44 protein-coding genes and 3 pseudogenes are annotated in these 46,796 nt (G+C 67.6%); 30 read left to right on the top strand and 17 right to left on the bottom strand.

Features of this window, described 5'->3' with window-relative positions; all coding sequences use genetic code 11:
- From G3N98_RS18320 to G3N98_RS18310, 3 genes are all read right to left on the bottom strand, one after another.
- Positions 1 to 1,898, bottom strand: a 1,898-nt coding sequence (locus G3N98_RS18320; RefSeq protein ID WP_206148829.1) for an FUSC family protein, incomplete at its 3' end; no start/stop codon positions are given.
- Positions 1,879 to 2,928, bottom strand: a complete 1,050-nt coding sequence (gene mdtN / locus G3N98_RS18315; RefSeq protein ID WP_175240932.1) for a multidrug transporter subunit MdtN — start codon at positions 2,926 to 2,928, stop codon at positions 1,879 to 1,881. The genes G3N98_RS18320 and mdtN, both read right to left, overlap by 20 nt.
- Positions 2,925 to 3,218, bottom strand: coding sequence for a hypothetical protein (locus G3N98_RS18310; protein ID WP_206148828.1), 294 nt, complete (start codon positions 3,216 to 3,218; stop codon positions 2,925 to 2,927). The genes mdtN and G3N98_RS18310 overlap by 4 nt, the downstream gene beginning before the upstream one ends.
- Positions 3,219 to 4,060: 842 nt before the next feature.
- On the opposite strand from G3N98_RS18310, the gene G3N98_RS18305 reads away from it, so the two are divergent.
- Positions 4,061 to 5,209 carry a metallophosphoesterase gene (locus G3N98_RS18305; RefSeq protein ID WP_175240933.1) on the top strand — a complete coding sequence of 383 codons (1,149 nt, stop codon included), beginning with the start codon at positions 4,061 to 4,063 and terminating at the stop codon, positions 5,207 to 5,209.
- 83 nt (positions 5,210 to 5,292) lie between these two features.
- On the opposite strand, the pseudogene G3N98_RS18300 reads toward G3N98_RS18305, so the two are convergent.
- Positions 5,293 to 5,472, bottom strand: a pseudogene (locus G3N98_RS18300) (nitroreductase family protein); the annotation flags it as partial.
- Positions 5,473 to 5,558: 86 nt separating this feature from the next.
- On the opposite strand from G3N98_RS18300, the gene G3N98_RS18295 reads away from it, so the two are divergent.
- The 5 genes and pseudogenes from G3N98_RS18295 to G3N98_RS18270 all read left to right on the top strand — a co-directional run bounded on the left by G3N98_RS18295 (position 5,559) and on the right by G3N98_RS18270 (position 9,044).
- The gene (locus G3N98_RS18295) at positions 5,559 to 6,164 is read left to right on the top strand and encodes an alpha-ketoglutarate-dependent dioxygenase AlkB (RefSeq protein ID WP_206148827.1); all 606 of its coding nucleotides are present in this window, start codon (positions 5,559 to 5,561) and stop codon (positions 6,162 to 6,164) included.
- A 333-nt stretch (positions 6,165 to 6,497) separates the two neighbouring features.
- Positions 6,498 to 6,704 carry a hypothetical protein gene (locus G3N98_RS18290; RefSeq protein ID WP_089429068.1) on the top strand — a complete coding sequence of 69 codons (207 nt, stop codon included), beginning with the start codon at positions 6,498 to 6,500 and terminating at the stop codon, positions 6,702 to 6,704.
- Between the two features lie 306 nt (positions 6,705 to 7,010).
- Positions 7,011 to 7,157, top strand: a pseudogene (locus G3N98_RS18285) (prepilin-type N-terminal cleavage/methylation domain-containing protein); the annotation flags it as partial.
- Positions 7,158 to 7,354: 197 nt separating this feature from the next.
- Entirely contained in the window at positions 7,355 to 7,891 is a 537-nt protein-coding gene (gene tecA / locus G3N98_RS18275) for a type 6 secretion system effector deamidase TecA (protein WP_226202780.1), read from the top strand.
- A gap of 259 nt (positions 7,892 to 8,150) precedes the next feature.
- On the top strand, positions 8,151 to 9,044 hold the full coding sequence (locus tag G3N98_RS18270) for an IclR family transcriptional regulator (protein ID WP_206148826.1): 894 nt from the start codon (positions 8,151 to 8,153) through the stop codon (positions 9,042 to 9,044).
- Between the two features lie 86 nt (positions 9,045 to 9,130).
- Here G3N98_RS18270 and G3N98_RS18265 read toward each other — a convergent pair whose 3' ends face one another.
- Positions 9,131 to 10,210: a porin gene (locus tag G3N98_RS18265; RefSeq protein ID WP_089427168.1), complete on the bottom strand. Its 1,080-nt coding sequence runs from the start codon at positions 10,208 to 10,210 to the stop codon at positions 9,131 to 9,133.
- Between the two features lie 443 nt (positions 10,211 to 10,653).
- On the opposite strand from G3N98_RS18265, the gene G3N98_RS18260 reads away from it, so the two are divergent.
- From G3N98_RS18260 to G3N98_RS18185, 16 genes are all read left to right on the top strand, one after another.
- On the top strand, positions 10,654 to 10,971 hold the full coding sequence (locus tag G3N98_RS18260; RefSeq protein ID WP_011354710.1) for a non-heme iron oxygenase ferredoxin subunit: 318 nt from the start codon (positions 10,654 to 10,656) through the stop codon (positions 10,969 to 10,971).
- Between the two features lies 1 nt (position 10,972).
- Positions 10,973 to 11,284: a recombinase-like helix-turn-helix domain-containing protein gene (locus G3N98_RS18255; RefSeq protein WP_069251900.1), complete on the top strand. Its 312-nt coding sequence runs from the start codon at positions 10,973 to 10,975 to the stop codon at positions 11,282 to 11,284.
- A 52-nt stretch (positions 11,285 to 11,336) separates the two neighbouring features.
- Complete coding sequence (locus G3N98_RS18250; protein WP_206148825.1) at positions 11,337 to 12,413, top strand: aromatic ring-hydroxylating dioxygenase subunit alpha; 1,077 nt, start codon at positions 11,337 to 11,339, stop codon at positions 12,411 to 12,413.
- Entirely contained in the window at positions 12,406 to 13,176 is a 771-nt protein-coding gene (locus G3N98_RS18245) for an SDR family oxidoreductase (protein ID WP_175240307.1), read from the top strand. Before G3N98_RS18250 ends, G3N98_RS18245 begins: the two co-directional genes overlap by 8 nt.
- Positions 13,177 to 13,213: 37 nt before the next feature.
- Entirely contained in the window at positions 13,214 to 13,741 is a 528-nt protein-coding gene (locus G3N98_RS18240) for a cupin domain-containing protein (protein ID WP_039344094.1), read from the top strand.
- A gap of 18 nt (positions 13,742 to 13,759) precedes the next feature.
- A complete protein-coding gene (locus G3N98_RS18235; RefSeq protein ID WP_206148824.1) occupies positions 13,760 to 14,656 on the top strand; it encodes an alpha/beta fold hydrolase in 897 nt (298 codons plus the stop codon).
- A complete protein-coding gene (locus G3N98_RS18230; protein ID WP_206148823.1) occupies positions 14,653 to 15,510 on the top strand; it encodes an IclR family transcriptional regulator in 858 nt (285 codons plus the stop codon). The genes G3N98_RS18235 and G3N98_RS18230 overlap by 4 nt, the downstream gene beginning before the upstream one ends.
- The gene (locus tag G3N98_RS18225) at positions 15,507 to 16,304 is read left to right on the top strand and encodes an SDR family oxidoreductase (protein ID WP_206148822.1); all 798 of its coding nucleotides are present in this window, start codon (positions 15,507 to 15,509) and stop codon (positions 16,302 to 16,304) included. Before G3N98_RS18230 ends, G3N98_RS18225 begins: the two co-directional genes overlap by 4 nt.
- Positions 16,297 to 17,964 carry a thiamine pyrophosphate-binding protein gene (locus tag G3N98_RS18220; protein WP_089462403.1) on the top strand — a complete coding sequence of 556 codons (1,668 nt, stop codon included), beginning with the start codon at positions 16,297 to 16,299 and terminating at the stop codon, positions 17,962 to 17,964. Before G3N98_RS18225 ends, G3N98_RS18220 begins: the two co-directional genes overlap by 8 nt.
- Entirely contained in the window at positions 17,957 to 18,784 is an 828-nt protein-coding gene (locus G3N98_RS18215) for an aspartate dehydrogenase (protein ID WP_089458498.1), read from the top strand. Before G3N98_RS18220 ends, G3N98_RS18215 begins: the two co-directional genes overlap by 8 nt.
- Positions 18,785 to 18,856: 72 nt before the next feature.
- Positions 18,857 to 20,347 carry an aldehyde dehydrogenase gene (locus tag G3N98_RS18210; RefSeq protein ID WP_206148821.1) on the top strand — a complete coding sequence of 497 codons (1,491 nt, stop codon included), beginning with the start codon at positions 18,857 to 18,859 and terminating at the stop codon, positions 20,345 to 20,347.
- Between the two features lie 18 nt (positions 20,348 to 20,365).
- Positions 20,366 to 21,328, top strand: a complete 963-nt coding sequence (locus tag G3N98_RS18205; RefSeq protein WP_089458496.1) for a VOC family protein — start codon at positions 20,366 to 20,368, stop codon at positions 21,326 to 21,328.
- Positions 21,325 to 22,569, top strand: a complete 1,245-nt coding sequence (locus G3N98_RS18200; RefSeq protein WP_089458495.1) for an FAD-dependent oxidoreductase — start codon at positions 21,325 to 21,327, stop codon at positions 22,567 to 22,569. Before G3N98_RS18205 ends, G3N98_RS18200 begins: the two co-directional genes overlap by 4 nt.
- Positions 22,570 to 22,599: 30 nt before the next feature.
- On the top strand, positions 22,600 to 24,000 hold the full coding sequence (locus tag G3N98_RS18195; protein ID WP_089442151.1) for an MFS transporter: 1,401 nt from the start codon (positions 22,600 to 22,602) through the stop codon (positions 23,998 to 24,000).
- A 170-nt stretch (positions 24,001 to 24,170) separates the two neighbouring features.
- The gene (locus G3N98_RS18190) at positions 24,171 to 24,722 is read left to right on the top strand and encodes a GNAT family N-acetyltransferase (RefSeq protein WP_206148820.1); all 552 of its coding nucleotides are present in this window, start codon (positions 24,171 to 24,173) and stop codon (positions 24,720 to 24,722) included.
- A 66-nt stretch (positions 24,723 to 24,788) separates the two neighbouring features.
- Positions 24,789 to 25,202, top strand: a complete 414-nt coding sequence (locus tag G3N98_RS18185) for a PPC domain-containing DNA-binding protein (protein ID WP_206148819.1) — start codon at positions 24,789 to 24,791, stop codon at positions 25,200 to 25,202.
- A gap of 168 nt (positions 25,203 to 25,370) precedes the next feature.
- On the opposite strand, the gene acnB is transcribed toward G3N98_RS18185, so the two are convergent.
- The gene (gene acnB / locus G3N98_RS18180) at positions 25,371 to 27,956 is read right to left on the bottom strand and encodes a bifunctional aconitate hydratase 2/2-methylisocitrate dehydratase (protein WP_206148818.1); all 2,586 of its coding nucleotides are present in this window, start codon (positions 27,954 to 27,956) and stop codon (positions 25,371 to 25,373) included.
- A 595-nt stretch (positions 27,957 to 28,551) separates the two neighbouring features.
- Here acnB and G3N98_RS18175 point away from each other — a divergent pair.
- Complete coding sequence (locus G3N98_RS18175) at positions 28,552 to 29,307, top strand: BPL-N domain-containing protein (protein ID WP_206148817.1); 756 nt, start codon at positions 28,552 to 28,554, stop codon at positions 29,305 to 29,307.
- A gap of 9 nt (positions 29,308 to 29,316) precedes the next feature.
- Here the strand turns inward: G3N98_RS18175 and G3N98_RS18170 are convergent, their stop codons facing one another.
- The 3 genes from G3N98_RS18170 to G3N98_RS18160 form a co-directional block, all read right to left on the bottom strand.
- Positions 29,317 to 29,790: a nuclear transport factor 2 family protein gene (locus G3N98_RS18170; protein WP_089427185.1), complete on the bottom strand. Its 474-nt coding sequence runs from the start codon at positions 29,788 to 29,790 to the stop codon at positions 29,317 to 29,319.
- Positions 29,791 to 30,079: 289 nt separating this feature from the next.
- Positions 30,080 to 30,328: a hypothetical protein gene (locus tag G3N98_RS18165; protein ID WP_039344123.1), complete on the bottom strand. Its 249-nt coding sequence runs from the start codon at positions 30,326 to 30,328 to the stop codon at positions 30,080 to 30,082.
- A gap of 625 nt (positions 30,329 to 30,953) precedes the next feature.
- The gene (locus G3N98_RS18160; RefSeq protein WP_089475133.1) at positions 30,954 to 31,388 is read right to left on the bottom strand and encodes a universal stress protein; all 435 of its coding nucleotides are present in this window, start codon (positions 31,386 to 31,388) and stop codon (positions 30,954 to 30,956) included.
- A gap of 367 nt (positions 31,389 to 31,755) precedes the next feature.
- On the opposite strand from G3N98_RS18160, the gene G3N98_RS18155 reads away from it, so the two are divergent.
- The 6 genes from G3N98_RS18155 to G3N98_RS18130 all read left to right on the top strand — a co-directional run bounded on the left by G3N98_RS18155 (position 31,756) and on the right by G3N98_RS18130 (position 36,647).
- Positions 31,756 to 33,240: an amidase gene (locus tag G3N98_RS18155; RefSeq protein ID WP_089496652.1), complete on the top strand. Its 1,485-nt coding sequence runs from the start codon at positions 31,756 to 31,758 to the stop codon at positions 33,238 to 33,240.
- Positions 33,241 to 33,520: 280 nt separating this feature from the next.
- Positions 33,521 to 34,207: a hypothetical protein gene (locus tag G3N98_RS18150; RefSeq protein ID WP_089432892.1), complete on the top strand. Its 687-nt coding sequence runs from the start codon at positions 33,521 to 33,523 to the stop codon at positions 34,205 to 34,207.
- A 121-nt stretch (positions 34,208 to 34,328) separates the two neighbouring features.
- Positions 34,329 to 35,159 carry an arylamine N-acetyltransferase gene (locus tag G3N98_RS18145; RefSeq protein WP_206148816.1) on the top strand — a complete coding sequence of 277 codons (831 nt, stop codon included), beginning with the start codon at positions 34,329 to 34,331 and terminating at the stop codon, positions 35,157 to 35,159.
- Positions 35,160 to 35,250: 91 nt separating this feature from the next.
- The gene (locus G3N98_RS18140) at positions 35,251 to 35,427 is read left to right on the top strand and encodes a ribbon-helix-helix domain-containing protein (protein ID WP_089475130.1); all 177 of its coding nucleotides are present in this window, start codon (positions 35,251 to 35,253) and stop codon (positions 35,425 to 35,427) included.
- Position 35,428: 1 nt separating this feature from the next.
- Positions 35,429 to 35,779 (top strand): glyoxalase, encoded by a 351-nt coding sequence (locus G3N98_RS18135; protein WP_089475129.1) that lies wholly within the window; start codon positions 35,429 to 35,431, stop codon positions 35,777 to 35,779.
- 7 nt (positions 35,780 to 35,786) lie between these two features.
- Entirely contained in the window at positions 35,787 to 36,647 is an 861-nt protein-coding gene (locus tag G3N98_RS18130) for a class I SAM-dependent methyltransferase (protein WP_206148815.1), read from the top strand.
- A gap of 49 nt (positions 36,648 to 36,696) precedes the next feature.
- Here the strand turns inward: G3N98_RS18130 and G3N98_RS18125 are convergent, their stop codons facing one another.
- From G3N98_RS18125 to G3N98_RS18105, 5 genes are all read right to left on the bottom strand, one after another.
- Positions 36,697 to 41,538, bottom strand: coding sequence for an NAD-glutamate dehydrogenase (locus G3N98_RS18125; RefSeq protein ID WP_206148814.1), 4,842 nt, complete (start codon positions 41,536 to 41,538; stop codon positions 36,697 to 36,699).
- Positions 41,539 to 41,686: 148 nt separating this feature from the next.
- Positions 41,687 to 41,908, bottom strand: coding sequence for a hypothetical protein (locus tag G3N98_RS18120; protein ID WP_206148813.1), 222 nt, complete (start codon positions 41,906 to 41,908; stop codon positions 41,687 to 41,689).
- Positions 41,909 to 42,213: 305 nt separating this feature from the next.
- Positions 42,214 to 42,402: a 4-oxalocrotonate tautomerase gene (locus tag G3N98_RS18115; RefSeq protein WP_039344138.1), complete on the bottom strand. Its 189-nt coding sequence runs from the start codon at positions 42,400 to 42,402 to the stop codon at positions 42,214 to 42,216.
- 51 nt (positions 42,403 to 42,453) lie between these two features.
- Positions 42,454 to 43,230: a class II aldolase/adducin family protein gene (locus G3N98_RS18110; RefSeq protein ID WP_206148812.1), complete on the bottom strand. Its 777-nt coding sequence runs from the start codon at positions 43,228 to 43,230 to the stop codon at positions 42,454 to 42,456.
- Positions 43,205 to 44,098: an urea transporter gene (locus G3N98_RS18105; protein ID WP_206148811.1), complete on the bottom strand. Its 894-nt coding sequence runs from the start codon at positions 44,096 to 44,098 to the stop codon at positions 43,205 to 43,207. The genes G3N98_RS18110 and G3N98_RS18105 overlap by 26 nt, the downstream gene beginning before the upstream one ends.
- Positions 44,099 to 44,354: 256 nt before the next feature.
- Here G3N98_RS18105 and G3N98_RS18100 point away from each other — a divergent pair, with 256 nt between their 5' ends.
- Positions 44,355 to 44,921: a putative glycolipid-binding domain-containing protein gene (locus G3N98_RS18100; protein WP_206148810.1), complete on the top strand. Its 567-nt coding sequence runs from the start codon at positions 44,355 to 44,357 to the stop codon at positions 44,919 to 44,921.
- Here the strand turns inward: G3N98_RS18100 and G3N98_RS18095 are convergent.
- From G3N98_RS18095 to G3N98_RS18085, 3 genes and pseudogenes are all read right to left on the bottom strand, one after another.
- Positions 44,870 to 45,793, bottom strand: a complete 924-nt coding sequence (locus G3N98_RS18095) for an alpha/beta fold hydrolase (RefSeq protein ID WP_206148809.1) — start codon at positions 45,791 to 45,793, stop codon at positions 44,870 to 44,872. The two genes, G3N98_RS18100 and G3N98_RS18095, sit on opposite strands and share 52 nt — an antisense overlap.
- 4 nt (positions 45,794 to 45,797) lie before the next feature.
- Positions 45,798 to 46,703, bottom strand: coding sequence for a metal-dependent hydrolase (locus G3N98_RS18090; RefSeq protein WP_089475122.1), 906 nt, complete (start codon positions 46,701 to 46,703; stop codon positions 45,798 to 45,800).
- Positions 46,700 to 46,796: pseudogene (locus tag G3N98_RS18085) on the bottom strand (short-chain dehydrogenase); the annotation flags it as partial. The pseudogene G3N98_RS18085 and the gene G3N98_RS18090, both read right to left, overlap by 4 nt.

Here is a 46,796-nt window from a genome sequence, read left to right as displayed (position 1 = left end):
AACAGCGGCCCTTCCAGCGCCCCGAGCTCCGCGAGCGCGCGCCGTCGGGTGGCCAGCCACGACGCGGCCGGCCGTACCCACGACGGTTCGTAGTGGACCAGCCCGAGCTCCTGCGTGATCGCGCCGTGGCGGGCGAACGCCTCGGCCGCGAGCGCGCGCCGCTCGGCCGGCTGCGCGACCTGCACGAGGCGCCGCCACTGTTCGATCAGCGCGGTGAGCCCGGCGTCGATCTGCTTGCCGATGCTGACAGGCCAGATGCGCGTGAACACGAGATACACGACGACGTTGCCGAGCAGGATGCCGATCGTGCGATCGCGCGCGATCGTCAGGTCGAAGCCGGGGCCGGCGCCCTGGATCACGCACAGGAAAAACGCGAACGCGATCTGGAAGCCGGCATACGCGATGCGCGGCGAGCCGAACGCGACCCACGCGGCGAGCCACCCGCCGGCGAACACCAGCGCCATCAGGTGGCCGACCGACGATAGCGACGGCACGACGACGACGAGTGCCGCCGTGCCGAGCAGCGCGCCGACGATGCAGCCGAAGATCCGCAGCGTGAGCTTCTCGACCGTTTCGGCCGTCGAGCCGAGCGACACGATGTAGCAGGTGACGACGCAGGTGTGGATGCCCGACCAGTCGAGCTGTGAGTACAGCAGGTAGCAGAAGATCGCCGCGGCGGTGGTCTTCAGCGCGTAGCGGATGTGGTCGGGATTGGTGCGCGCGTCGGGCAGGAAGAAGCCGCCGCGCGGGGCGGCTGCGGGGGCGTCGGGGGCAGTTTCCGAAGCCGTCGAAGCCGTCGAAGCCGTCGAAGCCGTCGAAGCCGTCGAAGCCGTCGAAGCCGTCGAAGCCGTCGAAGCCGTCGAAGCCGTCGAAGCCGTCGAAGCCGTCGAAGCCGTCGAAGCCGTCGAAGCGACATCGGTCGTTGCGGCCGGTTCCGCGAAATGCGTGATCGCCGCATGGAGATCCGTCGCAGCAACACGTGCGAGCGGCGGCAGCGTGTCGGTCGGCGGTAGCGCGAGCGTCACGTCGACCGGGTAGCCGCCCTGGTCGAGGATGTCGGCCATCTCGTCGAGCGTCGCGGCGATCGGGGCGGCGAATGCGTCGGGCAGCCGTGCATCCGGTTCGCGATCGGCCAGTGCGACGCCGACGAGCAGCGCGGTGCTCGATGCCACGGCCTGCCGCAACGCCGCGAAGTCGGCGGCGGACGACGAACCTTCGAGTTTCGACAGCTTGAGCCACGTGAGCAGCTGCTTGTCGCCTTCGTGCAGGCTGGCATTGAATGCATCGCGCGCGGCATCGTCACCGCGCAGCCGCTGCGCGGCAAGCCGCAAGCGCTTCGCGAGTTGCGCGTGCGCGAGCTTGCGCGGCGACGGCGCGATCAGCAGGTTGACAACGATCGCGACACCGACGGGAATCGCGATCGTCAGCCAGATGTACAGCAGCGCGCGCGTTGCAGCTTCGCCGAACGGCGCAAGGCCGAGCTGGTCGAGTCCGAAGCCGACGATCATCGCGAGGATCGCGCCGACCGGGCGCAGCTTGCTGGCTGACGTCAGATAGAGGAGGCCGACCGACAGCACGGCCATGCACGCGACCCGCAGGATCGAATAGTCGATGCTGAAGATCGCGATGCCGAGCACGAGCCCGATCACGATCGTGACGATCACCAGCAGCGCGGCCGCGAGCACGATGCTCGTCACGCGGTCGGCCCGGATCATGAAGAACACGACGTACGCGGACAGCGCGGCTTCCGGCGTGCCGTAGGCGGCCGTCACGAGCGCGGTCAGCGCGCAGATCAGCGCAACCCGCACGGCAATCGACGTGCGCCCCGGAAACGGCGCGAGCAGTCGCAGGACTTCGCGCGGGCCCGGCGAGCGAACCTCAGCGGCAGGCAGTGCCATGCCGGACCTCGACGATCGCGCTGGCGCCGACGCGCACGAGCTTGCCGTCGGGTTCGTCGAGCTTCACGCGCACGGGGAAGCGCTGCGCGACGTGCACCCAGTTCACCGAGTTCTGCACGATCGGCAGCGTGCGCGGCAGGTTGATGCGGGCGCTGTCGGCAATGCCTGCGCCGACGCCGACGACCTTGCCCGTCAGCGGGCGGCTGCGGTCGATCATCGAATAGACGGTTGCGCAGTCGCCGACCTCGATGCGGCTCAGCGACGTCTCGCGGAAGTTGCCGACGGCGAACCATTCGCTCGCGTCGATCAGCGTGAAGATCGACTGGTTCGGCGCAAGGGTTTCGCCGGCGAGCACGCTCAAGCCCGTGACGAGCCCATCGTGCGGCGCACGCACGACGGTGTCTTCGAGCGCATGCTGCGCGCGGGCCAGCGCGGCCTCGCGCGCATGCAGCGTCGCGATCGCGTCGGCCTCGTCGCCGATCGTCTGCGCGGACGCGCGCTGCTGTTCCTGTGCCTGCGCGAGCGACACGGCCGCGTCGCGCTGGCGGACCTTCGCCTGGTCGAACTGCTGCGCGCTGACGTAGCCCTGCGCGGCGAGCGGCGCGAGCCGGTTCACGTCGCGCGTGGCAAGGTCGTTGTTCTGGGTCGCGCGCTTGACCTGCTCGGCGGCCACGGCCGCGTTCGAGCGCTCGCCGATCAGCGAACGGCGGCGCGTGTCGAGCGATGCGCGCGCGAGTTCGAGGTCGGCCTGCGCCTGCGCAACCGTCAGCCGGTACGGCACCGGGTCGATGACGTACAGCAGGTCGCCTTTCGCGACGCGCTGGTTTTCATGTACCGCGAGCTGCACGATGCGGCCGCCGACCGGCGACGCGACGTGCACGACGTCCGCGTCGATCGACGCGTCGTCGGTGGACGGGTAGGCCGTCGTGCGGTAGTACGCGTACACGAGTGCCGCGATGCCGAGCGCGACGATCGCCAGGGCGATCACGCGGCCTTTGACGGAGGGGCGGGCGATACCGGCGGCCTTCATGCGAACGGCCCCGTGCCGGCGAGCCACACGATCACCGCGACCACGAGCCCGATCGCGGTGCAGACGGCCAGCTGGTAGGGCACCGTCGCGGCCCAGCCGGTCGCGACGAATACGCGGTGCGCGACGATCGCGCCGATGACGCCGACGATCGCGCTGACGAGCCAAAGCGGGAAATACGCGCCGAACAGGACGTACGACGGTGCGCCGCGCGATGCGCAGCCCGCGAGCGGCAGCGCTGGCGCCAGGACGGCGGCGACGCGCAAGGGCGCGCGCGGCGTTGTTTTTCTCATGGTGTGACGAGCTCGACGTTGGGGGTGGATGCCGGGCGCGGCGCAATGTGAATCGTCGCCGCGACGACGATTCCGGGATATGGGGCCGATAATAAATCAGCGCGATGCGGACCGCCAGCCACCCGCCCCGTGCACCGTGGGGGGTATTACCGGTCGGGGGGGGCGTGTCCGCCCGTTCGGCACCGCGTTTCTGCAATGATGGTCGGACCGTCGCGATTCTGCCAGCGCACGCTCGCGTAGGGTTGCTAACGGACTGTAAAGGATCGTCAGACGAACGAAGGGCGGCCGATTTGTCCTGTCGACCGCGCGGAATCGGGGCGGAAACGGCCGATTGCCGTTCGAACGCACGGGAATGGAGTCGATCCGGCGAGTCGGGGGGCAATGTTGACGAGTGGGTCGACCGGATTGCGTGTGAAGCGCGGCAGCGTGTCGTGATCGGCGACGCAGATCCGCGACGGGCGTTCGGCCTGAGCGGTCTGCTAGTTTGCCCGCCCGCGAGAGCGGCGACACGCAGTGCCTTCGGGCAAGACGCTGACGTTCGCATCGATCATCCGGCCGTCGTTCTCGAAGTGGCTGACCGGGATGGGCAAGCGCAGCGTGCGCTGCATGTCGGTAACGACGGGCTTCGGGAAAGCGTCAACGTCGCTCGCGTCGGGCGGGCCGATGAAGTCGCGGTCGAGCGGTGCGCCGGGCGGCGTCGAAGCCCGGCCGGCGACCGGTCGTCACAGCCGCGATCTGTGTACCATCGTACGTATGGCGCGACGCGCGGCACGGAGCCTCACGGCCTCGTGCAACATGCAACGCGGAAGCGGTATCGGTATCGCAACGAAGGTGAGTGTTCCATGCGAAGTTTCTTTGTCCGGTTCATTGCAATCGGCATGCTGTTCCATCTGTACGTCGGGATTCGGATCATTCCCGATGCGTTCACGTCGCCGGTCGCGCGCACGATCGCGGCGCTCGTGCTGGCGAGCTTCGTCGTGCTGATCCCGGTCGGCATGTTCTCGCGCCGCTTCGACGAAGGTTGGGCCGCGACGCTGGCCGGCTGGGCCGGCTCGCTCGTGATGGGCTTCTTCTCGTCGCTGCTCCTGCTGACGTTCCTTCGCGAATTCGTGCTGCTCGGCGTGTCCGGATGGCGCCATCTCGGGCACGACGGCGCGTGGCCCGGCGCGGCGACCGACACGGCGATCGGCGTGCTGGCCGGCGCTGTGTTCGTGACCGTGATCGGGTTCGTCGGTGCGCGCCGCACGGCGGCGGTCAAGCGCGTGTCGATCCCGGTCGCGGGGCTGCCGGCCGGGCTCGACGGGCTGACGATCGTGCAGCTGTCCGATATTCACGTCGGGCCGACGATCAAGCGGCCCTACGTCGAACGGATCGTGCGCGCGGTCAACGCGCTCGATGCCGACCTCGTCGTCGTAACGGGCGACGTGGTCGACGGCTCGGTCAAGCGCCTGCGCGACCACACGGCGCCGCTCGGCCGCATGCAGTCGCGGCACGGCAGCTTCCTGGTGACGGGCAACCACGAGTATTACGCGGGCGCGCATGCGTGGATCGACGAGTTCCGGCGCATCGGGATCACGGTGCTGCTCAACGAGCACGTGCTGATTGAACATGACGGTGCGCACGCGGTGCTCGCGGGCGTCACCGATTTCACGGCGGGCGGGTTCGATCCCGCCCATCGCAGCGACCCCGTGCAGGCGCTGGCGGGTGCGCCGCACGACGTCGGCACGAAGATCCTGCTCGCGCACCAGCCGCGCAGCGCGGAAGCGGCGAACCGCGCCGGCTTTACCGTGCAGTTGTCGGGGCATACGCACGGCGGCCAGTTTTTGCCATGGCCACCGTTCGTGCGGCTGCAGCAGCCGGTGATCGGCGGGCTCAGCCGCATCGGCGATCTGTGGCTCTATACGAGCCGCGGCACCGGATACTGGGGGCCGCCGAACCGTTTCGGCGTGCCGTCCGAGATCACGCTGATCCGGCTGACGCGCGGCGGGTAGGGCACGCTCCCTCGTTTGGACAAGGCCGGCGCGAGCCCGACATCGACGGGCGCCGGCGCCGGCCATCGGCCGTCACTCGATGCGGCGATGTCGTCGAAATCGAAGCGCGGGCTGTGCGGGAACAAGCCGGCCGGATCGCCATAGCCGAGATTCACGAGGAAGTTGCGTTTGATCGCGGTGCCCGCGAAGAACGCGGCATCGACTTTCGCGCCGTCGAAGCCGGACATCGGGCCCGCGTCGCCGCCGAGTGTGCGCGCGGCCACGTTGCATCCGCGAATGACTGCGCATGGCAGTGTGCGACGCCGTTGGCTAGTATGCAGGCATGCACCGTTCGCCCGTTTCTCCCGACATGTCGACACCCGATCTCTTCGCTGACACGCCCGCACCCGACGTGGACTGGTACCCGGACTGGCTGGCGCCGTCCGATGCCGATCGCGCGCTGGCCGCGTTGATCAACGAGGTCGCGTGGCAGCAGGACACGATCCGCACGCCGCGCGGGCGCATTCCGTTGCCGCGGCTGACCGCATGGCAGGGCGAGCCGGACGCCGTCTACGTCTATTCGGGGATCCGCAACGTGCCGGCGCCGTGGACGCCGGCCGTGCTCGACCTGAAGCGCGCGGTCGAGGCGACGTGCGGCGCGCGCTTCAACAGCGTGCTGCTCAACCGCTACCGCAACGGGCAGGACAGCCTCGGCTGGCATGCGGACAACGAGCCCGAGCTGGGCGATGCGCCGGTGATCGCATCGGTGAGCCTTGGGGCGATGCGCGTGTTCGACCTTCGGCATCGCAGGACCGGTGTCACGCATGCGTATCGTCTCGGGCACGGCAGCCTGCTCGTGATGCGAGGCCGCACACAGGCCGAATGGCAGCATCGCGTGCCGAAGGCGCCGGGCGTGCAGGGTGAGCGCGTGAACCTGACGTTTCGGCGCGTGATGCCGACGGTTACGGGCCGGTAACCACGCCCATCACCGAAGTGACTGGATCGCCGGACGATTCGTTTTTGCGAGTCACGGGCGATCGATACAGGCAAGCGGTCGCGTGTGCGGCACGTTGCCGCACGAGCGCTGAGTCAGGCGCGCTGAAACGGCGCTGAGGCCCGTGCCATATGGGGTTTCAGGAAATTTGATCGACCGCCCGGTTCCGATAGATGAGTGAAACCTCTGATGGTGCGTCGCAACAATCCTTGACTAGACTGTCGAATGGCAAAAGCGCGTCGCATCCCGGCGCGATCCTTTCGACATGCCCCAAGCGTTGCCGATGCGGTGCGCAAGGGGGCAGGAGCAAAACGCGTGACCGTATTCGACCCTTCCTTCGAACCCTCGCTGCACGTCTTCGAGCAAGACGGCGGATGGCAATGGGCGCTGACGGTGAAGCGGGCGACTGGCGTTGGCGTGAAAGTCGTTGCGTTCAGCCGGGACGGCTTTCGCGGCGAAGCCGAGGCCTACGCCGCCGGCCAGCTTGCCCGCGCCGCGTATGACGCCGCCGTGACGGCCTGACGCCGTCGCGTCGATCCCGCCGCCCGAGGATCGTCTTCATCGCTTGCCGCCCGCCGCCGGGTGGCGTTTCCCGATCGTTTTCAGTTTTCCGTCGCCTGTCGCGCTTTGCGCGACAGCGCGTGCGGCGCGCTTGCGCGCCCGTCCGCCCGAGCTCGCCGCGCCAAATGGTCCGTACCATTCGACACGTGTGTGCCATACGCCGCGCTTAACGTCCCTGCACGGCGTCCGTCGCGCCGGCGATGCGGCTTCGCGCCGCGATTGGAATGCCGGACGCCGGGCGCCGACCCATCGACAAGAATGCAGGCCATGTGCGACGACAGAACCGACTACAACCGCCATGCGCGCGGCGGCTCGCGCACGGCGCGGGCGCCGGAACGGGGATTCACGCTGATCGAGGTGCTGATCGCGCTGGCGATCGTCGCCGTGGCGCTGGGCGCCGTGATGCGCGCGATCGCGCCGGACGTGCGCGCGCTGTCGGATCTCGGGTGCGATCGTCGGCGAGCGCCACCGCCCGACATGCTGCAGCCGTTGCGCGTGCGCCTGCGGCTCGCGCCGAATCCCGATGCGGCCGCCGCCGTGCCTGCGTCGGCGGCGCGCATGCCGTGACGTCCGAGCGCGTGCGCGGACGTGGCTCGATATCGTAATAACATATGACGTTATTGCGTTGGCGGGACGATGACGTCCTGCTTCTTCACCAGGAGCCACCCATGCAACTCTCCCAGCTAGGCGGACATGTCGCCCAGTCCGGTTTCGCCGAACGGCAGAAGCACGCCCAGGCGCTGATGTTCGGCATGGCCGACATCAACGAGTATGTTTCCGGCGGCGTCTGCTACGACGCCGCGGCTTATGTCCGGTACCTGCTGCGCAGCGATGCGATGATCGCGCCCGGCGCGCTGCTCGACACGATCGGCCAGCACTGGCGAACCCGTTTCAACTTCGAGACCGGCGGTGAATGGGACGGGCGCGCGAGCATTCCGGCGGGAACCGCGGTCGGCTTCTCGCGCGGCGGCACGGTCTTTCATGCGGCGATCGCCGTCGGCGGCAGCCGGATCCGGGCGATTAACGGTGGCCGCCTGGGCAGCGGATGGATGTATGCAGTCGACCTGGCGCGCGTGCTCGAGCCGGATGCGGCCGGCGGCTTCACATACGATCGAGCAAACATCCGGGTTCACCTGTCGCGCCTGTAGGCCGCCCGGCCTTGCCTGCCGCGCCTGCTGCCGCGCACGCGGCCGCCTTCCCGCGCTGCCGGCCGCGCCGGCATGGCGTGGCGCTGTCCATCGCTGCTATCCTCTCGACCGTGATTGACTCTCCACGGCGTCGCGATCCGCATGCTGCGGTGCGGCGACGCACGCGGTGTGAACCCCGTGCGCGCTGAGGTAGCATGACTGAATATCCACGACGATCCGTGACCTGTTACGTGAATGATTTCCTGCCGTCCATGTCCACATGGTCAAGACAACGATGAGCGACGCACCTGAAACCGCGGCGCCCGGCGACGACGAATCGTCCGGCGGCGCGTCGTCCTATCTGGTGCCGGGGCTCGAACGCGGGCTGCGGATCCTCGCCGAATTCTCCGCGCGCGAGCCGGTGCTCGGCGCGCCCGAACTGTCGAAGCGCATCGGCATTCCGCGCACGACCACGTTCCGCCTGCTGCAGACGCTCGAAGCGCTCGGTTTCCTCGAGCGCGTGAACGGCGACCGTTATTTCCGGCTCGGCGTCGGCGTGCTGCGGCTCGGCTTCGAATACCTGAATTCGCTCGAACTGACCGATCTCGGCGCGCCCGTGCTCGAACGGCTGCGCGACGCGACCGGCCTGTCGACGCATCTGCTGATCCGCGACCAGCGTGACGTCGTGTTCGTCGCGAAGGCGCAGAGCAATACGTCGATGTTCGGTTCGGTGAAGGTGCACGTCGGCACGCGCCTGCCCGCGCATGCGACCGTGCACGGCCACGTGCTGATGGGCGACCTGACGCGCGACGCACTGCGCCAGCTCTATCCGGAGAAGCGGCTCGAGCAGTTCACCGAGCGCACGCCGGGCACCGTCGACGAACTTTACGAGCGCGTGCGCCATTACGCGCGGCTCGGCTACGCGGTGAGCGAGGCGGCGTTCGAGAGCGGCATTTCGGCCGTGACCGCGCCCGTACGCGACCATTCGGGCTCGATCGTCGCGGCGATCACCGCGACCGTGCCGCGCTCGGAAATCGGCGAGGCCCGCGAGAAGGAACGCCTCGTCGAAGCCGTGTGCGGCGCGGCGGTCGACCTGTCACAGCGGCTGAACTATCGTCCGCTCGAAAGCGATCCGACCTTCGCGCACGCGCGCCACAAGGTCGCGATGTTCTGAGTGTTGCGATGAAATGCCATATGCGAATGACAAAAGCGGCCCGCGGGCCGCTTTTGTCGTTTCAGGCGACGCACGCCCGACGTCGTTCAGAACGAGTGGTGGATCCCGGTGAGCACGATCACCTGGTTCGCCGTGCTCGACACACCTGCCGTGAAGAAAGCGGCCTTTGCACCGCCCGAACCGTGCTCGTACAACACGTTCGCGTAAAGCTGCGTGCGCTTCGACAGCGCATAGATGTCGCCGAGCTCGACCTGCGTCCAGCGGCGGCCGGCCAGCGTCGTGGTCGCCGCGCCGCCCGCGATCGTGTTGAACGCGCTGCTGCGGTAGTTCACACCGGCGTCGTAGCTCTGGAACGTGTCCGAAAAGCCGTTCGACTGCATCTTCGTGCGCGTGTACAGGCCATGCACGAGGAAGTCGCCGAACTGGTAGGACGCGCCCGCCCCGATGTTCTCGACCTTGCTCGCGGTGTAGCCGTTCGCAGTGTTCTGCCCCTGGAACGACGTGATGCCGGTCGTGCTGATCAGGATCGCGCGGTCGTGCTCGTTCGAGTACACGGCCGACGCCTTGAACGGCCCGTTCGCATAGTTCAGCGCGACGCCGACCGACTTGCCGGTCGAGAAGTTCGTCGTGTTGCCGAGCGCCATCGTCGCCGCGGCCGAGAAGCCCGCGAAGGTCGGTGAGCGGTACTTGACCGAGTTGTTGTACGGCACGTTGCCGGTCGCGGCGAGCCCGTCGATGTTGCCGGGGTGGAACGCGTACCAGCTCATCGCGAGGTAGGCCGTGCTGAGCGGATCGAGATAATCGAACGACAGCGGCGTCTGGCGGCCGAGCGTCAGCGTGCCGTAGCGCTCCGAGCCGAGGCCGACGAAGGCCGCGCGGTTCCAGATCGTGTTCGCGGTCGCGAACTGGCCGTTGTTCGTATAGAAGCCGTTTTCGAGCTGGAAGATCGCCGACAGGCCGTCGCCGAGGTCTTCCTTGCCCTTCAGGCCCCACCGATCGGGCTGCGTATTGCCCTGGATCATCGCCCACTTCGCATGGCCGCCGACGTTGTTCACGTACGCGACGCCCGCATCCATGCTGCCGTACAGCGTCACGCTGCTCTGCGCCCACGCGCCCGACACGGCGCCTACTCCGATCACTGCTGCTGCTACCGCATGCTTGACCATTTGATCTCCTGAATCTCCAACCTGATGAATACGTGCCGTGGCGGCATGCGCGGGAACGGCCGGCCGTCGCGCGTTTTCGCCATCGGGTGGGCATTCGTATGTTCCATATAAGGAACGGTGTGCCTCTGATGGAATGGAGTATAGGGGGTCTCGCACCGTATCAAAAATAATTTTTTCGGGACGGATGGGTTTTCGGCCGCCGCCCGGCGTCGGTGCGCAAAACCCGCGTAAACCCGGTAAAGCCCCGTCATATAACAAAAAATTTCATTTGGTGAGGTGGGCGCATGTGATTGCCGACCCGGCGGTCAGTGTTTTCCCTAGGGCGTGCAGCTTTTTGTTTTACTCGTGGAAAGTCGCTCCTATAATCACCATCCATAAACTACTGTTCCGGGTATGGAACAAATCGGAACAAACCGAGAGTCGATCAGAAGGAAGGGTGTGAGATGTCTGAACAATGGGTTTGCGCCGGGCACGCCGGCGCGCTGTCGGAAGACACGCCGATCGAGTTCAAGCGGACCGACGGCGTCGAAATCGGGATCTACCGCGTCGGCGACGACGTGTATGCGCTCGAGAACGTGTGCCCGCATGCATACGCGCTGCTGACGCAGGGGTTCGTCGACGAAGGCACGGTCGAGTGCCCGCTGCACGAGGCCGTGTTCGACATCAAGACGGGCGAATGCCTGAAGGGTCCGGGCGGACGCGCACTGAAGCAGTACGCGGTGCGGCTCGCCGGCGAGGAAATCCAGATCAAGGTGGAGTGACATGAAAGAAGCGACCGTGAATTTCAATCCCTTCCTGAAGCCGTGGGTGGCGCCGCAGCCGAACAACGTCGCGGGCAAGGGGCAGATCGAGATCCCCGGCCAGGTCGAGAACCAGGTCTGGCAGAACCGCAAGGCCGCCCCGACCCAGTATGAAAACGACCTCGGCGATGCGCTCGAACGCGTGTTCGAAGCCGGCGCGACCGAGCTGGACGAGGTCGTCGCGGGCCTGAACCGCATCGGCTTCCGCGCGCCGGACGGCACGGTCTGGACACCTGAGCGCTTCCGCGCCGAAATGGCCTCGCTCGCGGAATGACCGCGTAAGCGCCGACCGCCGACCTGACGACAACCGCATCCGGAGCACACTGATGACGTCCCCCGAACAACACGCAGCACAACACGACCCGGTCCGTGCCTATCTCGACCGCGGCATCAAGAACTACTGGTATCCCGTCGCGCCGAGCTGGCAGGTGTCGAATGCACCGGTCGGCCTCACGCGCCTGTCCGAGCAGATCGTGCTGTGGCGCGATCACGACGGCAAGGTCCACGCGCTCGAGGATCGCTGCCCGCACCGCGGCGCACGCCTGTCGCTCGGCTGGAACCTCGGCGGCAACATCGCGTGCTGGTATCACGGCATCGAAGTCGACGGCGGCGGCACGGTCAACCGCGTGCCGGCCGTATCGAACTGTCCGCTCGAAGGCACGAAGTGCGTGAAGTCGTATCCGGTCGAGGAGAAGGCCGGCGCGATCTTCCTGTGGTTCGGCGACGAAGCGCACGGCGAGCCGGCGCCGCTGAACCTGCCCGAGGAACTGGTCGACGACGCGTACGGCCACTTCCTGTGCGTGTCGAACTGGAAGTGCAATTACCAGTACGCGATCGACAACGTAATGGACCCGATGCACGGCGCGTACCTGCATGCCACCTCGCACTCGATGGCCGAAGGCGACAAGCAGGCCGACATGCGCGTGCGCAAGACGGAAACGGGCCTGATGTTCGAGAAGATCGGCCAGCGCGACGTGAACTTCGACTGGGTCGAGCTCGGTGAGACGGGCTGCCTGTGGATGCGCCTCGCGATCCCGTACAAGCAGAAGTTCGGCCCGGGCGGCAACTTCGGGATCATCGGCTTCGCGACGCCGGTCGACGGCGACAACTGCCAGGTCTATTTCTGGCGCACGCGCAAGGTCAGCGGCTGGCAGCGCGACGTGTGGCGCTTCATGTACCGCAACCGCCTCGAGGGCCTGCACTGGGACGTGCTCGAGCAGGACCGCTACGTCCTCGAAAGCCTCGCGCCGAATGCGCGCGATCACGAATACCTGTACCAGCACGACGTCGGCATGACGCGCGTGCGCCGGATGCTGCGCACCCGTGCGCAGGAGCATCTTGCGGCGCTCGACGCACATCGCACGGCGCAGGCGCAGGCCGCCTCGGAGCCGGCAAATGGCTGAGCGCGCTCCGGTCGTGTCGCTCGCTGGGCGCCGCGTGCTCGTGACGGGCGGCGCGCGCGGGCTCGGCGCGGCGTTCGTGAAGGCGCTCGTCGAAGCGGGCGCGCAGGTCGCGTTCGGCGACGTGCTGGCCGACGAAGGCCGCGCGCTGGCCGCGCAACTCGCCGAAGCCGGCCATGTCGTGCATTGCTTCGCGCTCGATCTCGCCGATCCGGCGAGCGTCACCGCGTTCGTCGCGCAGGGCGCGGCGGCGCTCGGCGGCGTCGATGCGCTGATCAACAACGCGGCGATCACGAACTCGGGCGGCAAGCTGTCGACCGAACTCGACGTGTCGACGTGGGACGCCGTGATGAACGTGAACGTGCGCGGCGTGTGGCTCGTCAGCAATGCGGCGCTGCCGTATCTCGCGCAGTCGGGCCGCGGCGCGATCGTGAACCTCGCGTCGGACACCGCGCTGTGGGGCGCGCCGAAGCTGCTCGCGTACGTCGCGAGCAAGGGCGCGGTGATCGCGATGACGCATGCGCAGGCACGCGAGTTCGGCGCGCACGGCGTGACGGTCAATGCGATCGCGCCGGGGCTGACCGAGGTCGAGGCGACCGCCTACGTGCCGGCCGAGCGCCATGCGTTCTACCTGCAGGGCCGCGCGCTGACGCGTGCGCAGGTGCCCGACGACGTGACGGGCCCCGTGCTGTTCCTGCTGTCGGACGGCGCGCGCTTCGTGACGGGTCAACTGCTGCCGGTGAACGGCGGCTTCGTGATGAATTGATTGAATTGAAGTTTTCACTCTGATGAAGGAGAGGACGATGGCGGACGCCGATCTCGAACGCAAGTCGTGGGACCAGCCGGAAGGCGCAAGCTTCAACGACTGGATGGAAGGGCGCGTGGCGCGCTACGCAACCCGTCGCTACGACTGGGACGCACTGAAGTTCCAGGCCGACTACGACCCGAAGTACCGCCGTGCGCAGATGCGCTACGTCGGCACGGGCGGCACGGGCGTCGCGAAGGACGTCAACACGGTGCCGGCCGGCGGCTTCACGTTCTCGACGATGGTCATCCCGGCCGGCAACATCGGCCCGAGCCACATCCACATGGACGTCGAGGAAATCTTCTTCGTGCTGCGCGGCAAGATGAAGGTGATCTGCGAGCGTGACGGCGAGACGTGGGAAGCGATCCTCGGCGAGCGCGACCTGATCTCGGTGCCGCCGGGCGTGTATCGCACGGAAATCAACATCGGCGAGGAAGACGCGCTGATGTGCGTGATGCTCGGTTCGCCGAAGCCGGTCACGCCGACCTATCCGCCCGATTCGCCGCTCGCGAAGATCAAGCGCTGAGACGGAGCAGGTGAAGCAATGAGTGTCATCGACAAACGTGAACGCGACCGCACCGCGGCGTTCGCCGCGCTGCTCGGGCAGTTTCCCGAACAGCGTTGCGCGGCCGGCGCGGCGGGCACGATCGGTTATCGCGAGGCCGGCGCGCAGCATGCAGGCCGTGCGCTGCCCGTCGTGCTGCTGCACGGCATCGGCTCGGGCGCCGCATCGTGGGTCCGCCAGCTCGACACGCTCGGCGCATCGCGGCGCGTGCTCGCGTGGGATGCGCCCGGTTACGGCGTGTCGACGCCGGTGCACGGCGCGTCGCCGACCGCCGCCGATTACGCGGCATCGCTGAACGCGTGGCTCGAGGCACTCGGCATCGAACGCTGCGTGCTGGTCGGTCATTCGCTCGGCGCGATCATCGCGGGCGGTCTCGTCCGCGTGATGCCCGCGCGGATCGCCGGCCTGCTGCTGGTGTCGCCCGCGGGCGGCTACGGCAGCGCACCGGCTGAAACGCGCGAATCGCGCCGCGACGCGCGGCTCGCGATGCTCGCCGAACTCGGCCCGGCCGGGCTCGCCGAGCAGCGCAGCGGCAACATGCTGTCCGGTTTCGCGAACGAGGATGCGCGTGCGTGGGTGCGGTGGAACATGGCGCGCATCGTGCCGGCCGGCTACGCGCAGGCCACGCATCTGCTTGCGAACGCCGATCTCGCCACCGATCTCGCCGGCTTTCGCGGCCGCACGGCCGTGGCCGTCGGCGCGAACGACGCGATCACGCCGCCTGCTGCATGCGAGCGGATTGCCGCGGCCGCGCACGTCGGGCTGCAGGTGATTCCGCAAGCAGGCCATGCGGGCTACGTGGAAGCACCGGCCGTCTATTCCGCGCTGATCGACACGTTCTGCCGTCAGTGCGACCCACAGCGGGGACTGGCATGACCGAACCGCTGCAACAACCCGATACCGAAAACGGCAAGGCCGAAGCCAGCTACGTGGTCCCCGGCCTCGAACGCGGGCTGCGGATTCTCGCCGAATTCTCGCCGCGCGAGCCCGTGCTCGGCGCGCCCGAATTGTCGAAGCGGCTCGGCATTCCGCGCACGACGGTGTTCCGTCTGCTGCAGACGCTCGAATCGCTCGGCTTCCTCGAGCGCGCGGACAAGGATCGCAACTACAAGCTCGGCATCGCCGTGCTGCGGCTCGGCTTCGAATACCTGAGCTCGCTGGAGCTGACCGATCTCGGCCTGCCCGTGATCGAGAGCCTGCGCGATGCAACCGGCTTCACGACGCACATCGTGATCCGCGACGGCCGCGACGTCGTGTTCGTCGCGAAGGCGCAGAGCCAGGCGCCGGTGTTCAGCTCGATCCGCGTGAACGTCGGCACGCGCTTGCCCGCGCATGCGACGACCCACGGTCACGTGCTGATGGGCGACCTGTCGCTGAAGGAACTGCATGCGCTGTATCCGGAAGGCGCGCTGAACCGGATGACGAACGCAACGCCGGAAACGGTCGACGCGCTGTACGAAGTGATCCGCGAGGATGCGCTGCGCGGCTACGGCGTCAGCAATTCGTCGTTCGAGCGCGGCATCTCGGTGGTCACCGCGCCGGTGCGTAACGAGACCCAGCGGATCGTTGCGTGCATCACGGTGACGGTGCCGAGGCCGGAAATCGACGCGGCGCTGATCGCGGACGGCCTGATCGACAAGGTACAGCGCGCGGCGGCGGAACTGTCGCGGCGGCTCAATTACCGCTCGGATGACGAGCACACGTTTTTGAAGGCTTTAGGACTCCGATGATTCAGATCGATCTGACCAGGCAGGTAGCGGTGGTGACGGGCGGTTCGTCCGGCATCGGCCTCGCGACGGCCGAACGGTTCCTGCAGGCGGGCGCATCGGTCGCAATCTGCGGCCGCGACAACGAACGCCTCGCACGCGCCGAAGCGATGCTCGTTGAAAAGTATCCGGGCGCGCAACTGCTCGCCGCACGCTGCAACGTGCTCGACGAGCAGGATGTGGCCACGTTCGCGCAAGCCGTATCGACGCGTTTCGGCCGCGCCGACATGCTGGTCAACAACGCCGGCCAGGGCCGCGTGTCGACCTTCGCCGACACGACCGACGACGCGTGGCGCGAAGAACTCGAACTGAAGTACTTCAGCATCATTCGCCCGACGCGCGCGTTCCTGCCGCTGCTGCGCGATGCGGCCGCGCCGACGATCACCTGCGTGAACTCGTTGCTCGCACTGCAGCCGGAGCCGCACATGGTCGCGACGTCGTCGGCGCGCGCGGGCGTGCTGAGCCTCGTGAAGTCGCTCGCGACCGAACTCGCGCCGCAGCGCATCCGCGTGAACTCGATCCTGATCGGCATCGTCGAGTCGGGCCAGTGGCGCCGCCGTTACGAAACGCAGGCGCAGTCCGGTGAAAGCTGGGAGGACTGGACGGGCGCGATCGCCCGCACGAAGAACATTCCGCTGAACCGCTTCGGCAAGCCTGACGAGGCCGCCTGGGCACTCTTTTATCTCGCAACGCATCTGTCGTCGTACACGACGGGCAGCCATATCGACGTTTCTGGAGGCTTTGCACGCCATGTCTAAAAAAACCACGGTTGGCGAGCTGATTGCCGCCTTTCTCGAGCAGTGCGGCGTGAAGACCGCATTCGGTGTCATCTCGATCCACAACATGCCGATCCTCGACGCGATCAATTCGCGCGGCAACATCCGGTATGTCGGTGCACGCGGCGAAGCCGGCGCGTTGAACATGGCCGACGGCCTGGCCCGCGTGTCGGGCGGCCTCGGCGTCGCGTTCACGAGCACGGGCACGGCGGCGGGCAACGCGGCCGGCGCGATGGTCGAGGCGCTGACGGCCGGCACCGCGCTGCTGCACGTCACCGGGCAGATCGAGACGCCGTACCTCGACCAGGATCTCGCGTACATCCACGAAGCGCCGGACCAGCTGTCGATGCTGCATTCGATCTCGAAGGCCGCGTTCCGCGTGCGTACCGTCGAAACCGTGCTGCCGACGATCCGCGAAGCCGTGCGCATCGCGCAGACCGCGCCGACGGGCCCCGTGTCGGTCGAAATTCCGATCGACATCCAGGCCGCTGAAATCGAATGGCCGGAAGACCTCGCGCCGGCACACGTCGCGGTGCGCGAGCACGACACCGCCCGCGTCGCGAAGCTCGCCGATGCCCTCGCGGCCAAGCGCCGTCCGCTGCTGTGGCTCGGCGGCGGCGCGCGCCATGCACGCGAGGAAGTCGAGCGCCTCGTGAAGCTCGGCTTCGGCGTCGTGACGAGCGTGCAGGGCCGCGGCGTGCTGCCCGAAGATCACCCGGCGACGCTCGGCGCGTTCAACGTGCACGCGTCCGTCGAAGCGTTCTACAAGACCTGCGATGCGCTCGTCGTCGTCGGCTCGCGCCTGCGCGGCAACGAAACGCTGAAGTACAAGCTCGCGCTGCCGCAGCCGCTGTTCCGCATCGACGCCGACGCGCTTGCCGACAACCGCGGCTATCGCAACGAATTGTTCGTGCACGGCGATTCGAAGCGTGTGCTGGCTGAGCTGGCCGACCGTCTCGAGGGCCGCCTGTCGGTCGATCCGCAGTTCGCGTCCGATCTCGCGGCCGCCCGCGAGCAGGCGGTGGCCGACGTGTCAAAGGGCCTCGGGCCGTACAAGCAGCTCGTCGATACGCTGCAGGGCGCGGTCGGCCGCGACTACAACTGGGTGCGCGACGTGACGATCTCGAACAGCACGTGGGGCAACCGCCTGCTGAAGATCTTCGAGCCGCGCTCCGGCGTGCATGCGCTCGGCGGCGGCATCGGCCAGGGCATCCAGATGGGCATCGGCGCGGCGCTGGCGGGTGCGGCGGCGAAGACGGTGTGCCTCGTCGGCGACGGCGGGCTGATGGTCAACGTCGGCGAGCTCGTCACGGCCGTGCAGGAAAACGCGAACGTGATGATCGTGCTGATGAACGACCAGTGCTACGGCGTGATCCGCAACATCCAGGACGCGCACTACGGTGGCCGCCGCTGCTTCGTGCAGCTGCACCAGCCCGACTTCGCGCAGTTCTGCGCGAGCTTCGGCCTCACGCACTACCGGATCACGTCGCTCGACCAGGCGGAAGCGATCGTGCGCGAAGGGATGGCGAAGGCAGGCCCGGTGATGGTCGAGGTCGACATGCTGTCGGTCGGCGCGTTCGCATCGAACTTCGCGGGCCCGCCGGTGAAGAAGGAAGAGCCGTCGGAGCGCCAATATGCTTAACGGGCAAAAGCGGGCCCATGCACCCGTCGACGTCGCGATGATCGGCTTCGGTGCGATCGGCGCGGCCGTGTACCATGCGGTCGAGCACGATGCGTCGCTGCGCGTCGCGCACGTGATCGTGCCGGAACACCAGCGCGCGGCGGTGCAGGGCGTGCTGGGCGGTGCGGTGGAGGTCGTGTCGTCGGTCGACGCACTGGCCCGCCGCCCCGAGTTCGCGCTCGAATGCGCGGGCCACAGCGCGCTCGTCGATCACGTCGTGCCGCTGCTGAAAGCCGGCACCGATTGCGCGGTCGCGTCGATCGGCGCGCTGTCCGATCTCGCGCTGCTCGACGTGCTCGCGCAGGCGGCCGACGAAGGCGACGCGACGGTCACGCTGCTGTCCGGCGCGATCGGCGGGATCGATGCGCTGGCGTCCGCGAAGCAGGGCGGCCTCGACGAAGTGTTGTACGTCGGCCGCAAGCCGCCGCTCGGCTGGCTCGGCACGCCCGCCGAGGAACTTTGCGACCTGCGTGCGATGACTGGGGAAAAGGTGATCTTCGAAGGCAGCGCGCGCGACGCCGCGCGCCTGTATCCGAAGAATGCGAACGTCGCGGCCACCGTCGCGCTCGCGGGCCTCGGCCTCGACGCGACGCACGTGCGCCTGATCGCCGATCCGGCGGTCGAGCGCAACGTGCACCGCATCACCGCGCGCGGCGCATTCGGCGAGATGTCGCTGGAAATGAGCGGCAAACCGCTGCCCGACAACCCGAAGACGTCCGCGCTGACGGCGTACAGCGCGATCCGCGCGCTGCGCAACCGCGCGGCCCGCTGCGTGATCTGACCGGGCCATTGAATGCCTGCCCGCGCCACGGCGAGGGCGGGCGTGCAGAGACAGATTTGTGGGACTTGTGACATGACTCCTTTCGATACGAGCCTCGTACCCGACGGCAACATCCTGATCGGCGGCGAATGGCGGCGCGGCCGTGGCGCGCCTTACGCGAGCATCTATCCGGCCGACCAGTCGCTGAACATGGAAGTGTCGACCGCGAATGCGGACGACGCGGCCGAAGCCGTCGTGGCTGCCGACGCCGCATGGCGCCGCGCCGACTGGGCCGGGCTGAAGCCGCATCTGCGCGCGCAGGTGCTGTACCGCATCGCCGACCTGATCATGCAGCGCCACGAGGCGCTCGCGAACCTGCAGCGCCGCGACAACGGCAAGCCGATCGGCGAGACGCGCGTGCTGGTGGCGAGCGCTGCGAACACGTTCCGCTATTTCGCGGCGTGCCTCGAAACGCTCGACGAGGAGCTGACGCCGTCGCGCGGCGACTACCTGACGATGAGCGTGTACGAGCCGATCGGCGTGATCGCGGCGATCACGCCGTGGAATTCGCCGATCGCGTCCGATGCGCAGAAGCTCGCGCCGGCGCTGGCGGGCGGCAACGCGGTGGTGCTGAAGCCGGCCGAAGTCACGCCGCTCGTGTCGCTCGCGCTGGCGCGCATCTGCGAGGAAGCGGGCGTGCCGAAGGGCGTGCTGAGCGTGCTGCCGGGCAAGGGCTCGGTGATCGGCGACGTGCTCGTGCGTCATCCGCTGGTGAAGAAGGTGTCGTTCACCGGCGGCACCGAAGTGGGCCGAGGCATCGCGCGCATCGCGGCCGAGAAGCTGATGCCCGTGTCGCTCGAACTCGGCGGCAAGTCGCCGACGATCGTCTGCGACGACGCCGATCTCGACCACGCGGTCAACGGCGTGCTGTACGGCATCTTCAGCTCGTCGGGCGAAGCGTGCATCGCGGGCTCGCGGTTGTTCGTGCAACGTTCGGTGTACGACGAATTCATGAAGCGCCTGGTCGCGGGCGCACGCAAGCTGCGCGTGGGCGACCCGACGCGCCCCGATACGCAGATGGGGCCGTTGATCACCGCGAAGCATCGCGAATCGGTGGAGCGCTACGTGGCGCTCGGCCTCGAGGAAGGCGGCCGCCTGCTGTGCGGCGGCGAGCGGCCGTCGGGCGACGGGCGCGAGAACGGCTTCTTCTATCAGCCGACGATTCTCGAAGGGCTGCCGAACAGCGCACGCATCTGCCAGGAAGAGATCTTCGGGCCCGTGCTCGTCGCGATGCCGTTCGACGACGAAGCGTCGCTGATCGCGCAGGCGAACGACAGCGTGTTCGGCCTGGCGGCCGGCATCTGGACGCGCGACTACAAGCGTGCGTGGTGCCTCGCGCGCGCGCTGGAGACGGGCACCGTCTGGATCAACACGTACAAGCTGTTTTCGATCTCCACGCCGTTCTCGGGCTGGAAGGAGAGCGGGATGGGGCGCGAGAAGGGGCGTCTCGGCATCCGCGAGTACATGCAGCAGAAGAGCCTCTACTGGGGCTTGAACGACGCGCCGCTGCCGTGGGCGAACTGAGCGAAGGGGAATGACGCAATGAGCATTTTGGGAATCGAGCAGATCACGTACGGCGTCGACGACCTCGCGACCTGCCGGCGCTTTTTCGCCGACTGGGGGATGAAGGAAGTCTCGCACGACGACACGCGCGCACGCTTCGAGACGCTGAACGGCTGCACCGTGCTGGCCGTCAAGGCCGACGATCCGTCGCTGCCGCCCGCGTTCGAGGCGGGGCCGACGCTGCGGGAAGTCACGTGGGGCGTCGCGACGCGGCAGGAACTCGACGCGCTGCGCACGAAGCTTGCCGGCCAGCCCGGCTACTACGCGCAGGACGATGCGGTCGGCTGCATCGACCCGAACGGGATGGCGATCCGCATCGAAGTCACGCGCAAGCGCGCACTCGACATCACGGGCTCGCCGTCGAACGTGTGGGGCCAGACGCTGCGCGTCGACCAGCCGAGCCCGATCTATGCGCGCGCGGAGCCGGTCGAGGTCGGGCACGTGGTGTTCTTCACGAACTGCCTCGACGCGCAGGAAAAGTTCTATCACGAGCTGCTGGGCTTCGAGACGTCCGACCGTTACCCGGGGCGCGGCGCGTTCATGCGTTGCGCACCGCACGGCGGCCACCACGACCTGTTCCTGCTCGCGCTGCCGAACGGCAAACGCGGCCTGAACCACGTCGCGTTCACCGTGCGCGACATCCACGAGGTGTTCGGCGGCGGCATGCACATCGACCGCTGCGGCTGGGAAACGCAACTCGGCCCGGGCCGTCATCCGGTGTCGTCCGCGTACTTCTGGTACTTCCAGAACCCGGCCGGCGCGCTGATCGAGTACTACGCGGATGAAGACGTGCTGACGCCCGAATGGCAGCCGCGCGAGTTCGAACCGGGCCCGACCGTGTTCGCCGAATGGGCCGTCGACGGCGGTCTCGACGGCAATACGCGCCGGCAGAAGAACGCGAAGGCGCCGGAAGGCAAGTTCATGACGGAGCGAAAATCATGAGCGAAGGGAATGCACAGGTGCATGCCGCGCCCGGCACGGTCGTCGTGATCGGCGGCGGCCAGGCCGCCGGCTGGGTGTTGAAGACACTGCGCGCGGAAGGCTTTGCGGGCCGCCTCGTGATGATCGCTGACGAACCGCATCTGCCGTACGAGCGCCCGCCGCTGTCGAAGGCCGTGCTGGCCGGGGACGCCGACATCGAAACCGTGCGCGTCGTGCGTCCGGACGAATTCGATGCGCTGAACGTCGAGGCGTGGCAGCCGGAGCGCGCCGCATCGATCGACCGTGCGCGCCGCGTCGTGACGACCGAAAGCGGCCGCGAGATCGAATACGACCGTCTCGTGATCGCGACCGGCGGCACGTCGCGCCGCCTGCCGGACGCACTCGTGAGGACCCCGAACCTGCATTACCTGCGCACGCTCGACGAAGCGGCGGCGCTCGGCGAGAAGCTGCGCGCAAGCCGGCGCGTGCTCGTGATCGGCGGCGGCTGGATCGGCCTCGAAGTCGCGGCGACCGCGCGCAAGCTTGGCGTCGAAGCCGTGGTCGTCGAAGGCGCGCCGCGGCTGTGCGGCCGCTCGGTGCCGCAGATCGTGTCGGATTTCCTGCTCGACCTGCACCGCGCGAACGGTGTCGACGTCCGCCTCGGCGCGGCGCTCGCGTCGCTCGACGCGCAGCCGGACGACGCGTCGAAGGTGCGTGCAACGCTCGCCGACGGCACGACGATCGACGCCGATTTCGCGGTGGCCGGCATCGGCCTCGCGCTGAACGCGTCGCTCGCGAGCGACGCGGGGCTGGCGATCGACGACGGCATCGTCGTCGACGAATTCGGCGCGACGAGCGACCCGGCGATCTTCGCGTGCGGCGACGTCGCGAACCATCACAATGGCTGGCTGAAGCGGCGCGTGCGGCTCGAGTCGTGGGCCAACGCGCAGAACCAGGCGATCGCGGCGGCGAAGGCCGTGCTCGGCGTGCGTGCCCCGTACGCGGAGATTCCGTGGTTCTGGTCCGATCAGTACGACGTGAACCTGCAGATCCTCGGTGATCTGCCGGCCGATGCGCAGCTCGTCGTGCGCGGCGAGCTTGCCGCGCGACGCGCGACGCTGTTTTTCGTAGGCGAAGGACATGTGAGAGGTGTCATCGCCGTCAACAACGCACGTGAGCTGAAGCTCGCGCGCAAGTGGATGAACCAGGGCCGGGCAGTGGATACGGAAGCGCTGGCAGACACGAGCAAGACACTGGCCTGACCGGGCGACGAGACACAGGAGACCCCCCGCATGAGCACTTTTGACAATGTCGTGGCCGGTCGCGCCACGATGGAAGCTGCCGCCTCCACGCCCGGCGCGATCATCGCGCGGCTCGAGCGGCTTCCCGCCAACGCGATGCAGATCCGCGCGCGCGTGCTGATCGGCACCGCGACGTTCTTCGACGGCTTCGACGTGATCACGATCGCGGCGACGCTGCCGCTGTTGATTCACAAATGGGGGCTGTCGCCGACGCAGATCGGCATGCTGATCGCGTCCGGCGCGATCGGCCAGCTGATCGGCGCCTTCCTGTTTCCCGCGCTGGCGGAGAAGCATGGCCGCGTGAAGGCGATCGCGTGGAGTTCGGCCGTGATCGGCATCACGAGCATCGCGTGCGGCTTCGCGCCGACCTTCGAGATCTTCGTACTGCTGCGGATTTTGCAGGGCCTGGGGCTGGGCGGCGAGCTGCCGGTCGCCGCGACGTACATCAACGAGATCACGCGCGCTCATGGCCGCGGCCGTTTCGTGCTGCTGTACGAGATCGTGTTCCCGATCGGCCTGCTCGTGTCGATGGCGCTCGGTGCGTGGCTCGTGCCGCGCTTCGGCTGGGAAATCATGTACTTCGTCGGCGGGCTGCCGCTGATCCTGTCGCTGGTGCTCACGCGTCTCGTACCGGAATCGCCGCGCTGGCTCGCGTCGCGCGGGCGGCTGGCCGAAGCAGGGCGAGCGGTCGGTGCGTTTGAAGCGTCGGTGCGCGGCGAGTTGCCGCCGGTCACGCAGGCAGCGGCGTTCGACGAGATGGTGCGCCAGCATCCGAAGCGCAAGATGAGCGACCTGTTCAGCGCCGCGTATCGAAAGCGCACGCTCGCGGTGGCGACGTTGTGGGCGACCTGCGGGTTCATCCAGTACGGGCTGTCGACGTGGCTGCCGACGATCTACAAGAACTTCTATCACGCGCCGTTGCAGCTCGCGCTGAACCTCGCGGTGATCGGCTCGGTGATGGGCGTGCTCGGGTCGCTGGCGTCGGCGCTGCTCGTCGACAAGCTCGGCCGCAAGCCGGTGATCGTGTGGTCGTTCGTGCTGTGCGCGCTGTCGCTGGCGTTCGCGGGCTTCTATCACGCGTCGTCGGTGTACGTCGTGTCGATCTTCTGCTCGCTGTCGCTCGGGTTGATGGCGTCGGGGTTCATTACCGCGTACGTCTATACGCCGGAGCAGTATCCGACGAGCATCCGCGCGTCGGGCTGCGGGCTCGGCAGCGCATGGCTGAAGATCGCGTCGTTCGTCGCGCCGATGGTGGTGCCGCACGCGATCATCGGCGGCAACCTCGCGCCGGCGTTCTACCTGATCGGCATCGTGCCGCTGATCGCGGCGGTGACCGTGCACTTCGTCGGGATCGAGACGAAGGGCAAGGTGCTCGAAGCGCTCGAAGCATAAGCGCCGGCGGCGGTAACGGATGAGGTGAAGCGGCCCGGGCGATGTCCGGGCCTTTTTGTTGGGCGGCGATCCGATTGCAGCGGAGGTGTGGGGCGTGCGGATGCACGAAATGGCCTACTTGCGCCGTGCATGTTCTAATTCACGATCCCGTTTTTAGACCGACCGTCGCCATGCCCCTGTTCGAACCCGTCACGCTGGATACCTCCCGCCTCGTCCTGCGGCCGCTGCGCGAAGCCGATGCGCATGCGTTCTTCGAGATCTGGTCGGATGCGGAAGCGATGCGCTATTTCTCGTTCTCGCCGATGACGCATATCGAGCAGGCCGACGCGCGCGTCGCGCGCAACGTGCAGACGTCCGCGAGCGGGGAGAGTCTGGCCTGCGTGCTCGAATTGCGGGAAACCGGCGAAGCGCTCGGCGAATGCGCGCTGTTCCATGCGAACGAGCAATGCCGGCGCGCCGAGATCGGCTTCAGCCTGCGGCGGAAGTACTGGCGCGGCGGATACATGCGCGAGGCGGCATCGGCCATGATCGACCACGCGTTCGGCGCGCTGCGGCTGAACCGGCTCGAGGCCGATATCGATCCGCGCAACGTCGCGTCCGCGGGGCTGCTCGAACGGCTGGGCTTCGTGCGGGAAGGGCTGCTGCGCGAACGCTGGATCGTCGGCGACGAAGTGTCGGACAGCGCGCTGTACGGGTTGCTGGCGAGCGACCGGCGCGGGTGACTTGCCGGATTCACGGCGCGAACGTACCCTTGGCCGACACCATCCTCCATCGGCAGGTGCTCGACCATGCAAGCCCACCCTCTGCGTCTTTCCCCCGGCGACGACCTGCGCGCGTCGATCGAGCATGCATTGCGTCAGCACGACGCGCACGCGGCATTCGTGATCCAGGGCATCGGCAGCCTGAGCGTCGCGCAGCTGCGCTTTGCCGGGGCCGACGTGCCGACCGAGTTGCGCGGTGACCTCGAAATCCTGACGCTGGCCGGCTCGGTATCACCGGACGGCGCGCATCTGCATATGTCGATCTCGGATGCGGCCGGCCGCGTGACGGGCGGCCATGTCGCGAGCGGCTGCGTGGTGCGCACGACCGCCGAGATCCTGCTGGCCGTGTTGCCCGGGCATCGCTTTGCGCGCGAACCCGACCCGCACACCGGCTTCAACGAACTGGTGATCCGCCGCGAGCCGGGCGGCGAGGGCGCGTGAGCGTCGCGACGCAGCGGTGGAAACGCCGGTCATCGCGGCTTTCCCGCTATCTCCGGAGTGGCTTGTTTCGAAACCGCATAAAAAAATGGCGCCGCGGGCATTCAGCCTGCGACGCCATTGCGTGGTGTGCTGCGACGTCAACCGCCCGTCGCAGCCCGCTCCGCGTGCTTACATCTGCACGGTGTCGGCCACTTCCTTGAAGTCTTCGATCTGGTCGAAGTTCATGTACTTGTAGATCTGGTCGCCGTTCGCGTTGAGCACGCCCATGTCGGCCATGTACTCTTCCTTGGTCGGGATCTTGCCCAGGCGCGAGCAGATCGCCGCCAGTTCCGCCGAGCCGAGATACACGTTCGTGTTCTTGCCGAGACGGTTCGGGAAGTTGCGGGTCGACGTCGACATGACCGTCGCGCCTTCGCGCACCTGAGCCTGGTTACCCATACACAGCGAGCAGCCCGGCATTTCGGTACGCGCACCGGCCGTGCCGAACACGCCGTAGTGGCCTTCTTCGGTCAGTTGCTTCTGGTCCATCTTGGTCGGCGGCGCGACCCACAGCTTGACCGGGATGTCGCGCTTGCCTTCGAGCAGCTTCGACGCGGCACGGAAGTGACCGATGTTGGTCATGCACGAGCCGATGAACACTTCGTCGATCTTCGCGCCTGCGACGTCCGACAGCGTCTTCACGTCGTCCGGGTCGTTCGGGCACGCGACGATCGGCTCGTGGATGTCGGCGAGGTCGATCTCGATGACGGCCGCGTACTCGGCGTCGGCATCCGGCGACAGCAGTTGCGGGTCGGCCAGCCACTGCTCCATCGCCTGGATACGGCGCTGCAGGCTGCGCGGATCCTGGTAGCCCTGCGCGATCATCCACTTCAGCAGCGTGATGTTGCTGTTCAGGTACTCGATGATCGGTTCCTTGTTCAGGTGCACCGAGCAACCGGCTGCCGAACGCTCGGCCGACGCATCCGACAGCTCGAACGCTTGCTCGACCTTCAGGTCGGGCAGGCCTTCGATTTCGAGGATGCGGCCCGAGAAGATGTTCTTCTTGCCTTGCTTGGCGACCGTCAGCATGCCTTGCTTGATCGCGTACAGCGGAATCGCGTTGACGAGGTCACGCAGCGTGACGCCCGGCTGCATCTTGCCCTTGAAGCGGACCAGCACCGATTCCGGCATGTCCAGCGGCATCGTGCCGGTGGCGGCCGCGAACGCGACCAGGCCCGAACCTGCCGGGAAGCTGATGCCGATCGGGAAGCGCGTGTGCGAATCGCCGCCGGTGCCGACGGTGTCGGGCAGCAGCATGCGGTTCAGCCACGAGTGGATCACGCCGTCGCCCGGGCGCAGCGCGATACCGCCGCGCGTGCTGATGAAGTTCGGCAGCGTCTGGTGCGTTTTCACGTCGACCGGCTTCGGATAAGCGGCGGTGTGGCAGAACGACTGCATCACGAGGTCGGCCGAGAAGCCGAGGCACGCGAGATCCTTCAGTTCGTCGCGGGTCATCGGGCCCGTGGTGTCCTGCGAGCCGACCGAGGTCATCTTCGGTTCGCAGTACGTGCCCGGGCGCACGCCCTGGCCTTCCGGCAGACCGCATGCACGGCCGACCATCTTCTGCGCGAGCGAGAAGCCCTTGCCGCTGTCGGCCGGCTGGTGCGGCAGGCGGAACAGCGTCGACGGCGCGAGGCCGAGCGCTTCACGTGCCTTCGCGGTCAGGCCGCGGCCGATGATCAGCGGAATGCGGCCGCCGGCGCGCACTTCGTCGAACAGCACGTCGGACTTGACCTGGAATTCGGCGATGACCTTGCCGTCCTTCAGCGCCTTGCCTTCGTACGGGCGCAGTTCGACCACGTCGCCCATTTCCATCTGCGACACGTCGAGTTCGATCGGCAGCGCGCCGGCGTCTTCCATCGTGTTGTAGAAGATCGGGGCGATCTTGCCGCCGAGGCACACGCCGCCGAAGCGCTTGTTCGGCACGAACGGGATGTCTTCGCCGGTGAACCACAGCACCGAGTTGGTGGCCGACTTGCGCGAGGAGCCGGTGCCGACCACGTCGCCCACGTAGGCGACCAGGTGACCCTTTTCCTTCAGCGATTCGATGAACTTGACCGGGCCGCGCTTGCCGTCTTCTTCCGGCGTGATGCCCGGGCGTGCGTTCTTCAGCATCGCCAGCGCGTGCATCGGGATGTCCGGGCGGGTGGTGGCGTCCGGGGCCGGCGACAGGTCGTCGGTGTTGGTTTCGCCCGTCACCTTGAACACGGTGATGGTCAGGCTTTGCGGCACTTCCGGACGGCTCGTGAACCATTCGGCGTCGGCCCAGCTCTGCAGCACGGCCTTCGCGTGCGCGTTGCCCTTGTCGGCGAGTTCCTTGACGTCATGGAACTGGTCGAACATCAGCAGGGTTTTCTTCAGTGCGTCAGCGGCCACGGCAGCGACGGCTTCATCGGACAGCAGCTCGATCAGCGGCTGGATGTTGTAGCCGCCCAGCATCGTGCCGAGCAGTTCGGTCGCGCGTTCGCGCGAGATCAGCGAGCAGGCGGTCTCGCCCTTGGCCACGGCGGCCAGGAAGCCGGCCTTCACGCGGGCGGCTTCGTCGACGCCGGCAGGCACGCGATGGGTGATCAGGTCGAGCAGCGTCTGCTCTTCGCCGGCGGGCGGGTTCGTCAGCAGTTCCACCAGTTCGGCGGTCTGCTGAGCCGTCAGCGGCAGGGGAGGAATACCGAGCGCGGCGCGGGCGGCCACGTGAGCACGAAAGTTTTCAAGCATGGGGAGACCTGCTGATATTGCGTTTGAGGGGAAGGCCTTGCCGGCACTCCGGGGCTGTTCCAGACACTGCTTTGCAGCGGGATTCTAATCTCAATGATCTTTAACGTCAAATGTCTTATGTCTTATATAAGAGTTGCGGTTAGCGCGCGGGAAAGCGAGGCGGCGCGGGGGAGTCGGTCGTTTCGGACGTGTGGCGGAGGCGCGGATGGGCGTGCGTGCGGGCGCGGTGTCGCGGGTGGTTCCGGTTGCCGCCGGGACGCTTGGAGGGCGGTGGGGCGGTGGTGGGCTCGACTGCGCCCCGGGATCGTCCGTTCGCATCAGGTGCTTCCGTCGCCGGCTTTGGCTGCAGTCATGTGAACCGGCGCGAACCGTTCGAGGCCGCGACCGGCGAGGTGTGCTACCGGTAACGAAGCGCCAGGAACCCGGTTGGCGGTGGCGCATATATCTGCACAAGCGCGCAAGAAACGTTACACACCGGCCGCTTTCGCGCGCCTACGCTCTATTGCACGCGACTTTCAATCGGGTTTCAAAAGGCGGGGCGAGCATCGCTTCGTCATGAACGACCATGCGCCCTCCAATCCTGTCGATCAAGAACATGCGATTCAGAGAATCGATTTTCGTGGTGTTGTCGCTCGTTGCGTCGTCGGTCGCTCATGCGGCCGCGACTGACGACGACACGCATCGCTCCGCCAGCCGTCCTGTCGCATTGGTCTATCGTGGCCCGGCCGCGTGCGATGGCTGCCCGGAGACGATTGCGCAGCGCCTGCGGGAATCGGACCATCAGTTCCGGGTGATCTACGTCGGGCCGGCGGAGAAACTCAAGATCACGCCCGCCGTCCTGGCCGGCGCCGCGCTCTATGTCCAGCCGGGCGGCGGGCAGGACATTCCCGGTGCGGTGGCCAGCATCGGGAAAAATTCGATCAGGGCCGTGCGGCATTACGTATCGAACGGCGGGCGCTACCTGGGTATCTGCATGGGCGCCTACCTCGCGGGCGACCCGGGTTTCGGGCTGGTCGCCGGCGAGTTCGACTCCGAGGTCGGCCGGCCGGGCTCGACGCTGCATGGGATCGCGGACACGGTGACGCCGGTGGTCTGGCGCGGGAAAAAACGCTGGATCTATTTCCAGGACGGCGCGATGCTCCCGGCCGCCCCCGGCGCGGTCGTGCTGGCGACTTATCCGAACCGCGACATCGCGGCGGCGACCTATCGCTATGGCAAGGGGCGCGTCGGGCTCGTCGGCCCGCATCCCGAAGCCGACGAAAGCTGGTATCGCCAGAACGGCCTGAAGAATCCGGACGGCATTCGGCCGGACCTGGCTCACGACCTGATCAACGCGACGATGAAGCCTTGACGGTGAGTGCTATTTCCGCCTGGCGCGATATGCGTCGAGGTTCTTCCGTGCCTGCGCGCGGATCGCGCGTTGCACGAAAGGCGTCCAGCCGAGCAGGGCGCCTTTCAGCCCAAGCGCCTGACGCGCCCAGCGCCACAGGTCGAAGCTGTCGCGATGCTCGACGATGCGTCCGTCGCGAAACCGGAACCGCGCGTCGATCCGGTTGACCACCATCCGGCCGGTCGCGGTGAAGCGGTACTGGGCGATCCACTCGGCGCGTCCGGCCTGTTGATCCGCGGCGACTTCGCCGAACGTCAATGAAAAATCCTGCGCCCGCGCGACCAGCATGCGCCACATGTCGCGTGCGAGGTCGCCGCGCAACTCGCCGAATGCGGGATCGCTGAACACGATGTCATCGGCATAGCAGGCGAGCATCCCGTCGATGTCGCGCTGCTGGAACGCCGTGTAGAAGCGCTGGATCAACTCGGTGTGTGCGTGGCTCATCGTTGGGTGGGGTGTCGTTGGAGATGAAGCGGGGTCTCGACGCGGCGGCCGGGAATGCGGCCGGTTGAACGTCTGGTGCGTGCCATACGGCAAGGATGCTCCGATCGGCTCGATGTCGACGCATCTTCCCCGCCGCGATGCAGGTTACGCGCGGACGTTCGGTGTGACCACCGTCCCAGCCGTGACATGCGTCGCGACATCGATCGACAAGCGGGAATGGATGCGGGCGTGTGTGGCTCTGCCTCGGCTGTCGTGACCCGAACGCGGCCTGCGCGTCACCGGACGCCCATCAGCGGTTCGCCAGCGCGACGTCCTGGTTGCCGCGCCCCGTCACCAGGCAGCCCGACATGAACGCCTCGCTCTGGCTGCTGGCAGCGGCCTCGCCGAAACCGCGGCCGAGCGCATCGACCTTCACTTGCGCGGCGCCTTGTTCGCACGCGAGCGGACTGGTGTCGCGGCCCTGCGCGTGCAGGATCGCGCGATCGCCAATGAGATACGCCAGCAGCGCGAAAACAGCGATATGTACGGCTCGTCTCATGGTTCGTCTCCTCGTGGCTCAAGCGTAACGCGGACCCGTTCGACGAAGCACTTGGGGGTTCCCCCGGTAAACGTCTGCTGAAATAACGGCGCGGCGGGTGATCCTGTCCCGTTTTCGCGGTTTGCGGGAGGAGGGAACGCGCGGTTTCTATGCGCGTGGCAGGCGCAACCAGACGCACGGCGACACATGCGTGCGACGGTTTTTTGCGCGACAGGCGCGCGATTCACGGGAGTTTGACGAATGTCAGGTTACGGACGGAAGGGGGCGGTCGCGCAGCCGTTCAAAGCGATAGCATGAATGCATGATTTGACGGAACGCGATCGCGGAGGCATGCATCGGTTCCGGCAAGCAGGTGCGTGTTGAACATCGCTGTCGAATTAGTGAGGAATCCAAATGCTTAACGTCTCTTCCGTCCTGATCAGCCTCGCCCCGCTGTGGGCCATCCTGCTCGTTGCGTCTTCGGCCGCCGCCTATTTCGTGTTCTGGCGCAAGGTCATCGACTAAGCGCTGCATGAACGCCGATGCAACACGGGTGAGCGGTAACGGCACACGTGTCGCACCGCTCGTTGCAAACCCGGGGCCCGTCAGCGAACGGGCCTTCGACGCGTCGCCGCGCGTCATCCCGTCATTGCACGGCCGTCACCGGCACATTCGAAATCCGCACCAGCCGGCTCATCACGCTGCGGCGGAACACCGACATCAGCGCATGCAACGGATCGTGCCGCGGCGCGACGACCACGATCTCGTCGCAACCCGTCTCGGCTGCCACGGACGCGATCGTATCGGCCACCGGGCCGACCTTCATCACGACGCTGTACTGGACGCCGGCTTCCCGCAGGATCCGCTCGGCCATGGCCAGATCGTCGGACGCGAACTTCTCCTCGATCGAACGCAGCCGCGACAGCGGATAGTAGGCCTCCAGCCGCGTCGATTCGAGCGGCGCCTGGACGTTGATCAGCACGATTTCCGACGCGCATCGTTCGCGATACAGGAACGTCGCGTGGCGAACCGCCTGAAGCGAGCGGGGAGAGTGGCCGACCGGAACCAGCAGCTTGAGCATGGACGTTGTCCAGGAAACGAGATGATTCCAGCGTAGCGTGCCGCCGAACCGAACGATCTAAAGAGAACGGACGACCGCGTAAAAATGTCGTCAACACGTGCCGCGTCGTGCCGCGCCTAATAGAAATATAAGAAATTTAAGTTTATGCGCATAAACGATTTCATCGACCTGAGCAGCGCGCGCGAAGCGTGGCCCGCCGCCCCGATTCAGTCGGAACCGCAATGAATCGCGGCGGAAAATATCGGAGGTCGCCGATCCGGCGTCGCGTAGAGTAGTGCATCGGCCGCGGCGCGGCCGCTCCCGGCCGGTTCGGGCGCGACCGCCGCCATGCGGCCCGCCATTCCATTCCGATTCCAGGAGACTCCGCATGCCGCACGGCGCCCCGCAGCTTCTCGCTCCCGCTTCCATCCCCGTCGACCCGATCGTGCGCCTGTCGGCGGGCGAGCTCGCGTCGGCGATCCGCGGCAAGGCCGTGTCGTGCGTCGAGACGATGCGCGCGTACCTCGATCACGTCGAGCGCGTGAACGGCGCGGTCAACGCGATCGTCGCGCTGCGCGATCGCGACGCGCTGCTCGCCGAAGCCGCGGAAAAGGATGCCGCACTGGCGCGCGGCGAGTACCACGGCTGGATGCACGGGATGCCGCAGGCGCCGAAGGATCTGGCGATGACGAAGGGGCTGCGGACGACCTACGGCTCGCCGATCTTCCGCGAAAACGTGCCGCAGGCCGATTCCGTGGGCGTGGCGCGGATGCGCGCAGCCGGCGCGATCTTCATCGGCAAGACCAACACGCCCGAATTCGGGCTCGGCTCGCATACGTTCAACGAGGTGTACGGCGCGACGCGCAACCCGTACGACCTGACGAAGAGCGCGGGCGGCAGCAGCGGCGGCACGGCGGCGGCGCTTGCGTCGCGGATGCTGCCGGTGGCGGACGGCAGCGATTTCGGCGGCTCGCTGCGCAATCCGGCCGCGTTCTGCAATATCTACGGCTTCCGTCCGTCGCAGGGCCGCGTGCCGCGTTGGCCGGGCGTCGACGTGTTCGTGCAGCAGCTCGGCATCGAAGGGCCGATGGGCCGTACGGTCGGCGACGTCGCGCAACTGCTCGCGATCCAGGCGGGCTACGACCGCAACGATCCGCTGTCGCTCGCGGACGATCCGGCCGTGTTCGCGCAGCCGCTCGACGCCGATCTGCGCGGCAAGCGCATCGCGTGGGTCGGCGACTGGAACGGCTATCTCGCGACCGAGGCGGGCGTGCTCGCGCTGTGCGAGCAGGGGCTGGCGACGCTGCGCGAGATCGGCTGCGACGTCGATGCTGCGTTGCCGGCGTTCGCGCCCGACCGGATCTGGCGCCTGTGGCTCGCGCACCGGCACCTGCTGTCCGGCGGCGGGCTGCTTGCGCACTATCGCGACCCGGCGCGGCGCGCGCTGCTGAAGCCCGAGGCGATCTACGAGGTCGAGGGGCTGCTCGCGATGCAGGGTGCGGCCGTGTTCGACGCGAGCGTCGAGCGCACCGCGTGGCATCAGGCCGTGCTCAGCTTCTTCGACCGCTACGACTTCATCGCGGCGCCGACCGCGCAGGTGTTCCCGTTCGACGTCGACCAGCGCTGGCCGAAGGAGATCGCGGGCCGTGCGATGGATACCTATCACCGCTGGATGGAAACGGTCGTGCCGTGGACGCTGGCCGGCTGCCCGGTGATCAGCGTGCCGGTCGGCTTCAACGACGCGGGGCTGCCGATGGGGATGCAGCTGATCGGGCGTCCGCGCGCTGATCTCGCCGTGTTGCAGCTTGCACGCGGCTACGAGCAGGCGGCTGACTGGGTCGGCGGGCGGTTGCCGGCGTGGATGGCTGCGTAGCGCGGCGCTGGCCGAAAGCCGAAAGCGGGTGGCCGACCACCGGCCGCCTCACTTTGCCAACCTCTGCCGCCATCGCCATTCATGCGGCACGCGAACGAATTCCAGCCCCCGCGCGAAATCGCACACAATCGCGGAAGAATTCCCTCGAGCACGTACGTGACGCGCGCAATTGCAAGCGGCCGGGCACCGTGATTTCGTTTCGATGTGTTTCAGTCGTTGCGGCCGCGCGCGGCGCGCTTCGACAATATCGGGCTCAACCATTCGGGCACGAGGACAACACATGAAGCAGATTCGCGCGACGGGCCGGCACCTGGCCTCGGCATGCATCGCGTTCGGCATTCTCGCAAGCGGCACCGCGCACGCGCAGCTCGACCTGCAGTCGATCGGCGCGTCGCTGCTCGGCGGCGGGCAGCAGCAGGCGGCGCCCACGCAGGGCGGCGTCGCGCAATTGCTGCAGGCCTATGTCGGTGCGAACCAGCAGGTGCTGACCGGCCAGTCGTCGCTCGCGTCGGCGATGGGCCTGACCGGTGCTGCCGGGCAGGCGCAGCAGGCCGCGAGCCAGCTCGCCGGCGGCAATGCGCTGACGCCGGCCGCGCTGTCGCAGATGGGCGGCGCGCAGCAATCGGTATCGCAGGCGCTCGGCCAGGCCTTCGCGAGCGGCGGTGCGACGCACGGCCCGATCGACAAGCAGGCATTCAGCAACGGGCTCGCGTCGCTCGGGCAGGGGCTCACGCAGTATTCGCAATTGCAGTCGGGGCTCGGCAATCTCGGCTCGACGAGCGCGGCGTCGCTGTTGCAGTCGGGCCTGAATCCGCAGAACATGCAGGCTGCGTCGTATATCGCGCAAAGCGCGCCGGGCCAGTTGCAGTCGCTCGCGACGACGCTCAGCCAGGCCGTGCAGTTCGCGACGAGCCAGGGCATTTCGGTGCCGTCGGTCGCATCGTCCGCGCTGAAGCTGCTGCCGTAACGTTGCGCGGGGCCGTGCGCGATGCGGTGCCGGCATCGCGCGCGACACGAAGATGACCCCGCCCAACATGGGGATTGCGCACGATGCTATCGTGGCGTGTCCCTTTTTTCGGTGCAGGTTCATGACAGACTCGTTTGACCTCTCGCGCTATTTCTCCCGCATCGGCTACGACGGCCCGGTCGAGCCGACGCTCGACGTGCTGCGCCGGCTGCATCTGCTGCACCCGCAGGCGATTCCGTTCGAAAACCTCAATCCGCTGACCGGCGCGCGCGTCGCGCTCGACCTGCCGTCGATCGTCGACAAGGTGCTCGCGCATCGCCGCGGCGGCTACTGCTTCGAACTCAACAAGCTGTTCTACACCGCGCTCACGGCGATCGGCTTTCGCGTGACGCCGATGATCGCGCGCGTGCGCTGGATGCTGCCGCCGGAAGTCGCCACCGCGCATACGCACATGCTGCTGCGCATCGATCTCGACGGCGCGGCCTGGCTCGCGGACATCGGCTTCGGCAGCGCGACGCTCACCGCGCCGCTGCGTTTCGTGCCGGACGAGCGGCAACTGACGCCGCACGGCGCGTTCCGCGTCGTCGCCGCGCCGGTCGACGGTGAGTTCGACATGCAGATCGAGACGCCCGACGGCTGGCAGACCACCTATCGCTTCCAGCCGAAGCGGGTCGAGTGGATCGATTACGACGCCGCGAACTGGTTCACGTCGACGTATCCCGAATCGATCTTCCTGCATAACCTGATCGCCTGCCGCGTGCTGCCCGACGGCCGTGCCGCGCTGCGCAACACCACGCTGACGATCCGTGACGCGGCGGGCGTCGGGCGCACCGTCACGTTCGACGATGCGGCCGCTTGGGGCGCGTGCCTGCGCGACACGATCGGCATCGACACGACGGGATTCGATCTCGACGCGCTGTTTGTGCGACTGGCGGCGCGCGCCTCCGCGTAACCCGGATTCACGACCGATCGCCAACGGCGGCCCGCACCCACGGGTCGCGCCTGCGATTGACTTTTGCTAGATTGCTAGCATACTAGCAACCATGACCGATGAAGAAGTGAAGCAGTTCAACGTATACCTGCCGCTCGGCCTGATCCGGCAGGTCAAGCATCGCGCCATCGAAACGGAGCAATCGCTGTCCGCGCTGGTGGCCGACGCATTGCGCGCGTACCTGGCCGCGCCGCCGCCGGGCGCGGGGCCGTCCACCAAGGAGGAGTGACATGTCATCCGAGCGAATCGAAGCCGTGTACCTGACGACGCACAACTGGGGCAAGTCGGCGAAGTTCTTCCAGGCGCTGGGCTTCAAGCTGGAGTTCGAAACCGATCACCACTCTGGCCAGCTGCGCAGCGGCGACGGTCCCTTTCTGTTCATCGCCGAAGTGCCGCCGAGTGAGACGCCGGACCTGCAGGTCGTGCTCAAGGTGGCGGATGAGCAGGCGGTGCAGCCGCAGCCGATCGTCGACGTCGTCACGCCGTTCGAAGACACCCACTGGGGCACGCGCGACATGACCGTGCGCGATCCGGACGGCCGCGTATGGCGTCTGCAGGCGCCGGGCAAGCAGGGCGCGTGAGGCGATCATGACCGAACCCCGAGAAAGCGCCCCCGACAGCACGGCCGCACGCGTTGCGCTGTGGCGGGCGCTGCACGTCAAACTCGATGCGCCGCCGCACGTGCTCGCCGACGAAGTCGGGCTGCAACTGCTCGCACCGGAACCCGGCTGGCAGCAGCGCGGCGACATGGATCCGCAATTCACGCGCCCGTTCCGCGCGTCGATCGTCGCGCGGGCGCGCTTCATCGAGGATCTCGTAGTCGAACAGGCCGTGCGCGGCGTGAGCCAGTACGTGATCCTCGGCGCGGGCCTCGACAGCTTCGTGCAGCGTCGGCCGGAGATGGCGTCGCGCGTGACCGTGTTCGAAGTCGACCCGCCCGCGCCGCAGGCCTGGAAGCAGCGCCGCCTGGTCGAGCTGGGCTTCGGCGTGCCCGACTGGCTGCGTTTCGTGCCGGTCGATTTCGAGGCGAAACAGTCGTGGCGTGCTGCGCTGGTCGGCGCGGGCTTCGATGCCGGCAAGCCGGCGGTCGTGGTGTCGACCGGCGTCAGCATGTACCTGACGCACGAAGCGAATGCGGCCGCGTTGCGCGAAGTCGCGTCGCTCGCGCCGGGCTCGACGCTCGCGATGACGTTCCTGTTGCCGCTGGAGCATGCGGATCCGGACGTGCGCCCCGGGCTGGAAATGGCCGCGAAGGGCGCGCGCGCCAGCGGCACGCCGTTCATCAGCTTCTTCATGCCGGCGCAGATCCAGGCGCTCGCGCGTGAGGCCGGTTTCGCAGAGGCCGCGCACGTATCGGCCGCCGAACTGACGTGCCGTTACTTCGCCGATCGCACCGACGGCCTGCGGCCGCCGAACAACGCGGAAGAGCTGCTGGTCGCGACGGTCTGAGGTGTTGGGACCATAGCGACCATAGCGACCACGGCAACCGCAGCGACCATCACGCCCGTTCGAGCACGGCCATTTCCCGCACGACCACGAGCAGCACCGCGAGGCTCGCGCCGCCCGACGCGCGCAGGTCCGCGAGCAGGTGCTCGTAGCGCACGAGCGCGGCTTCGCGGCGCGCGCGCCATGCGCCGACGATCGTCTCCGGCGTAGTCGAATCCGGCGATTCCGCGAGTGCGCTCGACGCCAGCGTGCGCTTGAGGCGCGCGACTTCCGCGAGCGCGGCCGCGCGCGCCAGCATGTCCCAGTGTGTCGGCGTCGGCAGCGTCGCCGCGCGCTCGCCGATCCAGCTGTAGTTAAGCAGCGTGCCGAGCGAGAAATAGACGCCCGCGACGAGTTCGAGACTGCGGTTGCTGGTCGCGGCCACTTCGGCGATGTCGAGCAGCGCGGCCGAGATGTCGCCGCTTGCGACGCGCACCGCGAGCGCGCTGTCGACACCGGCTTCGACCAGCACGCGCTGCCGCTCGGACAGCGCCTCGAGATCGTCGGCCGGCAGCAGCGACGGCAGTTGCGGCGCGAGCCGCTCCGCCGCGTCGCGGCAGCGCGCGATCAGCTCGGTGACGCCACCATCGGCCACCGCGCCGGACTGCAGATGCCGCAGGAACCACAGCGCCGCGCGTTCCAGCAGCCGCGCGACGTCGACGAACATGCGCGCCTGCACGTCGTCGGCGACGCGGTTGTCGAGCGCGTCGATATCACGCCACACCGCATCGAGGTCGAACACGTCGCGCGCCATGATGCACGCCCGCACGATGTCGCCGGGTTTCGCGTCGGTCTCCTCCATCAGCCGGTGCACGAACGCGCAGCCGACGCGGTTCACGAGCGCGTTGGTCAGGTGCGTCGCGAGGATCTCGCGGCGCAGCGGATGGCGGCGCATCGGTTCGCTGAAGCGCTGCTGCAGCGGCTTCGGGAAGTAGTCGACGAGCATCGCGGCCACCAGCGGATCCTCGGGCACGTCGGATTCGAGCAGCGCGTCGTACAGCCACATCTTGCTGTACGCGAGCAGCACCGCGCGTTCCGGCGACGTGAGGCCGAGCTTCGCGGCCTGCCGTTCGGCGACTTCGTCGTCGGTCGGCAGGAATTCGATCACGCGGTTCAGGCGGCCCGCGCGTTCGAGCCAGCGCATCAGGCGCGCTTCGGCATCGAGCAGCTCGACCGCGTAGCGCCCGGCGATCGACAGCGCCTGCGTCTGGTAGTAGTTGTCGCGCAGCACGAGCAGCCCGACTTCGTCGGTCATTTCCGCGAGCCGCGCGTTGCGCTGCTTCTCGGTCATCTCGCCGTCGGACACGACGAGCCCGAGCAGGATCTTGATGTTGACTTCGTGATCCGAACAATCGACGCCGGCCGAGTTGTCGATCGCATCGGTGTTGATGCGGCCGCCGCGCTGCGCGAACTCGATCCGGCCGAACTGCGTGCAGCCGAGGTTGCCGCCTTCGCCGACCACCTTGCAGCGCAGGTCCGCGCCGTTCACGCGCACCGCGTCGTTCGCGCGGTCGCCGACCTGCAGGTGGGTTTCGCGCGCGGCTTTCACGTAGGTGCCGATCCCGCCGTTGTACAGCAGGTCGACCGGCGCCTGCAGGATCGCGCGGATCAGCTCGGCCGGAGGCAGCGCATGCGCGTCGATGCCGAGCGCGGCCTGCACGGCCGGCGACAGCGGGATCGTCTTCGCGGTGCGCGGGTAGACGCCGCCGCCCGACGAGATCGATGCCGGATCGTAGTCGGCCCAGCTCGAGCGTTCGAGCGCGAACATGCGCGCGCGCTCGGCGAAGCTCGTCGCGGGATCGGGGTTCGGGTCGAGGAACACGTGCCGGTGATCGAACGCGGCGACCAGCCGGATATGCGGCGACAGCAGCATCCCGTTGCCGAACACGTCGCCGGACATGTCGCCGACGCCGACCACCGTGAAATCGGTCGTCTGCGTATCGATGCCCATCTCGCGGAAGTGCCGCTTCACCGATTCCCACGCGCCGCGCGCGGTGATCGCCATCTTCTTGTGGTCGTAGCCGACCGAGCCGCCGGATGCAAACGCGTCGTCGAGCCAGAAGCCGTATTCGTGCGAGATCGCGTTCGCGTAGTCGGAGAAGGTGGCCGTGCCCTTGTCGGCGGCGACGACCAGATACGGGTCATCCGGATCGTGACGCACGACGTCGGGCGGCGGCACGATCGCGTTGCCGACGAGGTTGTCGGTCAGGTCGAGCAGGCCGCGCAGGAAGGTCTGGTAGCACGCGATGCCTTCGCGCATCCACGCTTCGCGATCGCTCGGCGGCGGCGGGTTCTTCACGACGAAGCCGCCTTTCGAGCCGACCGGCACGATCACGACGTTCTTCACCATCTGCGCCTTCATCAGCCCGAGCACTTCGGTGCGGAAATCCTCGCGTCGATCCGACCAGCGCAGGCCGCCGCGCGCGACGCGTCCGCCGCGCAGGTGCACGCCCTCGACACGCGGCGAATACACCCAGATCTCGAACATCGGCTTCGGTTCGGGCAGGCCCGGCACCTTCGCCGGATTGAACTTGAACGACAGGTACGGTTTCGATTCGCCGTTCGCATCGGCGAGGAAGTAGTTCGTGCGCTCGGTCGCATTGATCACGCCGAGGAACTGGCGCAGGATGCGGTCCTCGTCGAGGTTCGGCACCTGGTCGAGCGCGCCTTCGATCGCCTTCAGCCGCCGCTCGGCCTGCACGTCGCGCGTGTCGCCGGTGGCCGGGTCGAAACGCAGCAGGAACAGCTCGACGAGCTGCCGCGCGATCGCCGGGTTGCCGGTCAGCGCGCGCTCGATATACGCGTCGCTGAAGGTCGAGCCGACTTGCCGCAGGTACTTCGCATACGCGCGCAGGATCGTCACTTCGCGTGCGCTCAGGTGGGCGCGCAGCACGAGGCGGTTGAAGTCGTCGTTCTCGATCCGGCCGCTCCAGATCTGGTCGAACGCATCCTCGAACAGGCCCTTCACGCGCTCGATGTCGAATTCGGTGTCGTCGGCGAGCTCGAGGCCGAAGTCGTGTACCCATGCATGCGCGGCGTCCTGCGTCTGGATCCGGTACGGCCGCTCCTCGTCGACGCGCACGCCGAGATGCTCGAGCATCGGCAGGCTGCGCGACAGCGCGATCGGGTCGCCCGCGCGATAGACCTTGAAGCGGAACGCGCGCGCCTCGGCCTCGATCGGCCGGTACAGGTTCATCGCGAGCTGCCCCGAATCCTTCACGCGCTCGATCAGCTCGATGTCGCGCACGGCCGTGCGCGCCGGATAGTCGTCGCGATAGCCGGCCGGGAACGAATCGGCATAGCGCTGCAGCAGGCGGTTGCCTTGCTCTTCGCCGAATGCGTCGAGCAGCGCGTCGGCGAGATCGTCCTGCCAGCGGCGCGTGACCTGCACGAGCCGCGTTTCGAGCTCGCGCGTGTCGACGTCGGGCATCGTGCCCGGTTCCGCGTGCACGACGAAATGAATGCGCGCGATCGCCGATTCCGACAGCAGCGGCGTGAACTCGACGTTCACGCCGTTGTACGCGTCGATGAGCAGCTTCGCGATGCGCCGGCGCAGGTCGGTGTTGTACTTGTCGCGCGGCACGAACACGAGGCACGACACGAAGCGGTCGAAGCGGTCGCGCCGCACGAACAGGCGCGTGCGCTGATGTTCCTGCAGCCGCAGGATGCCGAGCGCGATGTCGTAGAGCTGGTCTTCGTCGGCCTGGAACAGCTCGTCGCGCGGGTAGGTTTCGAGCACCGTCACGAGCGACTTGCCGAGGTGCCCCTTCGGCAAAAAGCCGGCACGCCGCACGATGTTCGCGCACTTGCGGCGCACGATCGGGATCTCGGCGCTCGACACCATGTACGCGGTCGACGTGTAGAGCCCGATGAAGCGGCGCTCGCCCGCGACCTTGCCGTCGGGGCCGACGAGCTTCACGCCGACGTAGTCGAGATAGCCGGGCCGGTGCACGGTTGCGCGCGAATTCGCCTTGGTCAGGAAGATCGGCCAGGAGCCGGTGATGATGTCGGCGGCGGCCTGCGGCAGCGGCGTGACGTCGGGCGCGCCCGACGTGCGCAGCGATTCGCGCAGGATGCCGAAGCCGGTGCCTTCGATGCCGCGCAGCCCGAAGCCCGTGCCGTCCGATACCAGCGCGTAGTCGCGCTGGCCGAGGAACGTGAAGTGATCGGCGGCCATCCATTCGAGGAACGCGCGCGCCTCGATGTCTTCCGCGGTCGATTCGCGCGCCTTCATTTCCTTGATCGTCGCGCGCGCGATCTCGACGATCTTCGGCCAGTCTTCCACCGACGCGCGCACGTCGCCGAGCACGTGCGCGATGTCGTTGCGCAACGTGTTGAGCAGCGCGGCATCGCCGCAGCGATCGACTTCGAAATGGATGAACGACGCGAGCTGCGACTGGCCGTCGCCGGGTGTCGCGCCGCCCGCGTCGACGCGCTCGATGCCGCCGTCGCGACCGCGCCAGATGCGGAATACCGGGTGCAACGCCGAATGCAGCGCGAGCCCGAGGCGGTTGACGGCCATCGACACCGAGTCGACGAGGAACGGCATGTCGTCGTTGACGATCTCGATGACCGTGTGATCGGAATGCCAGCCGTGCTGTTCGAGGATCGGGTTGTACACGCGCAGCCGCTCGCTGCCGGGCACGAATTTCTGGGCGGTCTGCCAGTGCGCCATCGCGGCGCCGTAGAGATCGGCGATGCTGCGGCTTTGCAGATCGTCGGCATCGACGAAATCGTAGTAGTGACGCAGGAAGGGTTCGACGATCCGGAACGTGGCTTCGGGCAGGCGCCCGCGCGCGAATTCGACGACGTCCGAGAGCAGGTGTGCGACGACTTCCTCGTTCTTCGCTTCCATGGCGGTCTCCTCGTCGGGTGGCCATCGGCTGCTGCGTCTGTCCGGCATTATGCGCCGATTGCGTGACAAAGCGATGTGCGGGCGCACAACGAGGGGCGGCTGGAGGAGGCCGCGTGCAGCGCCCGTCGCGGGCGCTGCAGCGTGCCGGTCAGGTCAGTTCTGGCGGCTTCAGGTCGGGATGCCGTTTGTAGAGCGGGTTCATGAAATCAAGCAGCATCGTGTTCAACAGAGAAGAAACGAATTCGCGATAGGCAATGAATTCGGCATCCGGGCAGGATGCCTTGACTGCCAGTAGAGAGCGATCGAGATCAGCCCCCATTTGTAAGACCATATCGTTCAGGGCGGTTGCGACTTGCTTGTCTGTAATCATGTGCTCACCTTGTTAACATCCTGCCAACGCGTTGCAGCTGTCGACGCAGTTCCAGAATTTGAATCCGAAGTGTGGTGTCATGCCCGGATTCATTGCTGGCGGTAATACCGGTGAACGGTGATTGGCTGGCTAGCTTGTCGAATGTGGCATCGTGATTTTTGTTGTGCTCGATGTCAACGTGAATATATCGGGATAACTAAGTGTTTGGAGAGGGCGACATGAGCGTGACGACGGACCTGCGGCACAGAAACGAAGGCTGCGCGCTATCGTGATCCGGTAGCACGCAGTCTAGATGAGGAGGCTGCTCAGCGCTCGTCGCTCCACAGCTTCCCGGCCGTCGCCCAGTTCTCCTTCTTCACGTCGGTGAGAATGATGTCGACCGAGCCCGGTTCGCAGCCGAGTGTCTCGCACGTGACGCGCGTGATGGCTTCGACGAATGCGCGCTTCTGGTCGACGGTGCGGCCTTCGAAGAGCTGGATATTGAAAGTCGGCATGACGGAGTGCTCCGATGGTTGGGATGAATGAAGCGTTGGGCGCCGGCGGCGTCAGTCGCGATACGTCGGATCGATCCGGTCGAGCCGGCGCAGCAGCGCCGGCCATTCCAGTTCGCCCTCGATCGCGCCGCCGTCGCGCAGCTGTTCGGCGGTTCGGTCGGCGACGGCCGGGGCGGGCAGCACGAGCGGCCCGCCGCCGGCCTGCGCGCGCATCTGGATATCGCACGCCTTGATCAGCGTATCCATCAGCACATAGGCTTCGGCCACGGTCCGGCCGACCGTCAGCGTGCCGTGGTTGCGCAGCAGCATCGCGGATTTCGCGCCGAGGCTCGCGGTCAGCCGCGTGCCTTCGGCCGGCGAGAACGCGAGCGCCTCGTAGTCGTGGTACGCGAGGTCGCCATGAAACCGCAGCGCGTGTTGCGACACGGGCAGCAGCCCGTCGCGCTGGATCGACACGGCGATGCCGGCCGTATTGTGCAGATGCATCACGCACACCGCGTCGGCGCGCGCGGCATGCACGGCCGCGTGCAGCGCGAAGCCCGTCACGTTGACCGCATGCTCGCTGTCGCCGATCCGGTTGCCGGCCAGGTCGATCTTCACGAGATTCGACGCGCGGACTTCGTCGAACGTGAGGCCGAACGGGTTGATCAGGAAGTGGCCGGGCTCGCCGGGCACGGTCGCGGACAGGTGCGTGTAGATCAGGTCGTCCCAGCCGTTCAGCGCGACGAGCCGGTACGCGGCGGCGAGGTCGACGCGCATCCGGCGTTCGGCGTCCGAGATCGGGCCGCCGGGTTTCACGGCATCAGGACGGTGTGCGAATGACGACATCGGGTTCTCCGAAGGTGAAGCGGCGCGCGACGATCACCGTGACCCACGACGCGAGCGCGAACGGGGCCGTGAACGCGGGAATGCCGGCGCGCGTCGCGAGCCACTGGATCAGCGCGGCGAGTGCGGCGGCCGCGAGCGCCGCGCGCGGGCCGCGCGGTATCAGCGCGAGTGCGGCGAGCGCGCCGTTGAAGCCGAGCAGGCCGTCGGCGAACGATGCGCCGCTCGCGCCGAGCGCGACCAGCAGCACGGTCGACACCAGTGCGCCGCCGAATGCGAATGCGGCCGCGCGGCGGGACGCGACGGCAAGGCCGGCGACGATCAGCGCGCCGGCCCATGCGCCTTGCGCGAAAGTGGTCTGCGCGATGCCCGAGAGCAGCGCGTCGGCCGCGGATGAAAACGTCAGCGCCGGGCCGGCCGTCGCGCCGCCTGCCTGCTGCAATGCGACAAACGGAAACCATAGCGCGGTAACGACGAGGCACGGGCTCGAATACGGGCACTGCCGCCAGCGCGCGAGCGGCACGCGCATCGCGCGCTGCACGAGTGCTGCGCCGACCGAGGCCAGCGGCCCCAGCACGATGGCCGCGAGTTGATGGGGCGCGAACAGCACGGCGATCAGCGCGGCGAGCGCGCCGTTGAAGCCGTGCAGCCCCTGTTCGACGTCGCGGCGCTCGGCGCCCGTCAGCACGGCCGTCATGCTGGCGGCGGCCGAGCCGACCACCGCCGCGCTCGCGAGCCGCAGGTCGGTCAGCGCCAGCGCGGCGAGCAGCAGCGCGCCGGTGAGCGCATTCGCCTGCAGCACGATCTGCCCGATGCCGCGCAGCAAGATACGCAGGTCGATCGACGGCGGGACGGGGCGGGCGGTAGGCATGATGGCGGCGGAACAGGACGAGCCGCGAGCATAGGACACAATCCGATGCACCGGAATAGGGAATTCTGGATAGTCAGGATTTGTGGTCGATGCCCCGAAACGGTGAATCCGGAGGTCGATTCGTGCCCGAACGCCGCGCCGTTGGCGCTTTCGGCGGGCTGTCCCGCTCGGGACTCGAATCCTGGCGATGGCCGGCACTTTCGTCGGGCGATTCGTGCGACGATGCCTCGCATCGGGAATACCGGGAGGCGGAGAGATGCGTGAAGTGCGTTGGGCGTCGCTCGAAGGCGACGGGGTCGAACATCTGACGTTCGACCGGAGCGGCGGCGGGATCGTCGTCGAAAGCGCGGTGGTCGGCCAGCGGTATGGCCGTGCGTACGGGCTCGCGTATCGCGTCGAGTGCGACGCGCACTGGCGCGTGACCTATGCGGTGCTCAAGGTGATGGGCGGCGGCACGCTCGAATTGCGCGGCGACGGCGCCGGCCACTGGCGCGACGGCTCGGGCCGCGCACTGCCGGAACTCGACGGTTGCATCGACATCGACATCGCGGCGACGCCGTTCACGAATTCGCTGCCGATCGGCCGCCTCGGGCTCGCGCGCGGTGAGCGGCGGCCGATCGACGTCGCGTACATCTCGACGCCGGACCTGAAGGTCACGCCGGTCAAGCAGGCCTATGCGTGCCTCGAGCCGGGCCGGCGCTATCGCTACGAAGGAATCTTCCGCGACTTCACGGCCGAGATGGAGATCGACGACGACGGGCTCGTCATCGATTACGAGACGCTGTTCAGGCGCCTGCCGGCGCCGGCGCCCGCTGCACGCTGAACCCGGGCCGCGACCGGGGCGAGCGCCGGCCGCTCCTGCGCGGACGCGAAGCGGTCGATCCGCGACGCGATCAGGTCGGGGTGGCGCAGCACGATCCAGTGCGTGCCGTCGATTTCCTCGCGCACGTGGTCGCCGAGCCAGCGGTCGAGGTCGACCGACATCTCGGGCGTCACGTAGCGGTCGCGCACCGGCACCAGGATCTGCACGGGCGCCTGCGCATACCGCTCGCGCGGCTTGCGGGCCCGTGCGATGAAGTTCGCGCGGTACAGCTGCAGCCCGTTCAGCGCGTTCTTCAGTTGCACGGGATCGCGCTCCGCACGCACGCGCTCGGTGAGCTGCAGCCAGCGCGGCCACAGTGCCGCGCCGCCGAGCCGCCACACCAGCGACGGCACGAGCGGCAGGTGGAAGAACGCGATGTACCACGACTTCAGGCTTTGCTTGAGCCGCATCTTCGCGCGGAACACGTGATCGAGGCACGGGCCCGAGATCGACGTGTACGACGCGATCCGGCCGCGGAACGCGGGGTCGGTCACGGCCTCCCAGCACTGGATCGACCCCCAGTCGTGGCCGACGAGATGGAACGGCCGGCCGCCGCAGGTCGCGTCGGCCACCGCCTTCAGGTCGGCTGCGAGCCGCTCGAGCGTGTAGTCGGCACGGCGGCGCGGCGCATCGGACGCACCGGCGCCGCGCACGTCGTACGCGATCACGCGGTAGCGCTTCGCGAGCCGCGCCCGGATCGGCGCCCACACGGCCGCCGAATCGGGATACCCATGCACGAGGATCAGCGGCGGGGCGCGACGCGACCCGCTTGCGTAGACGGCGAGTTTCACGTCGCCGGACTGGACGGTCAGCATCTCGTGGGCGCGCGCCATGGCGTCATGCCTGCGGAACCGGGTGCAGCGGCACGCGGCGCGGGGCGGCTTGCGCGGCGTAGCGCGCGTTGGTCGCGTCGATGTTCTCGAGCAGCGTATCGAGCTCCTGCAGGTACTGATGGTTGTCGTGATCCCACGGGTGGAAGCCCGGGCGGAAGTAGTCGAGCCATTCGCGCGCGATGCTCGGGAACACGCCGTGCCTGGGGCCGTACAGGTACTTCACGAGGCGCCACATGCCGCCGAACTTGCCGTGCTCGCGACGGTGCGCGCGCATCAGCCGCACGTGGAAGTCGAACACGATGGCCCAGAAGAACACGGTGGTCGTCAGCATCGTGCCCGTGCGCAGCAGGTAGCTGCCGAGGCCCGGCTTCATCACGGTGCGCCACACGTCGTACGACACCGCCTTGTGCTCGGTTTCCTCCATCGCGTGCCACATCCACATCTGCTGGTAGCCTTCGACCGAGCCGTCGATGCGGTGCTCGTGGCCCGACAGCAGCTGGTTCGCGAGGATCGCCGTGTAGTGCTCGAGCGCGATCGTGATCGCGAGCTGCATCGAATGCGGCAGCACCTTCTTGAACCAGCCGAGGATCGTCCACAGGCGCTTGTCGAGCTTGTGCGCGGGCAGGCCGGACGCCTGCAGCAGGTCGTTGTATTCGATGTGCTCGCGCGTGTGCATCGCTTCCTGGCCGATGAAACCGAGCACCTGCTTCTTCAGCTCGGGGTCCTCGATCTGGTCGCGATAGTTGCGCACCGAATCCATGAAGAAGCGTTCGCCGGCCGGGAACAGCAGCGACAGCGCGTTCATGAAGTGCGTGACCGGTACGCCCTGCACGTGCCAGTCGCGCGCGCGTTCGGGGGGCAGCGCGAAACGGATGTCGCGCCGCACGGGCATCATGTTCGGGGTCGTCATGATTGTTCTCCTCCCTGGTTGCCTGCATTGTTGTAGGTGGCGTGCAGCGGCGCGGGCGCCGGCGTGCCGCGCGCGGCGCGGCGGGCCTTCGCG

Source organism: Burkholderia sp. Tr-20390 (assembly GCF_017104595.1).
Lineage (GTDB): Bacteria > Pseudomonadota > Gammaproteobacteria > Burkholderiales > Burkholderiaceae > Burkholderia.
This window is presented reverse-complemented; position numbering and strand designations above follow the sequence as displayed.

What these genes read in the sequence shown, in the direction of transcription:
- G3N98_RS18205 (WP_089458496.1), top strand. Translation starts at nt 20,366, where the DNA reads ATGAGCATTTTGGGAATCGAGCAGATCACGTACGGCGTCGACGACCTC.
- mdtN (WP_175240932.1), bottom strand. Translation starts at nt 2,928, where the DNA reads ATGAAGGCCGCCGGTATCGCCCGCCCCTCCGTCAAAGGCCGCGTGATC.
- G3N98_RS18250 (WP_206148825.1), top strand. Translation starts at nt 11,337, where the DNA reads ATGACGTCCCCCGAACAACACGCAGCACAACACGACCCGGTCCGTGCC.
- G3N98_RS18100 (WP_206148810.1), top strand. Translation starts at nt 44,355, where the DNA reads ATGCGTGAAGTGCGTTGGGCGTCGCTCGAAGGCGACGGGGTCGAACAT.
- G3N98_RS18225 (WP_206148822.1), top strand. Translation starts at nt 15,507, where the DNA reads ATGATTCAGATCGATCTGACCAGGCAGGTAGCGGTGGTGACGGGCGGT.
- G3N98_RS18165 (WP_039344123.1), bottom strand. Translation starts at nt 30,328, where the DNA reads ATGAGACGAGCCGTACATATCGCTGTTTTCGCGCTGCTGGCGTATCTC.
- G3N98_RS18130 (WP_206148815.1), top strand. Translation starts at nt 35,787, where the DNA reads ATGACCGAACCCCGAGAAAGCGCCCCCGACAGCACGGCCGCACGCGTT.
- G3N98_RS18210 (WP_206148821.1), top strand. Translation starts at nt 18,857, where the DNA reads ATGACTCCTTTCGATACGAGCCTCGTACCCGACGGCAACATCCTGATC.
- G3N98_RS18265 (WP_089427168.1), bottom strand. Translation starts at nt 10,210, where the DNA reads ATGGTCAAGCATGCGGTAGCAGCAGCAGTGATCGGAGTAGGCGCCGTG.
- G3N98_RS18095 (WP_206148809.1), bottom strand. Translation starts at nt 45,793, where the DNA reads ATGGCGCGCGCCCACGAGATGCTGACCGTCCAGTCCGGCGACGTGAAA.
- G3N98_RS18235 (WP_206148824.1), top strand. Translation starts at nt 13,760, where the DNA reads ATGAGTGTCATCGACAAACGTGAACGCGACCGCACCGCGGCGTTCGCC.
- G3N98_RS18120 (WP_206148813.1), bottom strand. Translation starts at nt 41,908, where the DNA reads ATGATTACAGACAAGCAAGTCGCAACCGCCCTGAACGATATGGTCTTA.
- tecA (WP_226202780.1), top strand. Translation starts at nt 7,355, where the DNA reads ATGACGTTATTGCGTTGGCGGGACGATGACGTCCTGCTTCTTCACCAG.
- G3N98_RS18270 (WP_206148826.1), top strand. Translation starts at nt 8,151, where the DNA reads ATGGTCAAGACAACGATGAGCGACGCACCTGAAACCGCGGCGCCCGGC.
- G3N98_RS18230 (WP_206148823.1), top strand. Translation starts at nt 14,653, where the DNA reads ATGACCGAACCGCTGCAACAACCCGATACCGAAAACGGCAAGGCCGAA.
- G3N98_RS18145 (WP_206148816.1), top strand. Translation starts at nt 34,329, where the DNA reads ATGACAGACTCGTTTGACCTCTCGCGCTATTTCTCCCGCATCGGCTAC.
- G3N98_RS18185 (WP_206148819.1), top strand. Translation starts at nt 24,789, where the DNA reads ATGCAAGCCCACCCTCTGCGTCTTTCCCCCGGCGACGACCTGCGCGCG.
- G3N98_RS18135 (WP_089475129.1), top strand. Translation starts at nt 35,429, where the DNA reads ATGTCATCCGAGCGAATCGAAGCCGTGTACCTGACGACGCACAACTGG.
- G3N98_RS18190 (WP_206148820.1), top strand. Translation starts at nt 24,171, where the DNA reads ATGCCCCTGTTCGAACCCGTCACGCTGGATACCTCCCGCCTCGTCCTG.
- G3N98_RS18195 (WP_089442151.1), top strand. Translation starts at nt 22,600, where the DNA reads ATGAGCACTTTTGACAATGTCGTGGCCGGTCGCGCCACGATGGAAGCT.
- G3N98_RS18310 (WP_206148828.1), bottom strand. Translation starts at nt 3,218, where the DNA reads ATGAGAAAAACAACGCCGCGCGCGCCCTTGCGCGTCGCCGCCGTCCTG.
- G3N98_RS18105 (WP_206148811.1), bottom strand. Translation starts at nt 44,098, where the DNA reads ATGCCTACCGCCCGCCCCGTCCCGCCGTCGATCGACCTGCGTATCTTG.
- G3N98_RS18170 (WP_089427185.1), bottom strand. Translation starts at nt 29,790, where the DNA reads ATGAGCCACGCACACACCGAGTTGATCCAGCGCTTCTACACGGCGTTC.
- G3N98_RS18160 (WP_089475133.1), bottom strand. Translation starts at nt 31,388, where the DNA reads ATGCTCAAGCTGCTGGTTCCGGTCGGCCACTCTCCCCGCTCGCTTCAG.
- G3N98_RS18260 (WP_011354710.1), top strand. Translation starts at nt 10,654, where the DNA reads ATGTCTGAACAATGGGTTTGCGCCGGGCACGCCGGCGCGCTGTCGGAA.
- G3N98_RS18305 (WP_175240933.1), top strand. Translation starts at nt 4,061, where the DNA reads ATGCGAAGTTTCTTTGTCCGGTTCATTGCAATCGGCATGCTGTTCCAT.
- G3N98_RS18110 (WP_206148812.1), bottom strand. Translation starts at nt 43,230, where the DNA reads ATGTCGTCATTCGCACACCGTCCTGATGCCGTGAAACCCGGCGGCCCG.
- G3N98_RS18175 (WP_206148817.1), top strand. Translation starts at nt 28,552, where the DNA reads ATGCGATTCAGAGAATCGATTTTCGTGGTGTTGTCGCTCGTTGCGTCG.
- G3N98_RS18295 (WP_206148827.1), top strand. Translation starts at nt 5,559, where the DNA reads ATGTCGACACCCGATCTCTTCGCTGACACGCCCGCACCCGACGTGGAC.
- G3N98_RS18125 (WP_206148814.1), bottom strand. Translation starts at nt 41,538, where the DNA reads ATGGAAGCGAAGAACGAGGAAGTCGTCGCACACCTGCTCTCGGACGTC.
- G3N98_RS18215 (WP_089458498.1), top strand. Translation starts at nt 17,957, where the DNA reads ATGCTTAACGGGCAAAAGCGGGCCCATGCACCCGTCGACGTCGCGATG.
- G3N98_RS18140 (WP_089475130.1), top strand. Translation starts at nt 35,251, where the DNA reads ATGACCGATGAAGAAGTGAAGCAGTTCAACGTATACCTGCCGCTCGGC.
- G3N98_RS18155 (WP_089496652.1), top strand. Translation starts at nt 31,756, where the DNA reads ATGCCGCACGGCGCCCCGCAGCTTCTCGCTCCCGCTTCCATCCCCGTC.
- G3N98_RS18220 (WP_089462403.1), top strand. Translation starts at nt 16,297, where the DNA reads ATGTCTAAAAAAACCACGGTTGGCGAGCTGATTGCCGCCTTTCTCGAG.
- G3N98_RS18090 (WP_089475122.1), bottom strand. Translation starts at nt 46,703, where the DNA reads ATGACGACCCCGAACATGATGCCCGTGCGGCGCGACATCCGTTTCGCG.
- G3N98_RS18150 (WP_089432892.1), top strand. Translation starts at nt 33,521, where the DNA reads ATGAAGCAGATTCGCGCGACGGGCCGGCACCTGGCCTCGGCATGCATC.
- G3N98_RS18245 (WP_175240307.1), top strand. Translation starts at nt 12,406, where the DNA reads ATGGCTGAGCGCGCTCCGGTCGTGTCGCTCGCTGGGCGCCGCGTGCTC.
- G3N98_RS18240 (WP_039344094.1), top strand. Translation starts at nt 13,214, where the DNA reads ATGGCGGACGCCGATCTCGAACGCAAGTCGTGGGACCAGCCGGAAGGC.
- G3N98_RS18115 (WP_039344138.1), bottom strand. Translation starts at nt 42,402, where the DNA reads ATGCCGACTTTCAATATCCAGCTCTTCGAAGGCCGCACCGTCGACCAG.
- G3N98_RS18255 (WP_069251900.1), top strand. Translation starts at nt 10,973, where the DNA reads ATGAAAGAAGCGACCGTGAATTTCAATCCCTTCCTGAAGCCGTGGGTG.
- G3N98_RS18200 (WP_089458495.1), top strand. Translation starts at nt 21,325, where the DNA reads ATGAGCGAAGGGAATGCACAGGTGCATGCCGCGCCCGGCACGGTCGTC.
- acnB (WP_206148818.1), bottom strand. Translation starts at nt 27,956, where the DNA reads ATGCTTGAAAACTTTCGTGCTCACGTGGCCGCCCGCGCCGCGCTCGGT.